This window comes from Arthrobacter sp. efr-133-TYG-120, from assembly GCF_030209785.1.
Lineage (GTDB): Bacteria > Actinomycetota > Actinomycetes > Actinomycetales > Micrococcaceae > Arthrobacter.
The window spans coordinates 1-57,326 of record NZ_JARVRI010000002.1 but is presented as its reverse complement, the minus strand read 5'-3'; the positions used below and the strand labels follow the sequence as shown (position 1 = coordinate 57,326).

55 protein-coding genes, 2 tRNA genes and 1 riboswitch (1 of these 58 running past the window's edge) are annotated in these 57,326 nt (G+C 64.3%); of the genes, 42 read left to right on the top strand and 15 right to left on the bottom strand.

Translation table 11 applies throughout. From position 1 onward, the window contains the following. A protein-coding gene (gene gltX / locus QRN51_RS01520; RefSeq protein WP_284988356.1) for a glutamate--tRNA ligase crosses the window boundary here: on the top strand, positions 1-1,217 show its 3' portion. The gene continues 298 nt to the left of window position 1, outside the view; 1,217 of the gene's 1,515 nt are visible here — the last part of the coding sequence; its start codon lies beyond the left edge, outside the window; its stop codon occupies positions 1,215-1,217. Positions 1,218-1,229: 12 nt separating this feature from the next. Continuing rightward, positions 1,230-1,943, top strand: a complete 714-nt coding sequence (locus tag QRN51_RS01515) for an HAD family hydrolase (protein ID WP_253257138.1) — start codon at positions 1,230-1,232, stop codon at positions 1,941-1,943. A 10-nt stretch (positions 1,944-1,953) separates the two neighbouring features. On the opposite strand, the gene QRN51_RS01510 is transcribed toward QRN51_RS01515, so the two are convergent. Further along, positions 1,954-3,417 (bottom strand): hypothetical protein, encoded by a 1,464-nt coding sequence (locus QRN51_RS01510; protein ID WP_284988355.1) that lies wholly within the window; start codon positions 3,415-3,417, stop codon positions 1,954-1,956. Positions 3,418-3,760: 343 nt separating this feature from the next. On the opposite strand from QRN51_RS01510, the gene QRN51_RS01505 reads away from it, so the two are divergent. Both QRN51_RS01505 and QRN51_RS01500 read left to right on the top strand, forming a co-directional pair. Continuing rightward, positions 3,761-3,832 (top strand) — tRNA-Gln (locus QRN51_RS01505). Between the two features lie 141 nt (positions 3,833-3,973). Then, a tRNA-Glu gene (locus QRN51_RS01500) sits at positions 3,974-4,046 on the top strand. Positions 4,047-4,150: 104 nt separating this feature from the next. Here the strand turns inward: QRN51_RS01500 and QRN51_RS01495 are convergent. Together QRN51_RS01495 and QRN51_RS01490 are read right to left on the bottom strand one after the other, a co-directional pair. Continuing rightward, a complete protein-coding gene (locus tag QRN51_RS01495) occupies positions 4,151-4,714 on the bottom strand; it encodes a DUF1697 domain-containing protein (RefSeq protein ID WP_284988354.1) in 564 nt (187 codons plus the stop codon). Between the two features lie 70 nt (positions 4,715-4,784). Then, positions 4,785-5,504, bottom strand: a complete 720-nt coding sequence (locus QRN51_RS01490; protein WP_028264661.1) for an IclR family transcriptional regulator — start codon at positions 5,502-5,504, stop codon at positions 4,785-4,787. A 112-nt stretch (positions 5,505-5,616) separates the two neighbouring features. Between QRN51_RS01490 and leuC the strand changes: the two genes are divergently transcribed. The 6 genes from leuC to QRN51_RS01460 all read left to right on the top strand — a co-directional run bounded on the left by leuC (position 5,617) and on the right by QRN51_RS01460 (position 12,555). Beyond that, complete coding sequence (leuC, locus tag QRN51_RS01485) at positions 5,617-7,071, top strand: 3-isopropylmalate dehydratase large subunit (protein ID WP_284988353.1); 1,455 nt, start codon at positions 5,617-5,619, stop codon at positions 7,069-7,071. 9 nt (positions 7,072-7,080) lie between these two features. After that, positions 7,081-7,683, top strand: a complete 603-nt coding sequence (leuD, locus tag QRN51_RS01480) for a 3-isopropylmalate dehydratase small subunit (RefSeq protein ID WP_059387656.1) — start codon at positions 7,081-7,083, stop codon at positions 7,681-7,683. Positions 7,684-8,190: 507 nt separating this feature from the next. Further along, positions 8,191-9,516, top strand: a complete 1,326-nt coding sequence (gene murA, locus QRN51_RS01475) for a UDP-N-acetylglucosamine 1-carboxyvinyltransferase (protein WP_059387657.1) — start codon at positions 8,191-8,193, stop codon at positions 9,514-9,516. Positions 9,517-9,527: 11 nt separating this feature from the next. Continuing rightward, a complete protein-coding gene (locus tag QRN51_RS01470; RefSeq protein WP_284988352.1) occupies positions 9,528-10,304 on the top strand; it encodes a lysophospholipid acyltransferase family protein in 777 nt (258 codons plus the stop codon). Further along, positions 10,301-11,353, top strand: coding sequence for an NAD(P)H-dependent glycerol-3-phosphate dehydrogenase (locus tag QRN51_RS01465; protein ID WP_284988351.1), 1,053 nt, complete (start codon positions 10,301-10,303; stop codon positions 11,351-11,353). Before QRN51_RS01470 ends, QRN51_RS01465 begins: the two co-directional genes overlap by 4 nt. A gap of 2 nt (positions 11,354-11,355) precedes the next feature. Beyond that, a complete protein-coding gene (locus tag QRN51_RS01460) occupies positions 11,356-12,555 on the top strand; it encodes a D-alanine--D-alanine ligase family protein (RefSeq protein ID WP_284988350.1) in 1,200 nt (399 codons plus the stop codon). 39 nt (positions 12,556-12,594) lie between these two features. On the opposite strand, the gene QRN51_RS01455 is transcribed toward QRN51_RS01460, so the two are convergent. Next, entirely contained in the window at positions 12,595-13,110 is a 516-nt protein-coding gene (locus QRN51_RS01455) for a DUF3515 family protein (protein WP_284988349.1), read from the bottom strand. 96 nt (positions 13,111-13,206) lie between these two features. On the opposite strand from QRN51_RS01455, the gene thiL reads away from it, so the two are divergent. From thiL to rsmD, 4 genes are read left to right on the top strand one after another with little or no spacing between them, the layout of a single operon-like run. After that, on the top strand, positions 13,207-14,220 hold the full coding sequence (gene thiL / locus QRN51_RS01450) for a thiamine-phosphate kinase (protein ID WP_284988348.1): 1,014 nt from the start codon (positions 13,207-13,209) through the stop codon (positions 14,218-14,220). 22 nt (positions 14,221-14,242) lie between these two features. Further along, positions 14,243-15,280 carry a DAK2 domain-containing protein gene (locus tag QRN51_RS01445; RefSeq protein WP_284988481.1) on the top strand — a complete coding sequence of 346 codons (1,038 nt, stop codon included), beginning with the start codon at positions 14,243-14,245 and terminating at the stop codon, positions 15,278-15,280. Further along, positions 15,270-17,549, top strand: a complete 2,280-nt coding sequence (locus QRN51_RS01440) for an ATP-dependent DNA helicase RecG (RefSeq protein WP_284988347.1) — start codon at positions 15,270-15,272, stop codon at positions 17,547-17,549. The genes QRN51_RS01445 and QRN51_RS01440 overlap by 11 nt, the downstream gene beginning before the upstream one ends. 51 nt (positions 17,550-17,600) lie before the next feature. Continuing rightward, on the top strand, positions 17,601-18,167 hold the full coding sequence (rsmD, locus tag QRN51_RS01435) for a 16S rRNA (guanine(966)-N(2))-methyltransferase RsmD (RefSeq protein WP_284988346.1): 567 nt from the start codon (positions 17,601-17,603) through the stop codon (positions 18,165-18,167). A 20-nt stretch (positions 18,168-18,187) separates the two neighbouring features. Here the strand turns inward: rsmD and QRN51_RS01430 are convergent, their stop codons facing one another. Both QRN51_RS01430 and QRN51_RS01425 read right to left on the bottom strand, forming a co-directional pair. Beyond that, positions 18,188-18,976 (bottom strand): spermidine synthase, encoded by a 789-nt coding sequence (locus QRN51_RS01430; RefSeq protein WP_284988345.1) that lies wholly within the window; start codon positions 18,974-18,976, stop codon positions 18,188-18,190. A gap of 2 nt (positions 18,977-18,978) precedes the next feature. Beyond that, positions 18,979-20,208 carry an aminotransferase class I/II-fold pyridoxal phosphate-dependent enzyme gene (locus QRN51_RS01425; protein ID WP_059387663.1) on the bottom strand — a complete coding sequence of 410 codons (1,230 nt, stop codon included), beginning with the start codon at positions 20,206-20,208 and terminating at the stop codon, positions 18,979-18,981. A 105-nt stretch (positions 20,209-20,313) separates the two neighbouring features. Between QRN51_RS01425 and coaD the strand changes: the two genes are divergently transcribed. The 7 genes from coaD to ftsY all read left to right on the top strand — a co-directional run bounded on the left by coaD (position 20,314) and on the right by ftsY (position 28,401). Further along, entirely contained in the window at positions 20,314-20,799 is a 486-nt protein-coding gene (coaD, locus tag QRN51_RS01420; protein WP_059387664.1) for a pantetheine-phosphate adenylyltransferase, read from the top strand. A gap of 146 nt (positions 20,800-20,945) precedes the next feature. Beyond that, positions 20,946-21,473, top strand: a complete 528-nt coding sequence (locus tag QRN51_RS01415; RefSeq protein ID WP_059387665.1) for a YceD family protein — start codon at positions 20,946-20,948, stop codon at positions 21,471-21,473. Between the two features lie 32 nt (positions 21,474-21,505). Beyond that, positions 21,506-21,709, top strand: a complete 204-nt coding sequence (gene rpmF, locus QRN51_RS01410) for a 50S ribosomal protein L32 (RefSeq protein ID WP_028264646.1) — start codon at positions 21,506-21,508, stop codon at positions 21,707-21,709. A 22-nt stretch (positions 21,710-21,731) separates the two neighbouring features. Continuing rightward, positions 21,732-22,463, top strand: a complete 732-nt coding sequence (gene rnc / locus QRN51_RS01405; RefSeq protein WP_284988344.1) for a ribonuclease III — start codon at positions 21,732-21,734, stop codon at positions 22,461-22,463. 8 nt (positions 22,464-22,471) lie between these two features. After that, positions 22,472-23,458, top strand: a complete 987-nt coding sequence (gene mutM / locus QRN51_RS01400) for a bifunctional DNA-formamidopyrimidine glycosylase/DNA-(apurinic or apyrimidinic site) lyase (protein ID WP_284988343.1) — start codon at positions 22,472-22,474, stop codon at positions 23,456-23,458. A 105-nt stretch (positions 23,459-23,563) separates the two neighbouring features. Next, positions 23,564-27,157 carry a chromosome segregation protein SMC gene (gene smc / locus QRN51_RS01395; RefSeq protein WP_284988342.1) on the top strand — a complete coding sequence of 1,198 codons (3,594 nt, stop codon included), beginning with the start codon at positions 23,564-23,566 and terminating at the stop codon, positions 27,155-27,157. 20 nt (positions 27,158-27,177) lie between these two features. Further along, a complete protein-coding gene (ftsY, locus tag QRN51_RS01390) occupies positions 27,178-28,401 on the top strand; it encodes a signal recognition particle-docking protein FtsY (RefSeq protein ID WP_284988341.1) in 1,224 nt (407 codons plus the stop codon). Positions 28,402-28,468: 67 nt separating this feature from the next. On the opposite strand, the gene QRN51_RS01385 is transcribed toward ftsY, so the two are convergent. After that, complete coding sequence (locus tag QRN51_RS01385) at positions 28,469-29,713, bottom strand: MFS transporter (protein ID WP_284988340.1); 1,245 nt, start codon at positions 29,711-29,713, stop codon at positions 28,469-28,471. 225 nt (positions 29,714-29,938) lie between these two features. On the opposite strand from QRN51_RS01385, the gene QRN51_RS01380 reads away from it, so the two are divergent. Then, positions 29,939-31,273, top strand: a complete 1,335-nt coding sequence (locus QRN51_RS01380) for an ammonium transporter (protein WP_059387668.1) — start codon at positions 29,939-29,941, stop codon at positions 31,271-31,273. Beyond that, positions 31,270-31,608: a P-II family nitrogen regulator gene (locus QRN51_RS01375; RefSeq protein WP_028264639.1), complete on the top strand. Its 339-nt coding sequence runs from the start codon at positions 31,270-31,272 to the stop codon at positions 31,606-31,608. Before QRN51_RS01380 ends, QRN51_RS01375 begins: the two co-directional genes overlap by 4 nt. 94 nt (positions 31,609-31,702) lie before the next feature. On the opposite strand, the gene QRN51_RS01370 is transcribed toward QRN51_RS01375, so the two are convergent. Continuing rightward, complete coding sequence (locus tag QRN51_RS01370) at positions 31,703-33,103, bottom strand: glucose-6-phosphate dehydrogenase (RefSeq protein WP_284988339.1); 1,401 nt, start codon at positions 33,101-33,103, stop codon at positions 31,703-31,705. A gap of 151 nt (positions 33,104-33,254) precedes the next feature. Here QRN51_RS01370 and ffh point away from each other — a divergent pair, with 151 nt between their 5' ends. Together ffh and QRN51_RS01360 are read left to right on the top strand one after the other, a co-directional pair. Next, positions 33,255-34,820, top strand: a complete 1,566-nt coding sequence (gene ffh, locus QRN51_RS01365; protein ID WP_284988338.1) for a signal recognition particle protein — start codon at positions 33,255-33,257, stop codon at positions 34,818-34,820. 103 nt (positions 34,821-34,923) lie between these two features. After that, the gene (locus tag QRN51_RS01360) at positions 34,924-35,673 is read left to right on the top strand and encodes an alpha/beta fold hydrolase (protein ID WP_284988337.1); all 750 of its coding nucleotides are present in this window, start codon (positions 34,924-34,926) and stop codon (positions 35,671-35,673) included. On the opposite strand, the gene thiC is transcribed toward QRN51_RS01360, so the two are convergent. Beyond that, positions 35,674-37,503 carry a phosphomethylpyrimidine synthase ThiC gene (gene thiC, locus QRN51_RS01355; RefSeq protein WP_284988336.1) on the bottom strand — a complete coding sequence of 610 codons (1,830 nt, stop codon included), beginning with the start codon at positions 37,501-37,503 and terminating at the stop codon, positions 35,674-35,676. It abuts the gene before it with no gap. Next, a riboswitch (TPP riboswitch) is annotated at positions 37,499-37,606 on the bottom strand. It overlaps the preceding gene by 5 nt. 77 nt (positions 37,607-37,683) lie before the next feature. On the opposite strand from thiC, the gene QRN51_RS01350 reads away from it, so the two are divergent. The 17 genes from QRN51_RS01350 to QRN51_RS01270 all read left to right on the top strand — a co-directional run bounded on the left by QRN51_RS01350 (position 37,684) and on the right by QRN51_RS01270 (position 51,215). Next, the gene (locus QRN51_RS01350; RefSeq protein WP_284988335.1) at positions 37,684-38,778 is read left to right on the top strand and encodes an amidohydrolase family protein; all 1,095 of its coding nucleotides are present in this window, start codon (positions 37,684-37,686) and stop codon (positions 38,776-38,778) included. A gap of 78 nt (positions 38,779-38,856) precedes the next feature. After that, positions 38,857-39,735 (top strand): VOC family protein, encoded by an 879-nt coding sequence (locus QRN51_RS01345; protein ID WP_284988334.1) that lies wholly within the window; start codon positions 38,857-38,859, stop codon positions 39,733-39,735. 70 nt (positions 39,736-39,805) lie between these two features. After that, on the top strand, positions 39,806-40,249 hold the full coding sequence (locus QRN51_RS01340; RefSeq protein WP_284988333.1) for a hypothetical protein: 444 nt from the start codon (positions 39,806-39,808) through the stop codon (positions 40,247-40,249). Between the two features lie 195 nt (positions 40,250-40,444). Next, positions 40,445-40,867 carry a 30S ribosomal protein S16 gene (gene rpsP / locus QRN51_RS01335; RefSeq protein ID WP_059387673.1) on the top strand — a complete coding sequence of 141 codons (423 nt, stop codon included), beginning with the start codon at positions 40,445-40,447 and terminating at the stop codon, positions 40,865-40,867. Position 40,868: 1 nt separating this feature from the next. Beyond that, positions 40,869-41,111 (top strand): RNA-binding protein, encoded by a 243-nt coding sequence (locus QRN51_RS01330; RefSeq protein ID WP_028267532.1) that lies wholly within the window; start codon positions 40,869-40,871, stop codon positions 41,109-41,111. 129 nt (positions 41,112-41,240) lie between these two features. Beyond that, positions 41,241-41,804 (top strand): ribosome maturation factor RimM, encoded by a 564-nt coding sequence (rimM, locus tag QRN51_RS01325; RefSeq protein ID WP_284988332.1) that lies wholly within the window; start codon positions 41,241-41,243, stop codon positions 41,802-41,804. Further along, positions 41,805-42,650 carry a tRNA (guanosine(37)-N1)-methyltransferase TrmD gene (gene trmD, locus QRN51_RS01320; protein WP_284988331.1) on the top strand — a complete coding sequence of 282 codons (846 nt, stop codon included), beginning with the start codon at positions 41,805-41,807 and terminating at the stop codon, positions 42,648-42,650. 288 nt (positions 42,651-42,938) lie between these two features. After that, entirely contained in the window at positions 42,939-43,298 is a 360-nt protein-coding gene (gene rplS / locus QRN51_RS01315; protein ID WP_059387674.1) for a 50S ribosomal protein L19, read from the top strand. A gap of 78 nt (positions 43,299-43,376) precedes the next feature. Next, complete coding sequence (gene lepB / locus QRN51_RS01310; RefSeq protein ID WP_284988330.1) at positions 43,377-44,054, top strand: signal peptidase I; 678 nt, start codon at positions 43,377-43,379, stop codon at positions 44,052-44,054. Continuing rightward, entirely contained in the window at positions 44,055-45,002 is a 948-nt protein-coding gene (gene lepB / locus QRN51_RS01305; protein ID WP_284988329.1) for a signal peptidase I, read from the top strand. Beyond that, positions 45,002-45,739, top strand: coding sequence for a ribonuclease HII (gene rnhB, locus QRN51_RS01300; protein WP_284988328.1), 738 nt, complete (start codon positions 45,002-45,004; stop codon positions 45,737-45,739). Before lepB (QRN51_RS01305) ends, rnhB begins: the two co-directional genes overlap by 1 nt. A gap of 78 nt (positions 45,740-45,817) precedes the next feature. Further along, positions 45,818-46,162, top strand: a complete 345-nt coding sequence (locus QRN51_RS01295) for a DUF2469 domain-containing protein (RefSeq protein ID WP_059387678.1) — start codon at positions 45,818-45,820, stop codon at positions 46,160-46,162. Positions 46,163-46,276: 114 nt separating this feature from the next. Continuing rightward, the gene (locus QRN51_RS01290) at positions 46,277-46,633 is read left to right on the top strand and encodes a YraN family protein (RefSeq protein WP_284988327.1); all 357 of its coding nucleotides are present in this window, start codon (positions 46,277-46,279) and stop codon (positions 46,631-46,633) included. Then, positions 46,634-48,175 carry a YifB family Mg chelatase-like AAA ATPase gene (locus QRN51_RS01285; protein WP_284988326.1) on the top strand — a complete coding sequence of 514 codons (1,542 nt, stop codon included), beginning with the start codon at positions 46,634-46,636 and terminating at the stop codon, positions 48,173-48,175. It begins immediately after the preceding gene. A gap of 11 nt (positions 48,176-48,186) precedes the next feature. Next, on the top strand, positions 48,187-49,413 hold the full coding sequence (gene dprA, locus QRN51_RS01280; protein ID WP_284988325.1) for a DNA-processing protein DprA: 1,227 nt from the start codon (positions 48,187-48,189) through the stop codon (positions 49,411-49,413). 72 nt (positions 49,414-49,485) lie between these two features. Next, a complete protein-coding gene (locus QRN51_RS01275; protein WP_502870837.1) occupies positions 49,486-50,451 on the top strand; it encodes a tyrosine recombinase XerC in 966 nt (321 codons plus the stop codon). A 260-nt stretch (positions 50,452-50,711) separates the two neighbouring features. After that, positions 50,712-51,215: a DUF3145 domain-containing protein gene (locus tag QRN51_RS01270; protein ID WP_284988323.1), complete on the top strand. Its 504-nt coding sequence runs from the start codon at positions 50,712-50,714 to the stop codon at positions 51,213-51,215. Positions 51,216-51,359: 144 nt separating this feature from the next. Here QRN51_RS01270 and fabF read toward each other — a convergent pair whose 3' ends face one another. The 6 genes from fabF to QRN51_RS01240 all read right to left on the bottom strand — a co-directional run. Beyond that, positions 51,360-52,595 carry a beta-ketoacyl-ACP synthase II gene (gene fabF / locus QRN51_RS01265; protein ID WP_241710849.1) on the bottom strand — a complete coding sequence of 412 codons (1,236 nt, stop codon included), beginning with the start codon at positions 52,593-52,595 and terminating at the stop codon, positions 51,360-51,362. Between the two features lie 140 nt (positions 52,596-52,735). Continuing rightward, on the bottom strand, positions 52,736-52,981 hold the full coding sequence (locus QRN51_RS01260; RefSeq protein WP_028267518.1) for an acyl carrier protein: 246 nt from the start codon (positions 52,979-52,981) through the stop codon (positions 52,736-52,738). A gap of 109 nt (positions 52,982-53,090) precedes the next feature. Continuing rightward, entirely contained in the window at positions 53,091-54,152 is a 1,062-nt protein-coding gene (locus QRN51_RS01255) for a beta-ketoacyl-ACP synthase III (RefSeq protein ID WP_284988322.1), read from the bottom strand. After that, entirely contained in the window at positions 54,149-55,078 is a 930-nt protein-coding gene (locus tag QRN51_RS01250; protein ID WP_059387753.1) for an ACP S-malonyltransferase, read from the bottom strand. Before QRN51_RS01250 ends, QRN51_RS01255 begins: the two co-directional genes overlap by 4 nt. Before the next feature lie 88 nt (positions 55,079-55,166). After that, positions 55,167-56,411, bottom strand: coding sequence for a PucR family transcriptional regulator (locus tag QRN51_RS01245; protein ID WP_059387754.1), 1,245 nt, complete (start codon positions 56,409-56,411; stop codon positions 55,167-55,169). A gap of 203 nt (positions 56,412-56,614) precedes the next feature. Continuing rightward, positions 56,615-57,326: transketolase-like TK C-terminal-containing protein (locus QRN51_RS01240; RefSeq protein ID WP_502870836.1), on the bottom strand; the 712-nt coding region annotated here is incomplete at its 5' end.

Below are 57,326 nucleotides of genomic sequence, written 5' to 3'. Positions count from 1 at the left end.
GCCAGTCGCAGCGCAGCGACATGTACCAGGACGTCATCGCCAAGCTCAAGGCCGGCGGTCACATCTATGAGTCGTACTCCACTCCCGAGGAGATCGAAGCACGGCACCGCGCCGCAGGGCGGGATCCGAAGCTCGGCTACGACGGCTTTGACCGGCACGTCACCGAGGAACAGCTCGCCCAGTACAAGGCCGAGGGCCGCAATGCCGTGCTGCGCCTGCGCATGCCGGACGAAGACCTGACCTTCAACGACCTTGTGCGCGGGGAGATCACGTTCAAGGCGGGATCCGTGCCTGACTTCGCTGTGGTGCGTGCCAACGGAGCTCCGCTGTACACGCTCGTGAACCCCGTGGACGATGCACTCATGGGCATCACGCACGTCCTCCGCGGCGAGGACCTGCTCAGCTCCACTCCCCGGCAGATCGCCCTCTACCGCGCGCTTTACGCCATCGGCGTGGCTGAGTACATGCCCGAGTTCGGCCACCTTCCCTATGTCATGGGCCAGGGCAACAAGAAGCTTTCCAAGCGCGATCCGGAATCCAGCCTGTTCCTGCACCGTGAACGTGGGTTCATCCGTGAAGGATTGCTCAATTACCTGTCACTCCTGGGCTGGTCGCTGAGCGCCGATGAGGATATCTTCACCGTGGAGCAGCTCGTGGCCAACTTCGACATCCACGATGTCCTGGGCAACCCTGCGCGCTTCGATATCAAGAAGGCCGAGGCCATCAACGGTACGCACGTGCGCATGCTCACGCCCGAGGACTTCCGTCAGAGGCTCGTGCCGTACCTGCGTGCCGCAGGTTTCGTGGGGGAGATCCTGACTCCGCGCCAGGAAGAGATCCTTGCCGAGTCCGCGCCGCTGGTCCAGGAACGGATCACCCTGCTGGGCGAAGCTCCCGAGATGCTCGCCTTCCTGTTCAAGAAGGACGACGCGATCGACATCGCCGAGGACGCCCGCAAGGGACTTCCCGAGAACCTGGTCGAGGTGCTGGACGCCGCGTTGGTTGCGCTGGAACCCCTCGCCGACTGGACAGCGGAAAGCATCCAGGCAGCGCTCAAGCAAGCGTTGGTGGAAGGTCTTGGGATCAAGCCGCGCCTCGCGTTCGGCCCGGTGCGCACGGCAATCTCCGGCCGCCGCATCTCGCCGCCGCTGTTCGAATCGATGGTTATCCTGGGCAAGGATTCCTCGCTCACCCGCCTGCGCGCGTTCCGCGGCTAGTTCAGGCACTCCGTGATCAACGCACTTCATGAGTCATTCGGCACGGTCCGCGGTGTCCTGTTCGACATCGACGACACCCTGGTGGACCTTGAGTACGCCATGACCACGGCCTTGCGTGACGTGAGCGAACACCTCCTGCCCGGCCTGGACCAGGCCGGGTGGGAGAAGTTCGGACGGATCTTCACGCACGAAACCACGCATTTCTATGACCGGTACCTAGCCGGTGAATTGACGTTCAACGAGCAGCGGCTCCTCCGTGGCCGCGCGGCCCTTGGGCATTTCGGTGTGGAGCTCGGGGGAGAGGACTCCCACACGTGGCTCAATGACTACTCGCGCCTGCAGCCCAGTTATGTCAGGGCGTTCAGCGACGTCCTGCCCGTCCTCGACGCTCTCGACGCCGCGGGCATCCCCTACGGCGCCGTGAGCAACAACGTTCACGACTACCAGCGGGTCAAGCTCGACAGTGCGGGGCTTGCCCGGGTCTCGGTCCTTGTCGGAACGGACACCGTAGGCGTGCCCAAGCCGGACCCCGCCATTTACCTGGAAGGGGTCCGTCGCTTGGGCACCACCCCGGCCGAGACCCTTTTTGTGGGAGACAACCGCCTTCTCGACGCCGACGGCGCCACTGCTGCCGGATTGCTGGGCATCTGGTTGAATCGCACTGGTGAGCTCGCCTCCGACTTTTCCGGCCGGGAAATAGACTCCTTGACCCGGCTGCTCGCCTGAAGCTCTGCAGCTAAGCCCCCAGCCGGAACTTCCGCAGGAACACGAACGTTCCGATGGAACCCGCTCCCAGGACGCCCACAAGTCCGAGCGCCGTGCCGGTATCCGACTTTTCGGCCATGCTCGACGGCGACACCGCCGCAGCTCCTTGATGCAGTTCCGCGGTGCCCGCCGCGATCCGCGCATTTCCGTCCGCGAGTTTGTCGGCACCGGTGGACAACTGGGCTGAGCCTGCTGCCAGTTTGTCGTTTCCATCGGACAACTTGGAGGCGCCCGCTGCCAACGCAGTGGAACCGTCAAGGAGACCGGGTGAGGAAGGATCAGCAGGGCTGCCCTTGATCCCTGTCATCAGCGAGTCCGTGCCTGCAGCCAAGCGGGACGTGCCGTCCGTCATGCTGGCGGTGGCTTTGAGGAGGCCCGGATGCTCAGGGTCGCCAGGTACGCCGTCCATGCCCACGCGGATCTTTGCGGTTCCATCGGCGAGCATTTGGGTTCCCAGAACCACGCCCGGGGACGCCGGATCCTGGCTGTTGAGCTTCTGGGCGAGGATGGCGAAACCGTCCGTCAGTTTGCCGGTCCCTGCTGCCAGCTTCCCGGTGCCGTCGGCGAGCCGTCCGGTGCCGGCGTGCAGTTGCGCCGCTCCGGCCGAAAGCTGGCCAGCTCCGGCCTGCAATTGCGAGGCTCCGGCGTCAAGGCGGTGCGCGCCCTCGTTGAGCGCATTGATCTGGGCCTTCAGCGTTGCCAGGGGCACCACGCCCTGGATACCGTTGGCGGCGTCGGCGAGCTGCTGGAGCCCCTGGGCCAACGCAGCGGAGCCGGTTCCCTTGGTGGGATCGTCTCCGGCACCCGGGTAGCCTTTCAGCTGGTCGGTGCCCGCCGCGAGCCTGGAAGCACCTGCATCGAGTTGGGCGGCACCGGAGTTGAGCTGGGCGGCTCCGCTGTTGAGCTGGTTCGCACCGTTGTTTAGTTGGGTGGCGCCGTCTCCGAGATTGTTTTCAGCATTGCCGCCCGGCGTCGGAGTCAGTGCCGCGGAAAGCTGCAGGGCACCCGCCGCGAGCTTCTGTGCGCCGTCGTCCACTTTGTAGACTCCCGGCGCAAGCTTGGCGTTGACGTCATTCTGGATTTTCACGGCCCCAGTTGCGAGTTTGTCGGCTCCGTCCTTCAACTGCTGGGCTCCCGGGGCTAGTTTGCCTTGGATTCCGTTTTGGACTTTTGACGCGCCATCAGCCAGCTTGGCCGCACCTGTCCCGGCTTCCGCGGCTCCACCCGCAAGCCTTGCCGCGCCGTCCTTGAGCTGGCCTGCGCCGGCGGATGCCTGGCCTGCGCCGTCATTCAGCTGCGCCGACCCCGCCGCGATCTTCCCAATGACCAGGGTGTAGAAGCCGAGGAGCGCGATCAACAGGAGTGCGAGCACGGCAATGGCGATTATCTGGGCACGGCTCCGCGTTCTGGTGGCAGTTGCAGGGTTCGGTGTCATGGGCAATTCCTCTCGATGACTTTCCCGACAGCGGCGCTGCTGCCAGGGATCCCCCCATGTGACGCAGCTAACAGGCGACCCGGCCTGTAGCTGTGCCACGAAACAAGTGCGTGGCGTTGGTTACCGATTGGTAACTTACCGAGAGTAAAGCTAAGACCCTGCCGATTGCAAGGGTTTTTTCGATGTCGTCATCCTTGCCGGGGGATTGTCGAGGTGCGCATCGGGCGGGCGCGGGCGTGCGCGGTCGATTTGTGTGCATCGAAAGTCTCGGGTAAAGTAATTACTCGTGCTGAGGGGCACGGAGCGAAGGTTTACGCCATCGAATCCGGCCTAAAAGCGCCAATGGGATATGGTGTAATTGGCAACACTACGGTTTCTGGTACCGTCATTCTAGGTTCGAGTCCTGGTATCCCAGCTCTGAATAATACGCGAATTTGCGCGGGAATTTGGAGTTTCAAAACGGTTCGCCGATTTGAAACAATGCTGGATGTATGAAATACTCATTCAGCTTGAATGCCGGAAGCGGTATTCAATATGGCAGTAAAACAAAGTGCAAGGCCCCATCGTATAGCGGCCTAGTACGCCGCCCTCTCACGGCGGTAACGCGGGTTCGAATCCCGCTGGGGTCACAAAATGAATCCCCCGGAACCATCAGGTTCCGGGGGATTTTTCTTTGCCCAAAGTTCGTGTGGATTTCTCCCCTCAATAAAGGGGGAGCAGTACGGCTGGCAGCTCAGGTGGTCTTCTGAAGGGCCTCTGCAGCATCCCTGACCTTGATGAGCGTGCGGAGGTTCCGCGTGGTGGTGCTCGCCTTGTAGCGGGTCTTTGCGGAGAGCTTGCTGAAGGGGCTGTCCAAGGTTCCTCCCGCCGGGGCTAGCCACGCCATCGCCTCGGGACCCAGTCGGACTTGCTCGACGCCGCCCTGCCCTGGTGCGCCGAGGGCCGCGCCGGCGTTGAATAGTTCGTCCAGCATGGCCGCGTCCGAGGCGAGCGTGATGTAGCTGTGCGTGGTTTTATCGTCTGCCGGATAGGGGCAGGCTTCCACTAGTTCGGCAACCCTTTCGGAGCTCAGGACCACCACCCAGGCGTCGTAGCCAAATGCCGACCTCAAGCACTTTTCGAATTCGTCCTTGACTCCCGCTGCGTCGAGCTCGCTCCGGAGCACCACGTTGCCGCTGGCCAGCAAGGTCTTGACGTCGGTGAAGGGGTACGCCTTCAGGGCTGCTTTGAGGTCGGCCATCTTGATGTTGATCCCGCCCACGTTGATCCCGCGCAGGAACACGGCAAAGCTGTTCATGCGCCTACCCTACCTGCGCCCGTCTGCAGGAGGGGCGCAGACGGGGAGGCTGGCGGGAAACGGGAAGCGCTTAGTCGTTGTTCTTGCGCAGGGCTTCGGTCAGTACCCGGGCGGCGTTGCAGACGACTTCGGCATGCAGGCGTCCGGGCTGGCGGGTCAGGCGCTCGATGGGGCCGGAGATGGACACCGCAGCAATGACCCGGCCGGAAGGGCCGCGCACGGGTGCGGAGACCGAGGCGACTCCAGGCTCGCGTTCGCCGAGGCTCTGGGCCCAGCCCCGGCGTCGTACTCCTGCCAGCACTGTCGGCGTGAACCGGGCGTTCTGAAGCCCGTCCAAGAGGCGGTCGTGGTCTTCCCATGCCAGCAGGATCTGGGCGGCGGAGCCGGCCTTCATGGAGAGCTGTGTGCCTACGGGAATGGTGTCGCGCAGGCCGATCGGACGTTCGGCCGAGGCAACGCAGACGCGCCAGTCGCCCTGGCGTCGGAAGATCTGGGCGCTCTCTCCGGTGGCGTCGCGCAACTGGATCAAGACGGGGCCTGCGGAAGCGATGAGCCGGTCTTCGCCGGCGGCCGAAGCAAGCTCGACAAGGCGGCTGCCGAGGACAAAACGCCCTTGGATGTCGCGGCTCACGAGGCGGTGGTGGACGAGCGCCAGCGCAAGGCGGTGCACCGTGGGGCGGGCCAGCCCTGTTGCCGCCACAAGTTGAGCCAAGGTGGTTGGCCCCGCCTCAAGTGCGTCGAGCACCTGGGCCGCTTTATCGATGACGCCGACTCCACTAGAATTGTCCATGTAATGATATTGCCGTCTCAATATCTGAGATGCAAGTTGTTTCACTGGCGCAGTTCGGATCACTGATGTTCAGTGGAAGTAGTCAAGCCAACCGCAGTGAAGGGAGCAGGCCGTGGGAAAGACACTGGCCGAGAAAGTTTGGGATGCGCACGTGGTGCGCAAGGGCGAAGGCGAAGGAGCCAACGCCCAGCCCGATCTTCTGTTCATCGACCTGCACCTCGTGCATGAGGTGACCTCCCCGCAGGCCTTTGAGGGCTTGCGCCTTGCTGGACGACCCCTGCGCCGCCCGGACCTCACGATCGCCACGGAGGACCACAACACTCCGACCCTGGACATCGACAAGCCGATTGCCGATCTGACCAGCCGCACCCAGATCCAGACCTTGCGGAACAACTGCAAGGAGTTCGGAGTCCGCCTGCACTCGCTCGGCGACGCCGAGCAGGGCATTGTGCACGTTGTCGGACCCCAGCTGGGCCTCACCCAGCCCGGCATGACGGTTGTCTGCGGCGATTCACACACCTCGACCCACGGCGCCTTCGGAGCACTCGCCATGGGTATCGGCACTTCCGAGGTGGAACACGTCATGGCCACCCAGACGTTGTCCCTCAAGCCGTTCAAGACCATGGCCATCAACGTAGAAGGCACTCTGCGTCCGGGCGTTTCGGCGAAGGACATCATCCTTGCAGTCATTGCCAAGATCGGCACCGGCGGCGGGCAGGGCTACGTCCTGGAGTACCGCGGCTCGGCCATCCGGGCGCTCTCCATGGATGCCCGCATGACCATCTGCAACATGTCCATCGAGGCCGGCGCCCGCGCTGGCCTGGTGGCCCCGGACCAGACGACGTACGACTACATGTACGGCCGCCCGCACGCCCCCCAAGGCGACGAGTGGGATGCCGCCGTCGAATACTGGAACACGCTGCACACCGACGACGACGCAACTTTCGACGTCGAGGTGGACCTCGACGCCGATACCTTGGAGCCGTTCGTGACCTGGGGGACCAACCCGGGCCAGGGCATTTCGCTCAACGAGGCAGTGCCGTTCCCCGCGGACTTCGGTGACGAGAACGCCAAGCTGGCTGCCGAGCGCGCGCTGCAGTACATGGGCCTCGAAGCCGGGACGCCCATGAAGGACATCCGGGTGGACACGGTCTTCCTCGGATCCTGCACGAACTCCCGCATCGAGGACCTCCGGGCCGCCGCCGATGTCATACGCGGGCGCGAAAAGGACCCCAAGGTCCGCATGCTCGTGGTCCCCGGCTCGGCACGCGTCCGCCTTGAAGCCGAAGCCGAGGGCCTGGACAAGGTGTTCAAGGAATTCGGCGCTGAATGGCGCTTCGCCGGTTGCTCCATGTGCCTGGGCATGAATCCGGACCAGCTGGAACCGGGGGAGCGCTGTGCCTCCACCTCGAACCGCAACTTCGAAGGACGCCAGGGCAAGGGCGGACGTACCCACCTGGTTTCGCCGGTAGTCGCCGCAGCCACGGCAGTCCGCGGAACGCTGAGCTCGCCTTCGGACCTGGAGCCCGCCTCTGTTTCCGCATCCACCACCACCGACGCCGCCTAGGAGGGCCCCATGGAAAAGTTCACCACCCACACCGGCATCGGTGTCCCGCTGCGCCAGAGCAATGTGGACACGGACCAGATCATTCCCGCGGTCTACTTGAAGCGGATTACGCGTACCGGTTTCGAGGACGCCCTGTTCTCGGCGTGGCGGAAGGACCCGTCCTTCATCCTCAACCAGGAACCCTTCAACGCCGGCTCCGTACTGGTGGCGGGACCCGATTTCGGTACCGGTTCATCCCGCGAGCACGCAGTCTGGGCGCTGAAGGACTACGGCTTCAAAGCCGTGCTCTCGTCCCGGTTCGCGGATATTTTCCGCGGCAACTCGGGAAAGCAAGGCCTCCTGGCGGCCGAGCTTGCCCAGGACGACATCGAGCTCATCTGGAAAGTCCTTGAAAACGCGCCCGGCACCGAAGTCAAGGTGGACCTCGTGTCCAAGACCGTTGAGTGCGGAAACGTCGTCGCACCTTTCGAGATCGATGACTACACCCGCTGGCGCCTCCTCGAGGGCCTGGATGACATCGGACTGACGCTCCAGCACGAGGAAGACATCACGGCCTACGAGGCCACAAGGCCTTCCTTCAAACCGAAAACCCTGCCGGCGCGCACCCAGTAGCGCGAACCGAGCAGCTTCCGTACCTTGAAAGGACCGGTGCACCCGAAAGAACGGGTGCGCCGGTCCTTTTCGTCTGCGTGACGCGTTTCGCGGGATGTGGCCATGGCCTGATCCCGGCGTTGTGCAGCGTCACCAAGAGTTCGGCACCGTCTTGCGCTTCCGGCCACATCCAGCGGACAACGGTCAATCCTCAAGCTCCATCCAGCGGCTGACCGGAAGGTACAAACCCCGGCAAATCCGGACCAGCTCATTGTGCCGGGCCATTCTTGCAACTGTGCCTCCATGGTTGTCGTTGGGGTTGGAATGAGGGGTTATCCATGGATCGGGCACGAACGCGGGGTCACTTACGGCCCATGCCGGGCGGCAACATGGGCCGTAAGTGACCCCGCGTCGCTGAAAGCCGGCCTTCGCCGCGCCCCGGCATTTCGAATCGGTAACGTCAGCTTTTATGCTTAGCTGGAGCCTTCGTAAGTGTGGGGGCATCAACTCGTGAGGAAACCGGTATAGATGAGTAGTGTTCTGACAATCCGCGGCGGCGTCCCTTTGACTGGCCGCGTCACCGTCAGAGGTGCCAAGAACCTTGTTCCCAAGGCCATGGTGGCTTCCCTCCTCGGCAACGAACCGTCGGTGCTGCGGAACGTCCCGGAAATCAAGGACGTCGAGGTGGTCACCAGCCTCTTGCAGCTCCACGGCGTGACTGTGCAGAAGGATCCCGTCACCGGCGATCTCACTCTGGATCCGAAGAATGCGAAGACGGCGTCCAGCACCGCGATCGACGCGCACGCCGGGGACTCCCGTATCCCGATCCTGCTCTGCGGTCCCTTGATTCATGCGATCGGAGAAGCCTTCATTCCCGATCTCGGTGGCTGCAAGATCGGCGACCGGCCCATCGACTACCACCTGAACGTGCTCCGCCAGTTTGGCGCCGTCGTCGAAAAGCGCCCGGGCGGCATCCACATCTCCGCTCCCAAGGGACTTCACGGCGCCAAGATCTCACTCCCGTACCCGTCGGTGGGAGCCACGGAACAGGTCCTGCTGAGTGCCACCCGCGCCGAGGGCATCACCGAACTCAGCGGTGCCGCCACCGAACCCGAAATCATCGACCTCATCGCTGTGCTGCAGAAGATGGGTGCCATCATCAGCGTCCAGACCGATCGCACCATCCGGATCGAGGGCGTTCGGGACCTGGGTGGCTACGACCACCGCGCACTGGCAGACCGCAACGAATCGGCGTCGTGGGCTTCGGCTGCCTTGGTGACCCGGGGAGACATCTTCGTGGAGGGCGCTTCCCAGCGGGACATGATGACGTTCCTCAACACCTACCGCAAGGTGGGCGGCGGAATGGACATCCGCGAGGACGGCATCCGTTTCTACCACCCTGGCGGAAAGCTGAGCCCGCTCGTCCTTGAGACGGATGTGCACCCGGGCTTCATGACCGACTGGCAACAGCCCCTGGTGGTCGCCCTGACCCAGGCTGAAGGCGTGTCGATCGTCCACGAAACCGTGTACGAAAACCGCTTCGGCTTCACCGACGCCCTGACCCGCATGGGCGCAACCATCCAGGTCCACCGTGAATGCCTCGGAAGCGTGCCCTGCCGCTTCGGCCAGCGCAACTTCCTGCACTCCGCCGTCGTCTCAGGACCCACTCCGCTCAGGGGAACCGACATCGACATCCCCGACCTCCGTGGCGGATTCAGCCACCTCATTGCTGCGCTCGCCGCGACCGGCACGTCCAGGGTGACCGGGATCGACATCATCAACCGCGGCTACGAGCGCTTCACCGAAAAGCTCGCCGGCCTGGGCGCCGATTTCGACCTCACCGAATCCAAGTAACGGGGGACACCTTGAAGGAATCGGCCCAGAGCCGTGCCATGTTCGCTGTTCTTGCGGGACTTGCACGACCGCTCATGAACGTCCTCATGGCAAAGAAGTGGGAGGGGACCGACAAGCTTCCCGCGGGTGGCTTCATCGCCGCCCCGAACCACTGCACCGAGATCGACCCCATCGTCGTGGGGCACATGCTCTACAACATGAAGCGTCCGCCGCATTTCCTCGCGAAGGCGGGCCTCTTCAAGGCGCCGGTCCTCGGCAGCCTGTTGCGCGCCACGAACCAGATTCCCGTGGAGCGCTCGACGACGGGGGCGAACCGCTCGTTGCAAGCCGCCCAGGAAGTGGTGGATGCCGGCGGCGCCATCATCATCTATCCGGAGGGCACCCTGACGCGCGATCCGGATTTGTGGCCGATGAAGGGCCACACGGGAGCTGCCCGCCTGGCAATCCAGACGGGTGCCCCTGTGGTTCCCATTGCCCATTGGGGTGCCCATGAGGTGTTTCCCCGTTACGCCAAACGCCTGCACGTGTTCCCGCGGAAGACATCCCGCATCCTGGTAGGCGATCCCGTGGACCTCAGCGCTTTCCAGGGCCGGCCGCTGGACCGGGCCACCCTTGTTGAGGCTACGGACATCATCATGGTTGCCATCACGGAGCTTCTTGCTACCTTGCGCGGGGAAGAACCGCCCAAGGAACGCTGGGACCCTGCTGCCCACAATCAGTCGAAGCACGGCCGCTTCCAAGCGACTGAGGGAACCGCGGGCACCGATGGCACGGACGGACTGAAGTGACTTCCGGGGAAGAACTCATCGCCGACAAAGGCGTTGTGGCTGTGCTTGGCGCGGGATCCTGGGGTACGACGTTCGCGAAGGTCCTGGCTGATGCTGCACTTGCGAGCGGTGCGGAGCGCAGTATCCGCATTTGGGGCCGGCGGGACGAAGTGGTCGACCAGATCAACGCGGAGCACCGCAACACGCAGTACCTGAAGGACATTGCACTGCCGGACTCCATCACGGCTTCAACGGATGTGGCCGAGGTCCTTGCGGGCGCCGGAATCGTGATCCTCGCCGTGCCGGCGCAGTCGCTTCGGCTTCAACTGCGCAAATGGAAACCGCTCGTGGCACCCGGCGCCGTGGTCGTTTCCCTCATGAAGGGCCTTGAACTCGGTACGGATTCCCGCATGAGCGAAGTCATTTCCGAGGAACTCGACATTCCGCAGGAACGCGTGGCCGTTGTTTCGGGACCCAACCTGGCAATGGAGATCGCCCGCCAGGAACCGACAGCCTCTGTGGTGGCCTGCAGCGACGAAGCCACGGCTGCATCGTTCGCGCTCTACTGCACCGCGCCGTACTTCCGCCCCTACACGAGCAACGACGTGGTCGGCGTCGAAATCGGGGGAATCGTGAAAAACGTCATTGCCCTTGCCGTCGGTATCTGCGAAGGCAAGCAAATGGGCGACAATACCAAGGCGTCCGTGATCACTCGCGGCCTCGCGGAGACATCGAGGCTGGCTCTTGCCCTGGGCGGCGAAGCGCGCACGATGGCCGGACTTGCCGGACTGGGAGACCTCGTGGCTACCTGTTCTTCGCCCTTGTCCCGAAACCACACGGCCGGGCGGTTGCTCGGCGAAGGTTTGACCCTTGAACAGGTCACCGAGCACATGACTCAGACGGCGGAAGGCATCAAATCCGGGTACGCTGTCTACGAACTAGCCGGGAAACTCGGTGTCGACATGCCGATCACCGCGGCCGTTGTGGCCGTCCTCGAAGGCAAACTGTCCGTTGATGAACTTGGGCCCAGACTCCTGGCCCGCTCCTTGAAGTCCGAAGGCGATTACTGACCGTGACCGAAGAATCCCTGTCTGCCGGAACCGCTGAGTCCGCCGGAACAACCGCTTCTGCCGGAACTGCCGGGTCCGCGAAGCCGGCCAAACATCGGCGGCCCCGCGTCGCCGTGCTCTTTGGTGGCCGATCCAGCGAGCACGCGGTCAGCTGCGTGACGGCGGCCGGCGTCATGGGCGCCATCGACAAGAGCAAGTACGACGTCGTCCCCATCGGGATAGCCAAGTCAGGGCAGTGGGTGATTCCCTCGGCTGACATCAGCCAGTGGTCGCTGAGCGCCTCGGCCTTGCCTGAAGTGCTGCCTTCCGGCGAGACCGTAACCCTCGCCGAGGTGGGCGGAGCCCACCAATTGATCGTCACGGCGCCAAATGCGGTGCCCGAGGAACTGGGCTCCGTGGACGTCGTCTTTCCGCTCCTGCACGGCCCGTGGGGCGAAGACGGCACCATCCAGGGCCTCTTGGAGCTCTCGGACACCCGCTACGTTGGAGCGGGAGTCCTCGCATCCGCCGTCGGCATGGACAAGCACTACATGAAGGTCGTTTTCGAGGCCGCCGGGCTTACCGTGGGACCGTATGTCGCCGTCACTGACCGCGAATGGATCAACGACGCCGAAGCCGTGCGCAAGCGCGTGGACCGTCTCGGCTTTCCCGTCTTCGTGAAGCCCGCCCGCGCCGGTTCCTCGATGGGAATTTCCAAGGTTGATTCGATGGATGATTTGGATGCCGCCATCGAAGAAGCACGGCGGCACGACCTCAAGCTGGTGATCGAGGCCGGGATTGTCGGCCGCGAAATCGAGTGCGCAGTCCTTGAAGGACGTGGCACTGCGGCCCCGCGAACCTCCATGCCGGGGGAAATCGCCGTCGCTCCAGGAGAACACGAGTTCTACGACTTCAACGCCAAATATGTGGAGGACGGCGCAGCAGCCCTTAGCTGCCCGGCCGACATTCCCGACGAGGCCATTGCGCGCGTCCGCGAGCTCGCGGCGGCCGCGTTCGATGCGGTCGGTGCCGAAGGCCTCAGCCGCGTGGACTTTTTCTACACTCCGGACGGCGAACTTATCATCAACGAGATCAACACGATGCCCGGATTCACCCCGAAGAGCATGTATCCGCAAATGTGGGCGGCTTCCGGGTTGGGCTATGCCGAGTTGATCGACGAACTCATCTACCTGGCGCTCAACCGCAAAACCGGCCTGCGCTGATAGCCGGCCGGCGCCGACGACCGGCCTGGGCTGAGCCTGCTACTTGCCGGGGGTGCTCGTGGGCAGGTTCTGCAGCAGCTCAGGCTGGCCGACGCATTTGCGCACGGCCTTGATTTTCGCCGCCGCAGGCGCCAGATCGGCAAGGACCGTGGCGGAGCTGATCTTGTTCGGGTCCATGAGGATTTCCGTGGCGGGCTCGCGCCCGTACGTGGTCAGGGTCCATACCGGGTCGCCTTCCTTGATGACCCAGTCGACGTCGTTGACGGTGACGCAGCGGTCGGTGGTGGGGCCGGGGACGTTGACGCCGCAACGCAGAATCAACACCGACGGGTCGCCCCATGCCGCCGTGGCCTGGCTATTGGTCTTCCGCAGGGCGGCGTCGCCGATGGTGTCCGGGAGCGAAACCATCATGGGCGCGCAGGCAGCATTCGCGGCATCGGCCGCGGGCTTCACGTCGACCACGGGGGAGCAGGCTGCAAGGGCAAGAACCGAAGCCGCCGCGGCTGTCAAGGAACAGAGGGCGCGGACGTACACAGCGGCTTTCGTTTGATGCATTGATCAAGCCTATCGCGGCTGCGGCGAGCCGAGGATCGGGGAAGCGGGCGCCACGGACAGCTCTTTGTTGTCGGCGGTTCGCGATAGCGTAGAGCTGTGTCCAAAGAACAACAGACTGTCGGTGAGCTCTCCGAAGGCGAGCTCCTCGCGCGCATCTTTCCGCGCCTGAACCACAGCAACAGCGTGCTGCTCGGGCCGGGGGATGACGCCGCAGTCGTCGCCGCCCCGGATGGCCGGACCCTCATTTCCATCGACACCCAGACCCAGGACCAGGACTTCCGCCTGGAATGGAACAACGGATACCGGACTACAGGCTATGACGTCGGCTGGAAATCGGCAGCCCAGAATCTCAGCGACATCAACGCAATGGGTGGTACCGCCGTCTCCCTCGTCGTCAGCTTGACCATGCCGCCCGGCACCCCGGTGCAGTGGGTCGTGGACTTCGCGGATGGCCTCACGGCCGGCATCGTCGGCTTGGGGGCTGCCGATTGTTCGGTTGCCGGGGGAGACCTGGGCCGCGGCCGCGAAATCGCGGTGACCGTCGCCGTCGTCGGGACAATGCACGGACTCCCTGCTGTCTTGCGGTCCGGGGCCCGGCCGGGAGACATTCTCGCCCTTGCCGGAACTGTTGGACGTGCCGCAGCCGGCCTGGCCCTGCTCGAAAGCACCATACCCGTAGGCAAGCTGGACGCCGCCCAGCGCGCACTCATGGACAGCCAGTGCCGGCCGCAGCCGCCCCTCGCCGCAGGCCCGCAGGCTGCCAAGGCAGGAGCGACGGCCATGATGGACGTCTCCGACGGGCTCTTGCGCGACGGCTCCCGCCTCGCCGAAGCCAGCGGCGTCGCGCTCGACCTCGATCCCATCGCGCTCAAGGCACTCGCCGCACCCTTGGAAGCTGCCTCGGCTCCCCTTGGCCGCGATCCCATGGACTGGATCCTGGGCGGGGGAGAGGACCACGGCCTGCTGGTGACATTTCCAGCAGATGTTCAGCTACCTTCCGGCTTCACTGCGATAGGCTCGATCCAGGCCGTTGCCGAAGGACAGCACAGCGGCGTCCGGATAGCGGGAATGCCCGCTGACACCGTGGGATGGGATCACTTTGCAGACTAAGATTGCCGCCAATACGCACGCCATGAAGCGGTGGCTGGGCAAAGCGGAGACGACGCTCGGGAACCACAGCGACCGCCTCAACGCCATCAATATCTTCCCGGTGGCCGACGGCGACACCGGCACGAACCTCTACCTCACTGTCCGCTCCGCCGCGGCATCATTCGCAGATCGTTCCATCGCCGACGAACCGGTGAACGACGTCGGCGCCGTTCTGGCCGCGGCCGGACGGGTGGCGATGGAGCAGGCCCGGGGGAACTCCGGAACACTCTTTGCTGTATTTTTGTGCGCAATGGCCGAGCCGCTGGTCGGGCACACCCGCCTCAGTGCGCCCCTGCTTGCCGCAGCCCTGAACCGGGCCCAGATCAGGGCATGGTCGGCCTTGAGCGAGCCGGTTCCGGGCACCATGCTCTCCGTTCTCGAAGCTGCCGCCAGGGCGGCAGGCGAATGCGATAGTGCCCACAACGGCGACGACAGCAACCAGGCGCTGGGCCTTGCCCTGGACGCCGCCGTCAATGCCGCGCTGGATGCTGTGGTGCAAACCGAGGACCAACTCGCGCCGCTACACGCCGCGCACGTAGTGGATGCGGGTGGGGTGGGCATGCTCTTGATCCTGGACTGCCTGCGTTCGGCTGTGCTTGGGGAAGAACTCCAGGATGAGCTCCTGGACGGGCTGCACGGCTATGACCTGCAGGATCCGCACATCCATGCGGGAATGCCCGACGACGACGGCGTCGAGGTCATGTGCACCATCAGCCTTTCACCGTTGGACGCTGCCACGCTCCGTCAGCGGCTGGACGAACTTGGCGACTCCGTCATCATGAGCCAAGTGGGCAGCGCGAGCGGCCCATCGGGACCGAATGATGGCGGGGACGACGACGATGACGACGAGGACGCCGCAGAAGCCAGCTACCGGTGGCGCGTCCACGTCCACGTTCCGGAAGCTGAATCCGCCGTGGCAGTCATCCGCTCGCTCGGCGAGCCCACCGATATCTCCGTCAGCCAGCTCTCCATGCCGCGCGACCCAGGCCTTCCGGCAGGCCTGCACGGGCATGAATACTGAGCTTCACCTTCCCCTCGAGCGGAGGATCGGCAAACGCTCCGCGTCCGTCATCGAGAAGCACCTTGGCCTGGACACTGTAGGGGAGCTCCTGAACTACTTTCCCCGTCGTTACCTGAGCCGCGGGGAGCTGACGCCCATCAGTAATCTGCCGTTGGATGAAGAGGCCACCCTCATTGCCAGGGTGCTGTCCAATTCAACCCGCCAAATGCGGGCAAGGCGCGGATCGTTGACGGACGTCGTGGTGACGGACGAGGCCAGCGGTGAGCAGATTCCCGGAACCTTGAAGATCAGTTTCTTCAACGGCTTCCGCGCCCGCAATGAGCTTCAACCGGGCCGCAGGGTGATGTTCTCCGGCAAGGTCAGCCGCTACGGCGGATCGCTGGGCATGACCAATCCGGACTTCATGCTGCTCGACGAGGATCCGGAGCTGGCCGGTTCCGTCGATCCGGAAAAGCTTGCAGCCATGCCCATTCCCGTGTATCCGGCCACGGCGAAGCTCACCAGTTGGTCCATCCACAAGGTCATCACCACGCTGCTGGACACCATCGATGTGGACAGCATCGAGGATCCGCTGCCTGCCGAAATCGTGTTCCGGGAGAAATTCCTGGGGGTGGGGGACGCGTACCGGCTGATCCATTCTCCGGAAACGGCGGCTGACTGGCAGCGCGCCCGTGACCGGTTCCGCTACCAGGAGGCACTGGTTCTGCAGACTGCGCTGGCACGGCGGCGGGCCCAGTTGGCCGCAGAGGAGGCCACCGCTCGTCGGCCGGTGCCCGAAGGGCTCCTCGCTGCCTTCGACAGGCAGCTTCCGTTCACGTTGACTGCCGGCCAGGCCGCCGTCGGAAAGACGCTTTCCCACGAGCTGGCACAGGACTCGCCCATGAACCGCTTGTTGCAGGGCGAAGTTGGTTCCGGAAAGACGATCGTCGCCTTGCGGGCCATGCTGCAAGTGGTGGATGCCGGCGGGCAGGCGGCGCTGCTTGCCCCGACGGAGGTCCTCGCGGCACAGCACTTTGATTCCATCCGGAAGACCCTGGGCACGCTGTCCCGCGACGGTTTGTTCGGAGGTGCCGGGATGCTGGGCGGGGCCGGATTGTTGGACAGCGAGCCCGGGAGTGGACCCGGTACGGTCCAGGTCGCCTTGCTGACGGGCTCGATGCCGACAGCTGCCCGCAAGCAAGCCATGCTGGACGCGGCCTCGGGCAACGCCGGCATTGTGATCGGCACCCATGCGCTCCTGAGTGACAAGACCTCGTTCCAGGATCTCGGCCTGATCGTGGTGGACGAGCAGCACCGCTTTGGCGTGGAGCAGCGCGACGCCCTGCGGGCCAAGGCCAACCGGCCACCCCACCTGTTGGTGATGACGGCTACCCCGATTCCGCGCACTGTTGCCATGACCGTCTTCGGCGACCTCGAAACCTCCGTGCTGGACGAACTTCCTGCGGGCCGGGCGCCCATCTCCACCCATGTCGTCGGGCTCGCCGAAAACCCGGGCTGGGCGGCCAGGATCTGGAAACGCTCGCGGGAAGAGATCGACGCCGGCCACCAGGTGTACGTCGCGTGTCCCAAGATCGGAGACGACGACGACGGCGACTTCAGCCCGGGTGAAGCGGAACCCAGCGACGCCGAACTTTCGGAGGAAGGCCCCGCGCGCGAGCTCGCCTCGGTGACCGCCGTCGTTGAAACGCTCAGCCAGGAGCCCGCCCTGCGCGGCGTCCGGGTGGAGCCCCTCCACGGACGGCAGGATCCGGCACTCAAGTCCGAAACCATGGCCTCGTTCACCGCCAACCAGACCCAGCTACTGGTGTCCACCACGGTCATTGAGGTGGGCGTGGACGTCCATAACGCCACCCTGATGGTGATCCTCGACGCCGACCGCTTCGGCATTTCGCAACTCCACCAGTTGCGTGGGAGGGTAGGCCGCGGTGGTCTTCCGGGGACTTGCCTGCTGGTCACGACGCTCGAACCCGGCCACCCAAGCCGCAGGCGCCTGGATGCCGTTGCTTCCACTACCGACGGCTTCGAGCTTTCCCAGGAAGACCTCAAGCTGCGCCGGGAAGGCGATATCCTGGGCGCTTCGCAATCCGGCGGGCGCTCCACCCTGAAGTTGTTGCGGGTCCTGGAGCATGAGGACGTGATCGCCCGCGCCCGCACCGATGCCCAGTGGCTCGTTGCCAACGATCCCGGACTGGAGGGCCAACAGGCCTTGGCCGCCGCAATTGACGAGTATCTGAACCCCGAAAAGGAGGCGTTCCTTGAACGCGGCTAAGGAATCTACGCCTGAAGGCACATCTGGGTGCGCCGGACCGGGAGGTGGCCGGTGAGCCGGATCATTGCCGGCGTGGTCGGCGGAAACCCGCTGGTCAGCGTCCCCGGAAACGCCACCCGGCCCACGACGGACCGCGTCAAGGAAGCGTTGTTCTCCCGGCTCGAGGCGCTCGACGCCATCGACGACGCCCGGGTTCTGGATCTTTACGCGGGTTCGGGGTCTCTCGGCATCGAAAGTGCAAGCCGGGGCGCGCGCTCTGCCGAACTCGTGGAATTTGATGCACGCGCCTCCGAGGTCTGCCAGCGAAATGCAGACATGGCCAACCAAGTGCTGGGGCGAAGGACTGTCTCGGTCCTACGTTCCAAAGTGGAGTCCTTCCTGGAGCGCGCGGCGGATGACGTCCTCTGGGACCTGGTGTTCCTGGATCCGCCGTACCCTTTGGATGAGCCTTCCCTCAAGGCTGTCCTCACCAAGCTTGCCTTCCACCTCGATGAAGGCGCGGTGGTGGTCGTCGAGCGTTCCTCACGGTCCCCGGAACCGGACTGGCCGGACACCCTGGAACGGTTTGCCGACAAAAAGTACGGCGAAACCAAGCTCTGGTTCGCCGAGCCCGTCTAGCGCTAGCCCGAAAGCCGGCGCTAGCCCGACAACCGGTCCAGTTCCACTCCGCTCAGTACGGCCGCCGGGTGCGGCCCCCGGGCCAGGAGTTCCGCTGTCCAGCCAGCCGGCCACGGCCGGCGCGTTCCCACCAGGATGATGTTGCCGGGATAGCGGCCGGCGAACATGCCAGCCTCAGCGAACGCGGCAACGTCCGGCACCGCCCGGCGCATCGCGGCGACCTGGCTGCGTACCAGGGTCAGGGCTGCTTCGTCGCCGACGTTGACGATGAGCACTCCATCGGGCCGGAGCCGCGCCGCGGCCTCTTCATAGAATTCCTGGCAGGCGATATGCGCCGGAGCCTCGGGACCGGAGAAGATGTCCAGGATCACGACGTCGAACTCGAGTTCCGCGGGCAGTTCGGCGAGTGTTTCGCGCGCGTCGCCGATATGGGTCTCCAAAAGGGTGCCGTCAGGCATGGGCAACTTCTGCAGCACGAAGTCGAGCAATTCACGTTCGAGTTCGACGGCGTGTTGTTCCGAACCTGGCCTCGTCGCCTGGATATAGCGGGCCAGGGTCAAGGCCCCAGCGCCGAGATGAAGTGCAGTGATTGCTTGTCCGGCCGGCGCGGCCAGATCCACCACATGGCCGATCCTGCGCAGGTATTCGTAGAAGATTTCCGCGGGTTCCGCGAGGTTGACATGGGATTGCTCGGCGTCGCCGATGCGCAGGATGTAGGCGCCGTCGATCAGCGTGTCGGCTTCGATTGCGGCATGCTGGCCGGTGGCCCGCAGGAATCGACGCCCCTCGTGATTTTGCTCCGTTGACACGGTCAGAGCTTGTTCCGCAGGGTGGCCAGCCGGGCGGCCGCTTCTTCCAATACTTCGGTCTTCTTGCAGAACGCGAACCGGAGCAGGCTGCGCGTCCTCTCCGCGCCTTCCGGGTGGCAAAACACGGGTACAGGGATGGCGGCCACTCCTACGAGCTCGGGAAGCTTTCGTGCCAAGTCCACGGAGTCCCTGATGCCGAGGGGCGCGGTGTCCACATTGATGAAGTATGTTCCCTGCGGCGTGTAGACGCCGAAGCCGGCGGCCCGCAGTCCCTCGGCCAGGATGTCCCGCTTGTGCTGGAGGGTGGACGCGATACCGCTATAGAACTCATCGGGAAGGGCAAGGCCCACTGCGATCGCACTTTGGAAGGGGGTGCCGGAACTGTAGCTGAGGAATTGTTTGACGGTGCGGATCGCCGCCACAAGGTGGGCGGGTCCGCTGAGCCAGCCGATCTTCCAGCCGGTGAACGAGAACGTCTTGCCGGCCGAGGAAATCGTGACGCTTCGTTCGGCCGCTCCGGGGATACCGGCGACCGGAAGGTGCTGCACACCGAAGGTGAGGTGCTCGTAGACTTCATCGCTGAGGATCACGGCATCGTATTTCCGGGCGAGTTCGACGACGCGTACCAGCACCTCGCGCGGGAAGACCGCCCCCGTGGGATTGTGCGGGTTGTTGAGCAGCACAACCTTGGTGCGCTCGCTGAATGCCGATTCCATGGCATCCACGTCCGGAAGGAAGTCCGGTGCCAGCAAGGGAGCTGTCACATGCTTGGCCCCGGCAAGTCCGATGATGGCGCCATAAGAGTCATAGAAGGGCTCGAAAGTCAGGACCTCGTCGCCGGGCTCGATGAATGCGAGCAATGCGGCGGCGATGGCCTCGGTGGCTCCGGTGGTCACAACGACCTCCGTCTGCGGGTCCGGGGTCAGTCCGTAGAAGCGTTCCTGGTGTGCGGCGATGGCCTCGCGAAGTTCAGGGATGCCCTTGCCGGGAGCGTACTGGTTGGCTCCCGCCGTAATGGCCGCCTGGGCTGCTGCCTTGATTTCCGCCGGCCCGTCCTCGTCCGGGAATCCCTGGCCCAGGTTGATGGCGCCGGTGGACATCGCCAGGGTGGTCATTTCTTCGAAGATGGTCACTCCTAGGCTGCCGTCGGCCGAAAGCAGGTTGGCTCCGCTGGCGGCTCGCTGCCATGGCGCGGCGGACGTGTTCTGGCTGAGAGAGGCCGGGCTCGTCACTGTGGGGTTGCCTTCCTGGGTGCTGGCTTCCGGCTCGTCCGGCCCGCCGTTTCAGCCATGGTATCGCCATAGTGCCTGCGGCCCCGGATGGGGTAGGTTCGAACCATGAGACGCGCTGTGTGCCCTGGCTCCTTCGACCCTATCCACAACGGACATCTGGAAGTCATCGCAAGGGCCGCCGGCTTGTTCGATGAAGTCGTCGTCGCGGTGTCCACCAACTACGCGAAGAAGTACCGCTTCAGCTTGGAAGAGCGCATGGACATGGCCCGGGAGACCCTGGCTTCCTTGCGGGGGATCATCGTGGAGCCCATGGGTGAGGGACTGCTCGCCGAATACTGCAGGCACCGGGGAATTTCGGCGATCGTGAAGGGCTTGCGTTCGTCCTCGGATTTTGACTACGAACTTCCCATGGCCACCATGAACCGCCAGTTGTCCGGCGTCGAGACCGTCTTTCTTCCGGCTGAGGCCCATTACCTGCATTTGTCGTCCACGCTCATCAAGGAAATCTCCCTCCTGGGCGGGGATGTCTCCGATTTCGTGCCTAAATCGGTGCTCAGGAGGCTCCTTGCTGGCGGGTCGGCAGCGGAGTAGCCCCGCAACGGGTAAGCTGGATCGGTACCTCGGGCAGAACGCGTTGTAATTGACCCGGTTTGAGTCCGCTCGCGCGTTCAGGCTAAGATGGTACGTCGGTCATATGTTCTACAGGAGTTCTCATTAAGCGAGATGCAAGTTCGCCCTTGACGCTGGACGTCAAGGACCTCGGACGTAGTCCAGGAAGCATGCGGACGCTCACGGAACATGTACCCGCGCCAAGTGACCTTGGCGTGGCACTCATTGGCGTACAGGAAGGCTCGGATATCGAGCTCGACTTGAGGCTTGAGGCCGTACACGAAGGAATTCTGGTATCTGGAACTGTGTTCGCTGAAGTCAAGGGCGAATGCGGACGATGCCTGGATCCCCTTGCGTATGACCTTGAGGTCAATGTGCAAGAACTTTTCTTCTATGAAGGCGTCGAGCTTTCGGACGAAGAAGACGATGAAGAGCAACGTCGAGTCGAGCACGATCTAATCGATCTTGAACCGGTGTTGCGGGACGCGGTTGTAACCATGCTGCCGTTCCAGCCGGTGTGCCGGGAAGACTGCCAGGGCCTTTGCTCAATCTGCGGAGTGCGTCTGGAAGACGAGCCGGGGCACCACCACGAGGACCTGGATCCTCGCTGGGCTGCCCTAGCTGAACTGGCTAAGACCGACCGGCAAACTGATTAGTAAGTGTTGACTAAAAGAGAAATGAGATAGCCGTGGCTGTTCCCAAGCGGAAAATGTCTCGCGCAAATACACGCGCCCGCCGTGCCCAGTGGAAGGCAACTGCCCCCAACTTGGTCAAGACCATCGAAAACGGCCAGGTTGTTTACAGCCTGCCGCACCAGGCAAAGGTCGTCACCGACTCTGCCGGGACCGCGCTGTTCCTTGAATACAAGGGCCGCAAGGTCGCAGACGTCTAAATCCGCCACAAGGCTGACAAGGATGTCTTCAACTGAAGAGCTTCTGAAGCGTCTCGGTGTCTCCATTGACGCCGAGACGCTTCGTCTTGCTCTGACACATCGTTCATACGCGTATGAAAATGGTGGGATTCCCACCAATGAGCGCCTCGAATTCCTGGGCGACTCCATCCTGGGCTTTTCCGTGACCGATTCGCTCTACCGCGACAACCCGGCGCTTCCGGAGGGCGAACTCGCGAAGCGACGCTCCGCCGTCGTCAGCACCCGCGCACTGGCGGGTATCGGCAGGGACCTCGGAATCGGCGAATTCATCTACCTCGGGCAGGGCGAAAGGCTCACCGACGGTAAGAACAAGTCTTCAATTCTTGCGGACACCATGGAAGCGCTCATCGGCGCCACGTATCTTTCCAACGACATTGAGACCGCCCGGCAGCTCGTGATGCGGCTCGTTGGACCCTTGCTCAAGGATGCCGCAGCCCTCGGCGCCGGCACCGACTGGAAGACCAGCATGCAGGAGCTTGCCGCAAGCCGTCAGCTCGGGTCCATCTACTATGCAGTCGAAGGCTCCGGCCCGGACCACGCGCGCAGCTTTGAGGCAGTGCTCCAGATCGGCGGCACCGCCTACGGCAAAGGCACGGGCCACTCCAAAAAGGAAGCCGAGCAGGAAGCCGCAGCAGATGCGTGGCGCACCCTTAACAGCAAGGTCGCGCTGAATGGCAAAGCCGACTCTCCGGCTGATCCCGCGCACAGCGCCTGATTCTTCACATGCCGGAACTGCCCGAAGTCGAAGTGGTCCGCCGCGGCCTGGCACGCTGGGTGCGCGGCCGGACCATCACTGACGTGGAGGTGCTCGATCCCCGTTCCATCCGCCGTCACGCGTTGGGCACGGAAGACTTCATCGGGAACCTTGAGAACTCCACGGTTTTGGATGTCGTCCGGCGCGGCAAGTTCCTGTGGATGCCCCTGCGGACCGAGGAACCCGGCGGCACCGGCGGGGCTGTGTCCGGCAAAATGATCCCCGGCGAAGCGGTCCCCGGCGTCGCGCTGATGGCGCACCTCGGCATGAGCGGGCAGCTCCTCATGCAGGATCCGGGGGTTCCGGACGAGAAGCACCTCAAAGTCCGCTTCCGCCTCAGCACGTCGGATGGCATGCCGGAGCAGTTGCGGTTCGTGGACCAACGGATCTTCGGCGGACTGTTTGTCACCTCGCTTGTACCGACCTCCGACGGCGGTCCCGGCGGCCAGGGCGAGACACCCCTCCCGGAAATTGCTGAAGAAGCCTCGCACATCGCCCGCGATCCGCTGGACCCGCATTTTTCCTTTGACGACTTCTACCGCAAGGTCAAAGCCCGCAAGACCGGGCTCAAGCGTGCCCTGTTGGATCAGGGAGTCATCTCCGGGATAGGCAACATCTACGCCGACGAATCGCTCTGGCGGGCCAAGCTGCACTATGCCAAACCGACAGACACCCTCAAGCGGGCCGATGCCGTGAGGCTCGTCGATGCCGCGAAGGAAGTCATGAGCGACGCCCTCGCAGCCGGCGGGACGAGCTTCGATTCGCTTTACGTCAATGTCAACGGAGTTTCGGGATACTTCGCCCGGTCCTTGGATGCCTATGGACGGGCGGGCGAGCCGTGCAGGCGGTGTTCCGCCGTTGGACTTCCGGGTGTGATCAAACGCGAGCAATTCATGAACCGCTCCTCGTACACGTGCCCGATCTGCCAGCCGAAGCCGCGCAACGGCCGCTGGTAGCGCGGATTCGCCGGTTTGCCCCGCAAATCCGGGGATTTCCGCCGTCGGGCAGTAGATTTAGCCGTAAAGTAGCCACCGGCGACATTGAAAGAGATCCGAAACACCTTGCATCTGAAAAGTTTGACTGTCCGGGGATTCAAGTCGTTCGCGTCGGCCACGACGTTCGACTTCGAGCCGGGCGTCACCGCCGTTGTTGGCCCCAACGGTTCGGGCAAGTCCAATGTGGTTGACGCGCTGGCCTGGGTCATGGGCGAACAGGGCGCCAAGACCCTGCGCGGCGGCAAAATGGAAGACGTCATCTTCGCCGGCACATCGGGGCGGCCTCCGCTGGGCCGCGCGCACGTTGCCCTGACGATCGACAACGCAGACGGCGCCCTGCCGATCGAGTACAGCGAAGTCACCATTTCCCGCACGCTCTTCCGGACCGGCGGATCCGAGTACGCCATCAACGGATCGCCCTGCCGCCTCCTGGACATCCAGGAATTGCTCTCGGATTCAGGCCTTGGCCGGGAGATGCATGTGATCGTGGGGCAGGGGCAGTTGGACCGCGTCCTGCACGCCACCCCCGAGGACCGCAGGGGATTCATTGAAGAAGCCGCAGGTATCCTCAAGCATCGGCGTCGCAAGGAAAAGACCGTCCGCAAGCTGGAAGCCATGCAGGCGAACCTGCAACGCCTTGGTGACCTCACGGCGGAAATCCGTCGTCAACTCACGCCGCTGGGCAAGCAGGCCGAAGTCGCCCGCCGCGCCCAGACCGTGCAGTTCGACGTCCGCGACGCCAAGTCCCGGCTGCTGGCCGATGATCTCGTCCGGCACACCCGGGCGTTGGAGAAGGATGTCGCCGACGAGGCCGCGTTGAAAGAGCGCCGCGAGGTAGTGGAAGCGGAGCTCGCCGCAGGCCGCCAACGCCAGATCCGCCTCGAGCAGCTCGCGGCCGAGGCGACACCCCGGCTCAATGCGGCCAGGGACGATTGGTACCAGCTGTCCGCAACCAGGGACCGGCTCCGCGCCTTGGGATCGCTCGCGACCGAGCGTCGCCGCCTCCTCGGCGCCTCCGACGCTGCCCCGGATTCAGGCCGCGATCCGGACCATCTGGACCGGCAGGCCGCCCGGGTCCGGCAGGAACAATTGGAGCTTGAGCACGACATCCTGGCGAAGCAAGCGGGCCTGCTTGAGGCAACCGCAGCCAAACAGGACGCCGAGAACCTGGCCGCCGCCGAAGACAAACGCCTGACGGCCGTGTTGCGGGCAGCCGCCGATCGCCGTGAAGGCCTCGCGAAGCTCGTCGGTCAATTGGCCGCCGCACGCTCCCGGGCCGAGGCGGCCGAGGCTGAGCGGGGCAGGCTCAGGGAATCGCTGGCAGCCGGTGAGGAACGTCGTCGCCACGCGCAAAGCGAATTTACGGCCCTCGAGTCGCAAGTGGCCGGCGTCGAAGACGGCGAAGAAAGCCTCGACGCCGAATACGAAGACGCCAGCGCCCTTCTTGACGAGATCAACGCCGAGATTGAGGCGTTGAAGGCTGCCGAACGCGATGAAGTCCGCGAACGCGATGCGCTCACCGCCCGCCGTGATGCCTTGCAGCTTGGACTCAACCGCAAGGATGGCTCCTCGCGGCTTCTGTCCTCGGACCACCCCGGTGTGTTGGGCCCGCTCGCTTCCCTCCTGAGGGTGGAGCCCGGGTATGAGACTGCCGTGGCCGCAGCACTTGGCAGTGCTTCCGACGCCGTCGTGGTGGCGGACGGCGCGGGGGCCGTCGCCGCGATGCGGCTCTTGAAGGACGCCGACGCCGGACGCGCCTCGCTTTTGGTGGCAGGCGCTGTGCCCTCTGCGGGTCCCGAGGCTGGCCTGCCGGAGTCGCCGATGCTGCCCGACGGCGCTCGCTGGGCCGCCGAGTTGGTGGCGGCTGACGCTCCCGAAGCGAGAGGCGTCATGACCCTCCTGGCGTCCACCGCCGTCGTCGACGACTTGGAAACGGCGGCCAGCCTCATTGCCGGCAACCCGGGGCTTACCGCAGTGACCCGGGAAGGAGATGTCTTCAGGGCACTGACGGTGGACGGTGGATCGGCCACGGCGCCGTCGCTCCTTGAAGTCCAGGCCGCAGTGGACGACGCCGATGCCCGGCTCCTGGAGCTCGCCACCCGTCTTGAGCGGGGAAAGTTCGCCCTGGCTGGAGCCGAAGCACGCCGGGCCGATGCCCAGGAACGGGCGAACGCGGCGCTCGACAAACTCCACGATTCGGATGCCCGCCTGGCTGCCGTCGCCGAACGGCTTGGCCACTTGAATTCCCAGTTGCGCAGCGCCGTCGCGGAGCGCGATCGAATGGCGGAGTCCCTCGCCAAGGCCGAACTGAACATCGCCGTGGCAGAGGAGTCCCTTGAGCTTGCGGCGGAACGGTTGGCCGCAGCAGAAGAGGCCCCCCAGGAGGAAGAGCCGTCCACGGAGCAACGCGATGCCTTGGCCAGGGCTGCCAGCGAAGCACGGTCCCGTGAGATGGAGGTCAGGCTGGGCTTGCGGAGCGCTGAAGAACAGCTCGCTGCGACCAGCAACCGGGCCGCCTCCTTGGAGCGGGCCGCCGCGAGCGAACGGCGGGCACGGGAGGAAGCTGCGCGCCGGGCCTTGCGTCGCAAAGCGCAAGCCGAGCGGGCTTCCGCCGTTGCTTCCGCCGTCGAACAGACCGTGCGTTTCGTTGACGTGTCAGTGGACCTGGCCGCCCGCGCCCGGGACGTCGCCGAGGCCGTCCGGGAGCAGCGCGAAAAGGAACTCGCTGATGTCCGGAGCAGCAATGAGAAGTTGGCCCAGGAGCTGGCGGGACTGACGGACTCCGTCCACCGCGACGAACTCGCGCGAGCCCAGCAACGGCTCAGGATCGAAACGCTGGAAACCCGCGCCATCGAGGAGCTTGGCCTGTCGGCGGAACAACTCGTGGCCGACTTCGGTCCGGAGCAGCCCGTTCCCGTGCCCGCGGCTGCCGTGGACAAGTGGGCCGAACTCCGCGCGCCGGTGGACGAGGACGGGAACGCCATCGTCGAGGGTGTTCCCTTCGTCCGCGCCGAGCAGGAGAAACGGCTCCGCAAGGCCGAAAGGGACCTCGCAGCCCTTGGCAAAGTGAACCCCCTGGCGCTTGAGGAATTCGCCGCACTCGAGGAGCGCCACCAATTCCTGAGCACGCAGCTGGAAGACCTCAAGTCCAGTCGCAAGGACCTTTTGGACATCATCAAGGAGGTGGACAACCGCGTCCAGCAGGTCTTTGCCGAGGCCTTCGCCGATACCTCCAAACAGTTCGACCACGTCTTTGCGCGGCTCTTCCCCGGCGGTGAAGGCAAGTTGGTGCTGACGGACCCCAACGACATGCTGACCACCGGCATCGAGGTGGAGGCACGGCCTGCCGGGAAGAAGATCAAGCGGTTGTCCTTGCTTTCCGGTGGCGAACGGTCGTTGACGGCTGTCGCGCTGCTCGTGGCGATTTTCAAGGCGCGGCCTTCGCCGTTCTACGTCATGGACGAAGTGGAAGCCGCGTTGGACGATACGAACCTGGGCAGGCTGATCACGATTTTCGAAGAGCTGCGCGAGTCCAGCCAGCTGATTGTCATTACGCACCAGAAGCGGACCATGGAAGTCGCGGACGCCCTCTACGGAGTGACTATGCGGGGCGACGGCGTGTCCACCGTCATCAGCCAAAGGCTCGGTGCCGAGGTCTAGCTTTGTGAGAAGCTAGGGGAGTGAACGATCTCCTCCCCATTATTTTGTCCATTGTCGCTGCCATCGTGGTGGTCGGAGGGCTGATTCCTGTCCTGCTCAAGGTGCGGAAGTCCTCCTCGACTTACGCTGGAAAGCGCGACGCCAACGACCCCGCCGACAAGGCGCCGGCAGGCGGCGGAACGATCGTCGACGACGCCCCCGGGATCGCGCCGGATCGCACGGCGCCCGGGCCAGTCGTCGAACCCGCCGACCTCGCCGTACCGGAGACCGACGTTCCGGACGACGCCGCGGGACTGGAACTTATCCAGGTGGAGACCCCTGCGCCTGTCGAGGGCCGCCTCAACCGGCTTCGCGCGCGGTTGGTCAAATCGAACAGCATTCTCGGGAAGGGTCTCCTGGCCCTGCTTTCGAGCGACAAGATCGACGAAAACGTCTGGGACGAAGTCGAAGAGACACTGCTGCTCGCCGACCTCGGCACCGAGCCCACCATGCAGCTGGTCGATGCCTTGCGTGCGCGGGTCAAGGTCCAAGGCACCCGTAGCCCCGAGGATGTCAAGGCCCTCCTGCGCGAGGAACTCATCAAGCTCGTGGATCCCACGATGGACCGCAGCCTGAACGTGGAACGCAAGGGCGCCCACCCGGCCATCATGATCGTCGTCGGCGTCAACGGGGTGGGCAAGACCACCACCGTCGGCAAGCTGGCGCGCGTTCTCGTCGCCGAAGACAAGGACGTCCTGCTGGGCGCCGCCGACACCTTCCGTGCGGCGGCTGCCGAGCAGCTCGCTACGTGGGGTCAGCGTGTCGGCGTCGCAACCGTCAGGTCGCACGTCGTCGGCGCAGACCCAGCCTCTGTCGCCTATGAAGCCGTCAAGTCCGGCATTGAGCAGGAAGTGGATGTCGTCATGATCGACACCGCCGGCCGCTTGCAAAACAAGGTTGGCCTCATGGACGAGCTCAGCAAGGTCAAGCGCGTCATCGAGAAGCTGGCCGAAGTGGACGAAGTCCTGCTCGTACTGGATGCGACCACCGGACAGAACGGCCTGAATCAGGCCAAGGTCTTCTCCGAGGTAGTCAACATCACGGGAATCGTGCTTACGAAGCTGGACGGTACCGCGAAGGGCGGGATCGTCGTCGCGATCCAAAAGGCCCTCGGCGTGCCGGTGAAGCTTGTTGGACTGGGCGAAGGCCCGGACGACCTCGCGCCGTTCGAGGCCGAAGCCTTCGTCGACGCCCTGCTCAACTAGGCGCATCCAGCCCAACTAACTAGCAGTTGTTGTCGTTTTCAAGGCTCTTAACGACATCTACTGCTAGCTAGTTGGGTGAGTCGACGCTTTCCTGGCCGCGCTGCATCGGCTCGCGTGCCGCGGACCAGCCGACGGCGGCGAGCAGGAGGATGCCGCCGGTTGCGCCGAAGGCCCAGCCGTAGCCAAGTCCATCAGCCACGAGGCCGACGAGGACAGGGCCAACAATAGCTCCGGCGTCGGAGGCCATCTGGAAAGCCGCCAGCACCTTGCCGCCGGAACGGCCACGGCCGATGATGTCCCCGACGGCGGCCTGCTGGGCCGGGTTCAGCAAGCCGGAGCCGAAGCCGGCAGCAGCCGACGCAGCGAAAAACGCGGGAAGATTGCCGGTCAACCCGATGGTCGCGGTGGCCAGGCCGGTGACTATCAAGCCCAGCAGCATCATGGGCTTCCGGCCGAAACTATCAGCCATGCGGCCGGAGAAGGTCAGCGCCAGCGCGTTTCCTCCCGCGAACACGGCCAGCGCCCAACCCGCCGAGGCGGAGCCTCCGGCCAGCACAACCACTGCGAACAAGGGGACAGTGGCCATTCGCACGCCGAAGGTCGCCCAGCCATTGCTGAAACTGGAGAGCAGGGCGGCCCGGTAGGCAGAATCGCCCAAAGCCTCCTTCATGCGCATTGCCGGCCCCGCCGCGCCGCCTTGCGTCGCTCCCCGTGAACGTCCCGTCAGCTGCGTGCGAACAACCAAGGCCGCCAGGACCAAGGCTGCCGCGTAGGCGAGGAAGGGGACGCGCAGGCCGAAGCCGGCCAGCAGCCCGCCAACCACGGGCCCCAGGACGCTGCCGATCAGGAATGCGGAGGCGTACGCGCCGGAGACCCGTCCGCGGCTTTCCGGAGGGGCGAGCCTGATCAAGAGGCCCATCGCCGCAACCGTGAACATCACGGAACCGGCTCCGCCAAGGCCCCGGAAGACCAGCAGCTGCCAATAGTTCTGGGCGAAGGCGCAGGCTGCCGTCGACGCAGCCACAATCAGCAACCCTGCGATGTACACGGGACGCTCGCCGAACCGACCCATCAGGGCACCCCCGGCCGGAGCGAACACCAAGCGCATGAACGCGAAAATGCTCACGATCACCGCGGCTGCCGTTGCTCCGACGTCGAACGTCGTGGCGAACTGGGGGAGTACGGGCGCCACGAGGCCGAAACCCAAGGCAATCAGGAACGCTGCCGCCAACATCACCTTGATGTCCCGTGGCATTGCAGCCTTCGCGGCCCTCGCTCCTTGATTGGCGGGGGATTCGGGGCTTGCAGTCATGGTGTCGGGGTCCTCTGGGTAGTACGAACGCGGGGAAAGTGGAACTGACGAAACATATCCGTAACAAGGGTGATATGCACCATTTACGTTCGAGAAGTTCTTGTAACAGCCCCGCAATCTAAAACCTTCGCAGGTGAAACACTGCCCCGCAAAACTCTTATGTAGAACGCAAATGCGTTGGGACAGGCGGCTCAGCCCGCAACTAAAAGCAGAGAGGACGTAGACATGGACTTCACCGCCGGTCTCGTTTGGCTCCTGGTCGCATCAGCCTTCGTGCTGTTCATGACCCCGGGCCTGGCATTCTTCTATGGCGGCATGACCCGTGCCAAGGCCGCCCTGAACATGATGATGATGAGCTTCATCGCCATCGGCACAGTGACCCTCGTATGGGTCCTGTGGGGCGCCTCGATGTCCACAAGCAACACGGACAACTTCTTCCAGATCTTCGCGAATCCGTTCAGCCACTTCGGCCTGCACAACTTCACCGATCCGGCAGACCTCCTCCACGTTGGATACGCCGCAACCTTCGCGATCATCACCGTCGCCCTCATCTCCGGTGCCATCGCGGACCGCGCCAAGTTCTCGGCCTGGACGCTGTTTACCCCGATCTGGGCCACCCTCGTCTACGCACCCCTGGCCTACATGGTCTGGGGCGGCGGCCTCTTCTCGGCAACCGGCTGGTTCGGCCAGACTTTCGCTCCCGTCATCGACTTCGCCGGTGGCACCGTGGTGCACATCAACGCCGGTGTGGCCGGCCTCATCCTCGTCCTGATCATCGGCAACCGCAAGGGCTTCGGCAAGGACCCGAACCACCGCCCGCACAACGTGCCCCTGGTCATGCTCGGTGCAGCCATCCTCTGGTTCGGCTGGTTCGGCTTCAACGCCGGTGCCGCCGCAAACGTGCAGCAGGCTGGCCTGATCTGGATCAACACGCTCGTCGCACCGGCAGCGGCCATGCTCGGCTGGCTTGTCGTGGAGCGCATCCGTGATGGCCACCCCACGTCGCTTGGTGCGGCATCGGGCGTCGTCGCCGGCCTGGTTGCCATCACCCCGGCTTGCGCCAACGTTTCCCCGCTCGGCGCGATCGCCCTCGGTATCGCAGCCGGCGTCGCCTCGGCCCTTGCTGTCGGCCTGAAGTTCAAGCTCGGCTACGACGACTCCCTGGATGTCGTCGGCGTCCACCTGGTGTCCGGCATCATCGGCACCGTGGCCATCGGCTTCCTCGCCACCCCGACCCAGGGTCCCGCAGGCCTGTTCTACGGCGGGGGGACCACCCAGCTGGTTGCGCAGTCGCTCGCGGCACTTTGCTCGATCGTCTTCACCGGCGTGATGACGTTCATCATCGCCTACCCGATCCACAAGCTCATGGGCTTCCGCATCTCCGAACGCCAGGAGATCGCCGGAGCAGACCTCAGCCTGCACGCCGAGACGGCGTACGAGTTCGGTGTCGGCGGCCACGGCGGAAGCTTCCAGCCCCTTCACGACCTCATCACCGGCAAGGTATCGTCCGAAGCAGCTGACGAAGCATCCGTATCAGGCAAGGAGAGTGTCCAGGCATGAAACTCATTACGGCGATCGTCCGCCCGGAGAAGCTCGACGCCATCCGCGAGGGGCTCGAAGCATACGGGGTACAGGGACTGACGGTCAGCGCGGCCAGCGGCTACGGCCGGCAGCGTGGTTACACCGAGGTGTACCGCGGGGCCGAGTACAACGTGGATCTGCTTCCCAAGATCCGCGTGGAGGTCCTGGCCACGGATGAGCAGGCAGACGACATCCTCGATGTCCTGATTGCTTCCTCCAATACCGGCCGTGCCGGTGACGGCAAGGTCTGGACTGTGGACGTCTACGAAGCAGTCCGTGTCCGCACGGGCGAGCGAGGCGCAGCAGCCATCTAAGGCCCAACGCAAAGGAGGGGCCGGGTACCTGGAAAGGTACCCGGCCCCTCTTGCGTGTGCCCTTGCGCAGGAGCGCAGGAGCGTGGCCGCCTGGTTAGTCCCCGACGGCGGTGGGCCAGTCCGCGGGACCCGGCCCGCCGGCGTCGTACTTTTCGAGCGGCACGGAATCCTTGGCCCAGGCCTTGAGCACGGGCTCGATGATCCGCCAGCAGTCGACGGCGGTGTCGCCGCGGACCGAGAGCAGCGGATCGCCGGTAATGACGCCTTCCAACACTTCTCCGTAGGGCAGCAGATCGGAGGCATTCAGTTCTGCGTTGAGCGTCACTCGATCGAGAGTAAAGATATTTCCGGGACCGTTGACGTCGACGTCGATCTGCAGGGTGTCAGGACCGAAGCCGATGCGCAGCTGGTTGGGGGAGTCCACGCCCTCGAATCCGGACGGCAGGTGCGGGACGGGCCGGAAGGTGATGATGGCCTCTTTCCGCGCGGCACCCAAAGCCTTTCCCGAGCGCAGGATGAAGGGGACGCCTTTCCAGCGCCAGTTATCGATTCCCACTTCGACTTCTGCGAGCGTCTCCGTTTCCCGTGCAGGGTCCACGCCCGCTTCGGCGACATAGTCCGGCACGTCCCGGTCGCCGATCCGGCCGGCGGTGTAGCGCGCCCGTCGGGTGGACTTCTTGTAGGGCGCGGTGATGCTGCTCGCACGCAGCACCGTTGAAATGGCGTCGCGGAGATCGCGCTCGCCGATGGTGGAAGGGGCATCGATGGCAAGCAATGCCATGATGTGGAGCAAATGGCTCTGGATCATGTCCTTGAGGGCGCCGGCTCCGTCGTAGTAGCGGGCACGCCCTTCGAGTGCGAGGTCTTCGTCGAAGATGATCTCCACTTTTTCGATGTGGTCCCGGTTCCACACCGGCTCCAGGAACCTGTTGGCGAAGCGCAGGCCCAGGATGTTGAAGACGGTGGCCTTGCCAAGGAAGTGGTCCACGCGGTGGATGTGGTCTTCCGGGACCAAAGCGGCGAGGGTCTTGTTGAGTTCACGGGCGGATTCGGAGCTGGATCCGAAGGGTTTCTCCATCACCAGGCTAGTTTCGGGAGGGAGCTGCTGGGCGGTGAGGATCTCGCAGGCCTTCTGGCTGATGTGTGGAGGCAAAGCGAAATAGACGGCGATTGGTGCTTCAAGCCCGGCCAGGAGCGTCGCGAGCTGGCCGTCCGCCGTGACATCCACTTGATGGTATTCGGTACTTTTCTCCAGTGCCGCGATTGCTTTCTTGCCTGCGGCACTTGCACCCTTGGCTGCCTCCTCGAAGGCGTCGCCCACGCGTTTGGTCCATTGTTCGGGCGTCCATGGGTCGGAGCCCGCTCCGACAAGCTTCAGGCCGTCCGCGAGGCCGCTTGCCACGAGCCTGGCGAGGCCCGGCAACAGCAATCGGCCCGTCAGATCTCCGGAGGCGCCTAGGATGAGCAACGTATTTACTGTTGTTTTGCTGGTCACTGTGCCAGCATGCCATCTTGCAGGCGCGTCTTGGTACCCTAGATAGTCGAGTCCCTCAGTTGAGTCAGATTTGTTTGGGGCAGGAATCGTCAAGACATTGGTGCGTCGGAACGGCCGCCATTCGTAGACCATTGAAAGAAGTGCACGGCGCGTGTTCAATTCACTCTCTGACCGGTTGACAGCAACCTTCAAGAATCTCCGTGGCAAGGGCCGCCTCACTGAGGCCGACGTCGACGCCACCGTCCGCGAGATCAGGCGTGCCCTTTTGGACGCCGACGTTGCCGTGCCCGTGGTCCGCGAGTTCACCGGCCGCATCCGTGAACGCGCCTTGGGCGCCGAGGTTTCCGCAGCACTGAACCCGAGCCAGCAGATCGTCAAGATCGTCAATGAGGAACTCCAGGAGATCCTCGGCGGCGAGACCCGCCGTATCCGCTTGGCGAAGACCGGGCCCACCATCATCATGCTCGCCGGCTTGCAGGGTGCGGGTAAGACCACCCTCGCGGGCAAGCTTGCCAAATGGCTCAAGGCGCAAGGCCACAGCCCTGTGCTCGTTGCCGCCGACCTCCAGCGTCCAAACGCCGTTACGCAGCTCCAGATTGTCGGCGAACGCGCCGGCGTACCTGTGTTTGCTCCGCACCCCGGCACCACCTCGGATCTGGATGTTCCCACCGGCGACCCCGTCGCCGTCGCACGCGCCGGCGTCGACGAAGCCCGGCAGAAGCTGCACGACGTCGTGATCGTGGACACCGCGGGACGCCTCGGCGTCGACGCCGAAATGATGGACCAGGCGCGCCGTATCCGCCAGGCGATCATCCCGAACGAAGTGCTGTTCGTCATCGACTCCATGATCGGCCAGGACGCCGTCAACACGGCGGTTGCCTTCGACGAAGGCGTCAACTTCACCGGCGTCGTGCTGTCGAAGCTCGACGGCGACGCCCGCGGTGGTGCCGCGCTCTCGGTCGCGTCCGTCACCGGCAAGCCGGTCATGTTCGCATCCACCGGCGAAGGCCTGGACGACTTCGAACTGTTCCACCCGGACCGCATGGCTTCCCGCATCCTCGACATGGGTGACGTTCTCACCCTGATCGAACAGGCCGAGAAGAACTGGGACAAGGATGAAGCGGCCCGGATGGCGAAGAAGTTCGCCGACCAGGAAGACTTCACCCTGGACGACTTCCTCGCCCAGATGCAGCAGATCCGCAACATGGGCTCCATGAAGAAAATGCTCATGATGATGCCGGGTGCGCAGAACATCCGCCAGCAGCTGGAGCAGTTCGACGAGCGGGAAATCGATCGCGTGGAGGCGATTGTCCGCTCCATGACCCCGCACGAGCGTCTGGCTCCGAAGATCATCAACGGCTCCCGTCGGGCCCGCATCGCCCGTGGTTCCGGTGTGCACGTCTCCGAGGTCAACGGCCTCCTGGAGCGTTTCGCGCAGGCCCAGAAGATGATGAAGAAGCTGGCCCAGGGCGGCGGCATGCCCGGGATGCCTGGCATGCCCGGCCTCGGTGGCGGGTCCCGCAAGGCAAGCAAGAATGCGCCCAAGAAGAAGGCCCGTTCCGGAAACCCCGCCAAGGCTGCCCAGGAACTGCGCGACGCCGAGAACAAGCGGGCGAACGCCGTCCGCACCGGCGCGGCATTCGGCCAGCCTTCCGGCGACTTCGACCCCTCACAGCTGAACCTGCCCAAGGGCTTCGACAAGTTCCTCGGCAAGTAGCCGTCCCACCCAACTGGCTAGCAGTAGGTGTCGTTTTGACCCCTCAGAACGACAACAACTGCTAGTGAGTTGGGTTGTCAGCCCCGTGCCATAGGCTGGGGGGATGCAAAAGCAGCGCGTCGTGTTCGTCCATGGAGCAGGCACATTCGGCGCTGCGGCGTGGCCGAAACAGCATGGCATGGCGCTGGCGTACGATGCACTGTTCCTGAAACGCCACGGCTTTGATGCGCAGGCCGAGCCTTTGGAATCCGATGTTGCAGCCGATGTGGAGATTATCCTCGAGTGCCTCGGAGCTCGGGAGGCCGCATCGGCCCCCGGCCCCGCGCGTGGGGGCCATGTGGTCGCGCACTCGCAAGGCGCGATTTCCGCCATGTTGGCCGCGGTGGAGCGGCCGGACCTGGTCCGCTCCCTCGTGCTGGTGGAACCGGCTTGTCTTTCCTTGACAGCTGAATTACCCGCCACCGCGGCGTACCGGGCACTCATGGAGCCGTTGTTCCGGATCCGGCACGAACTCAGCGATGACGATTACCAACGCGAATTCGTCCGCAGGGCGTTTTCTTCCGAGGCGGCTGTCCTCAGCACCCCGGAGGCCCGGCGAACCGCGCGACGCCTGCGGCTCCAGGCTCCGCCGTGGGAAGCGCCCCTGCACATTGTGCCGGGAGTTCCCACGCTTGTGCTGACCGGTGGTTGGGAACCCCTCTACGAAGAGATCGCCGGCTACTTGCAGGAAACCGGCGCCCTCCACCGCGTTGCGGCTGGAGGACACCGGCCTCATGACTCAGTTGAAGGGGACCGGATCATCCGCTCCTTCATCGCGGATGCCAGCCGCGCAGGATCAGTCCAGGCTTCCTGATCAGTTCAGGTTTCCTGACGCCGCCTCACGTTTTCCTGCGGGAACCTCAAGCTCGGGCAAGTAGACCTTGCCCCCTGATGCCAGGAACTCCTCGCTCTTTTCGCGCATGCCGCTATACATTTCCGCGATGGCCGCTTGGGAATCGGCTGAGCCGTATTCGTCGCGGATGTCCTGGCTAATGCGCATGGAGCAGAATTTTGGTCCGCACATGGAGCAGAAGTGCGCCGTCTTGGCCGGTTCTGCCGGGAGTGTCTCGTCGTGGAAGGATTCGGCCGTGACCGGATCCAACGACAGCGCGAACTGGTCACGCCAGCGGAACTCGAAGCGGGCCTTGGACAGCGCATCGTCGCGTTCGTGGGCGCCGGGGTGTCCCTTGGCCAGGTCAGCGGCGTGGGCGGCGATTTTGTACGTGATCACGCCGGTCTTGACGTCGTCCTTGTTGGGCAGGCCCAGATGTTCCTTCGGAGTGACGTAGCAGAGCATCGCGGTTCCGTAGCGTGCGATCTCCGTGGCGCCGATGGCGGAGGTGATGTGGTCGTAGCCCGGGGCGACGTCGGTGACAAGGGGGCCCAGCGTGTAGAACGGCGCGCCGTCACACAGCTCCTGCTGGCGCTCCACGTTCTCCCGCACCAAGTGGAACGGGATGTGTCCGGGGCCTTCGACCATGACCTGCACGTCGTACTGCCACGCGCGCTTCGTCAGCTCGGCCAAGGTGTCCAGCTCGGCGAACTGCGCGGCGTCGTTCGCGTCCGCCGTCGCGCCCGGGCGCAGTCCATCACCCAGCGAGAACGCGACGTCGTACTTGGCGAAGATTTCGCAGAGCTCGTCGAAGTGGGTGTAGAGGAAGTTTTCCTCGTGGTGGGCCAGGCACCAGCCCGCCATGATGGAGCCGCCACGGGAAACGATGCCCGTCACGCGGTTCGCGGTGAGCGGCACGTAGCGCAGCAACACGCCGGCGTGGATGGTCATGTAGTCCACGCCCTGCTCGCACTGCTCAATGACGGTGTCGCGGAAGATTTCCCACGTGAGCTTGTTGGCTTCGCCGTTGACCTTCTCGAGGGCCTGGTAGATGGGTACCGTGCCGATCGGTACGGGGGAGTTACGAATGATCCATTCGCGGGTGGTGTGGATGTCATCGCCCGTGGACAGGTCCATGACGGTGTCGGCGCCCCATTGCGTTGCCCACTGCAACTTGTCCACTTCTTCGGCGATGGAGCTGGTGACGGCCGAGTTGCCGATATTGGCGTTGATCTTCACCAGGAACGCCTTGCCGATGATCATCGGTTCGGATTCGGGGTGGTTGATGTTGTTGGGGATGATGGCCCGGCCGGCAGCGACCTCGCTGCGGACGAGTTCCACATCGCAGTTTTCGCGAAGTGCCACGAACTGCATTTCGGGCGTGACGATGCCCTGTTTCGCGTAATGCATCTGTGTCACGGTCTTGCCGTCGACGGCGCGGCGGGGCACCGGCTGTGCCCCCTTCCACTCCGCGGAGGCGGCGCCGCGGCGCACGGCCGACTTGCCGTCGTCGAGCAGGTTCCGTTCGCGGCCGCTGTAGGCCTCAGTGTCGCCGCGGACTTCGATCCACTCGCTGCGGAATGGTTCGAGGCCCACTACGGGATCACTCCCGGGTCCGGCGGTCCGGTACACCTGGAACGGGGCGTTGGCCTCGCCGTTGGGGGACGGTTCGAGGGCGATTTCCGTCACTGGAACCCGGATTCCCGTGTCGGCATCCTCCAGGAACGCGAGGGAATGCGACTTGAGGGATTGGGTCACATCGTGGTCCGATCCCTTTTGGGTAGGGCTCAGCTGTGTTTCTTTGGTGCTCAAAGGATTACTCACTTCCTTCGCCGGCATTACCCGGACAGGTTCAACGGTCGCAGGCTGCATCAGCCCGATCTCAGCCCTTGCAAGGGCCCCCGTGTGGTCGTAGACGAAGCTACCACAGCTGCCAGCGCTTGTGACAGATGTGACCGCGCCGGCGAAGCTCCCGGGAACTAGGGTGGAATCATGGCGGAAATCATCGAATTCAGCGGCGCCGTCCTCACCGGGCCGGAGGAGGAACGGCGCGGCCTCTGGTCGGTCGACGGACGGCTGACCTTCGTCCGGCCCCTTGCGAAGCCCGACGTCGTCCTGGACGGTTGGGTGCTTCCCGGCCTGGTCGACGCGCATTGCCACGTTGGCTTGGGCAAGGGCGGAGCTGTCGACGAGGAGACTGCCCGCCTGCAGGCGACTGCGGACCGGAATGCCGGGACCCTCTTGATCCGCGATGCCGGATCCCCAAGCGACACGCGCTGGCTGCAACGCCGGGCGGACATGCCGAGGATCATCCGCGCGGGCAGGCACATCGCGAGGCAACGGCGGTACATCCCCGGGCTGGCCGAAGAGGTGGAGCCGGAGGATCTGATGGAGGCAGTCCGCAAGCAGGCGCGGTCCGGAGACGGCTGGGTCAAGATCGTGGGGGACTGGATCGACCGCTCCGCCGGGGATCTCGGCCCGTCCTTTCCGGCCGCCGTCGTCAAGGACGCCGTCGCGGCCGCACACGACGAGGGGGCGCGGGTGACCGCCCATTGCTTCGCCGAAGGGACAATCGATGACATGCTCGACGCCGGGATCGACTGCATCGAGCACGCCACCGGATTGTTGCCCCACCACATTCCCCGGCTGCTGGACCAGGATGTGCCGATTGTCCCCACGCTCATCAACATTGCGACGTTTCCGGACATCGCGAAGCAGGCTGAAACCAAATTTCCGCGCTACGCCGCCCACATGATCGCATTGTGGAAGCGCCGGCATGAGCGGGTCCTTGAGGCGTTCGATGCCGGAGTGCGGGTGTACGCCGGAACCGACGCCGGAAGCGTCATCAAACACGGCCGGATCGGCGAGGAGATCCTGGAACTCCAGCGGGCGGGTCTTCCGGCGGCCGCAGCCCTGGATGCTGCCTGCTGGTCCGCCCGTGAGTGGTTGGGTGCCGACGGCATCAGCGAAGGCGCCAGCGCAGACGTCGTGCTCTACGCAAAGGATCCCCGAGCGTCCCTTGAGATCGTGCTGCAGCCACGATGCACCGTTCTGAGGGGACACATTTCAGGAAGCGCCGGGCATTAGGAATAAATTGAAGCTTCAAGTAATTTAGATACATAGAGGTTGCCGAAGGGCGGCGCCACAAAAAGCCGGGAGTTTCACATGACCATCACATCCAGCCAGGATCTCCTTCCTGCCGAACTCACCATGGGCACTGTCATGCTCAAAGTGGGGGACATGAAGCTCATGGGCGACTACTACCAGCGGGCGCTGGGGCTGGACGTTGTCGCCGAACAGGACGGCGGGCTCTACTTCGGCCGGCTAGGCAAGCCGTTGGTGCACCTCGCGCCGGCCGCTGGTCTCCAGATCCCGGGCCGCGGAGAGGCCGGACTCTTCCACACGGCGCTGCTTTTCGAGGATCAGCCCTCGCTCGCCGCAACTGTTGCCTCCGCCGCGCAGTACGAACCCCACGCCTTCGTCGGCAGTGCCGACCACTTGGTCAGCGAAGCCTTCTACTTCACCGACCCGGAGGGCAACGGCATCGAACTCTACTACGACAAGCCCCGTGAAGGCTGGGAGTGGAACGGCAGCTCGGTCGTGATGGACAGCTTGCCGCTCCCGCCGCAGCGCTACCTCCAGCAGTACCTGAGTGAAGCGGCCGTGACGGGCCAGCATGGGGCGGGCGCCGGCGTCGGGCACGTCCACCTCCAGGTGGGCGACGTGAAGACCGCCCATGATTTCTACGTCGACACCCTCGGCTTCGAGCAGACCGCCGGCTGGCACGGGCAGGCCCTGTTTGTCTCCGCGGGCGGCTACCACCACCACATGGCCATGAACGTGTGGAACAGCCGCGGTGCAGGCCCGCGCAAGGACACCCTCGGCCTCGGCGAGGTGGTCATCGAAGTGCCGTCAGGAGACGACGTCGGCGCGCTCGCCGATCGCCTCAAGGTAGCGGGCATCGCCTCGCACCACACAGGCCAGGAGCTCCGCTTCGAGGACCCGTGGCGCAACCGCCTGCGGGTCGCGGTCCGCTACGCTTGATCCGACGGCGTGGCGCATCTCGGCCGCTGCGCCGCAGCTCCGTTGGCACGACTGAATGAGAGTACTTTCCATGGGCTTTGCTGAAATCTTTGTTGCCACCCACGATGAAGCACTCAAGAGGGCCGCTGCCCTGGAGAAGGGCAGCGACGTATCCGGCGCCGCGGTACGGATCCCGGGAATCAGCGATTTCGAAGTAGAACAACTCGGCGACCTCGCGGGCACGGCCGTGCACGCAGGCGGGGCCGACTATGAGCTTGCTTTGGTGGACGTCACCAGCGACGCCTTGCTGGGCGTCCCGGAAGCGATGGTGCGTGCCCTGTCTGAGCTCCTCAGCTACGAGACCGAAGGCGAAGGGAACGTCCTCGACGACGTCGCCGAACGCTGGGCGGCCCAAGAGGACATGCCCTTTGATGCCCAACAGGCCCGCCTGTACGTCCAGCAGTTGGCGGCCCTCGCGAGCGACGTCGAAAAGGCCGAACGGGGCGGTCTCTACGTCTGGTCCGCTGAGCAGTAATCCCGCAGAAAAGCCGCCGCACGGACCGCGTGTTCGAAATACTGTCCGCCATCTGGCACAATGGACAGGTACTCGATCCGCGCGGCCCCTCTCTCCGTGTGTGCATCTTGTCCTTGGAACCCTCAAGTATGGCCCGCCCCACGGGTGCAGAACGACGGGCTCAACCCCGTTTCAGAAACAGGAGTGACCACAAAAGTGGCCGTAAAGATTCGCCTTAAGCGCTTCGGTAAGATGCGCGCACCGTACTACCGCATCGTCGTCATGGACTCCCGCGCCAAGCGCGATGGCCGTGCGATTGAAGAAATCGGCAAGTACCACCCCACCGAAGAGCCCTCGTACATCGAGGTTGTCTCCGAGCGTGCACAGTACTGGCTGTCCGTCGGCGCCCAGCCGACCGAGCAGGTTGCCGCGATCCTCAAGATCACCGGTGACTGGCAGAAGTTCAAGGGCCTCCCGGGCCAGGAAGGCACGCTGAAGACCAAGGTCGCCAAGCCTGCTTTCGTTGCACCGGAGAAGGGTTCCGTCATCATTCCGGAAGCCATCACCAAGAAGGCCAAGCAGTCGGAAGCAACTGAAGCTCCCGCTGACGCTGAAGCAGAGACCACCGAGGCTGAGTAAGTTGCTGGCAGAAGCGCTCGAGCACTTGGTCCGCGGGATCGTTGACAGCCCTGAGGACGTCAAGGTCAGTGCCAAGAACAACCGCCGCGGGGAATCCCTCGAGGTGCGCGTTCACCAGGACGACCTCGGACGGGTGATCGGTCGCCAGGGTCGCACCGCACGCGCTTTGCGCACTGTGATTGCGGCATTGGCGGGCGGCGAGCAGGTGCGGGTCGACGTCGTCGACACCGACCGTCGCCGGTAACGCGCTCAGCAATACTTGTCTTAAATCCGGCCCCTTCACCAGATTATGGTGGAGGGGCCGGATTGTTTTACGAGCAAACCCAGCCGTGGGTCCCTCATCCGGGCCCAGCGAAGAAATCAGAGGAACCCCATGCAGCTCCAGGTTGCCCGAATCGGCAAGCCCCACGGAATCCGCGGCGAAGTCACCGTCCAGGTGCTCACCGATGCCCCTGGCGATCGTTTCGTCCCGGGCACCGAATTTGTGGTGGAGCCCGCGAAGGCTGGCCCCTTGACCATCAGCAGCGCCCGGTGGAACAAGGACATCCTATTGCTCGGTTTCGAAGAGATCTCCACGCGCAACCAGGCGGAGGAAATCCGCGGCGCGAAGCTGTTCATCGAGACCGAAGAGCTGGAAGAGGACGACGACGAAGGCTGGTACGAGCATGAGCTCGTCGGCCTTGAGGTCCGCGTCGGCTCGCAGACCGTAGGTAAGGTGACCGCGCTCAACACCATGCCGGTCCAGGACCTGCTGGTCATTGAAGACATTGACGGCAAGGAAATCCTGGTGCCCTTCGTCGAAGAGATCGTGCCCGAGGTCAACGTCGAAGACGGCTACGTGTTGCTCACGCCTCCGCCGGGGCTCTTCGAACTGAACACTGATGCTTCCGGCACCGATACGGAAGAGGACGACGCTGAAACCAAGGATGACGCCTAAATGCGCATTGATGTCGTCAGCATCTTTCCCGAGTACCTGGCGCCGCTTGAGCTTTCCCTCATAGGCAAGGCCCGCCAGGATGGGCTCTTGGAGGTCAATGTCCATGACTTGAGGGCCTTCACCACCGACAAACACCGCACCGTGGACGACACTCCGTATGGTGGCGGTGCGGGCATGGTCATGAAGGCCGAGCCCTGGGCCCAGGCCTTGGAATCCATTGCCTTTGCACAAAATGCCGAAGTTGGAACTGCCGCGCCTGAGCGCTCGTCGGACGCGCCGGCGAAAAAGCCGGTCCTGATTGTGCCGTCGCCCGCGGGGGAGCGCTTCAACCAGGCACTCGCCTATGAGCTCGCCGAGGAAGAGCAGCTCGTTTTCGCCTGCGGCCGCTATGAAGGCATTGACGAACGCGTCATGGAGTGGGCGGCAGGGCACTTCACCGTGCGTCCGGTCAGCTTGGGCGACTATGTCCTCAACGGCGGCGAAGTCGCAGTCCTGGCCATGGTCGAGGCCATCGGACGCCTGCTTCCGGGCGTCGTCGGCAATCCCGAATCCTTGGTGGAGGAATCCCATTCGGACGGCTTGCTGGAATATCCGGTCTACACGAAGCCCTCGTCATGGCGCGATCGTGACGTGCCCGCGGTCCTCTTGAGCGGCAACCACGGGAAGATCGCCCAGTGGCGCCGCCACGAACAGTTCCGCCGCACGGCGGAACGCCGCCCTGACCTCCTCACAGAGTTCGACGCCGGCCACCTGGCACGTGCGGACCGCACGGCTTTCGGTGAACTCGGGTACGACGTCGTTGATGGCCGGTTGCGGCGCCGCCCGGACAGCGACCTCCCGGACTGAGCCTGCCGCCGTCGGGCAACTTCATGCTCCGCCCGACCGCAGGAACCGGGCCGCATTCGCGGGATTCGCCGGAACCCGCGGGGTGTGGCAGAATTAACCCTTGTGTCTACTGGGTTCGCGCCTGCCACAGGGGGAGCGTCACCAACAGCCTGACAACCCGGAACCGCCAATCAGTGGCGGTACCGGACTTGAAAATCTTCGGCGGTAATTTCCGGCCGGCCTTGCGCCCCGGGCTTGCCCGCCGTGACCCAAAGTGGATGACCTGTGGCGTTCACCAGGAGTGGATTAATGCATATCCTCGATAGCGTAGATGCAGCTTCGCTGCGTAACGATGTTCCCGAGTTCCGCGCGGGTGACACCATCAAGGTTCACGTGAACATCATTGAAGGCAAGAACTCCCGCGTCCAGGTCTTCCAGGGCTTCGTCCTGGGTCGCCAGGGTGACGGCGTTCGCGAAACCTTCACGGTCCGCAAGGTCTCCTTCGGTGTCGGCGTAGAGCGTACCTTCCCGGTTCACTCCCCGATCATCGAGAAGATCGAGGTCGTCACCAAGGGTGACGTCCGCCGCGCCAAGCTCTACTACATGCGCGCACTGCGCGGTAAGGCTGCGAAGATCAAGGAAAAGCGCGACTTCGCCACCGGCAAGTAGGTCTTTCGACCAACAGCGGGTCCTGGATTCGTGTCCGGCCTGCGCCGGAGAAATCCGCAACGCAACAGGAAACGAATCATGGACCACGCAAAACGCCAGCCCCGGAAACAGGGCTGGCGTTTTGTTTTGCTCGCACTTTTCCTGGCCGTGGCCATCAGCGGGCTTGTCCGGTCCATGTGGCTCGATGTCTACTTCATCCCGTCCGAGTCCATGGAGCCGATCCTGGGCACCGGAGACCGCATCCTGGTGTCCCGGACCGATTTCGCCGGGGACCCTATTCGCCGTGGAGACATCGTGGTCTTCGACGGAAGGGGAACGTTCGCTCCGCTGAACAGCGGCAAAGGACCGTTTGCCGATGCCGTCGCCGCCGCCGGCCATTGGCTGGGCCTGACGGGAAGCGACACGACATACGTCAAACGTGTCATCGGCCTTCCCGGAGACCACGTGGCTTGTTGTGGCAGCAACGGAAAACTCACAGTCAACGGTCAGCAGCTTGAGGAACCCTATCTTTATCCCGGCGACACGCCGAGCGAACAGAGGTTCGACGTCATCGTTCCGAGTGACAGATTGTGGCTCATGGGGGACCACCGTTCGCGGTCGGCCGATTCGCGCGGCCTTCTGGGCGCACCCGGCGGAGGGATGGTGCCGCTGGAGCGTGTCATCGGGCGTCCAGTCCGGATTATCTGGCCGCTTGATAGATTTGCAGAACTGCCTCGCCCTGCGCGGGCCGGTACAACCTCGAAGAACGGACAATAGATGCCCGAGACAACTCCCGGGAAGCCGGAACGGCACGACGGCGACGCCCGGCCCATGGACGGACCGTCCGCTCCCGCCATGGATCTTGCAGCGGGCGACGGCGATCCGTCCCCCGTGGGCGCGACCGGCTCGACGGCGGTCCGGCCTGAGGAGCACGAGTCGCCGCGCCGCGCCGCACGGCGGAGCTCACGGCCGGAATCGGGCGAAAGCGATCGCTCCGAAACTCCCGCTAAAACCCACGGCAGTCCGTTCCTCGGCTGGCTCAGGGAAATCGGCACGGTGGTGGTCATCGCCATCGTGTTGTCCTTCCTCATCAAGACTTTCCTGTTCCGTGCCTTCTTCATTCCTTCGGAGTCAATGGTCAACACCCTTGACGTTGACGACCGGATCTTCGTTAATCTGCTGGTCCCGCAACCTTTCGCGCTGGAGCGGGGCGACATCGTGGTCTTCAAGGACGCACAAGGTTGGCTGCCGCCCACGCAGAAGACGACTCCCGGACCCTTCAAATGGTTCCAGGACGGTCTCGTCTTCGTCGGACTGCTTCCGGACGAGACCAATCAGCACCTCGTCAAGCGCGTGATCGGCCTGCCGGGGGACAGGGTCTCCTGCTGCGACAGTTCAGCGCGGGTCAGCGTCAATGGCACGGTCCTCAACGAGAGCTACATCAATCCTGCCCAGGTTCCCATGGCCAAGTCTTTCGATGTAGTGGTCCCTGCGGGCAAAATTTGGGTTATGGGCGACAACCGCAACAACTCGGCCGACTCCCGCGAACACCAATCGGTCAATGGTGGTTTCATCGACATCGCCGACGTCGAAGGCAAAGCAACGGTTATTGCGTGGCCCATCAACCGGTGGCAGATCCTTGACAACCACTCCGAGGTCTTCCGCAACGTTCCTTCGCCGTCGCCCCAGAACACGGCTTCACCCACGGCTCCAGCGAGCAAGTGATGGTTCCGGCGGGAGCGCGAGCGGCAACGCCGGTTCGAACGCAGCGAAAACCCGCCGCGCGGACCAAACACGCTCCTGATTTTCCCACCCTGGACGTCGAACGGGGATTCCTGGCTCCAGGGGTCACGCTTCTGGCCGGAGTCGACGAAGTAGGTCGCGGAGCCCTCGCCGGACCGGTGTCGGTGGGGATCGCCGTCGTCGACCTCAGGGACCACGGCCTGCTCGCCGATGTCCGCGACAGCAAGCTTCTCAAGCCCGAGGACCGCGAGCGGTTGGAACCGCTGGTACGCGAATGGGCGGTTGGCGCCGCAGTGGGCCACGCAAGTTCAGTGGAGATCGATGCGCTGGGCATTGTGGGCGCCCTGCGCCTTGCCGGAACACGCGCCTGGTTCGAGATTCTCGCCTCGGGCGTGCATCCGGACCTCGTCCTGCTGGATGGGAGCCACAACTGGCTCTCGCCCCAGACCCAAGGTTCCTTGTTCGACGCCGAGGTGGCCGGTCCTGCTTGTGAGGCCCCGGTGCACACCCGTGTGAAGGCGGACTTGAGCTGCCTCAGCGTGGCGGCGGCCAGTGTGCTGGCCAAAGTGGCCAGGGACCGCATCATGGTCGGGCTGCACGAGGAATATCCGGCCTTCGGCTGGAATGAGAACAAGGGCTACGCCACGTCCTTCCACCGCGACGCCATCAGATCGTTGGGTCCCACGCCGTACCACCGGACCAGCTGGAACCTGGTCTAGCCTTCGCTTTTCCTTGCCCTGGACGCCGCCGGCCCGGCCGTGGCGCCGCCTGCCCGCTCTATGGTGCAAGATGGATCTATGAGTGCCGAGGATCTTGAGAACTACGAAACCGACATGGAGCTGCAGCTCTACCGCGAATACCGCGACGTCGTTGGTTTGTTCAGCTACGTTGTCGAGACCGAACGGCGGTTCTATCTGGCGAACCACGTCGACCTGCAGGCCCGCAGCGCCGATGGCGAGGTCTATTTCGACCTGACGCTCCAGGACGCCTGGGTGTGGGACGTCTACCGTTCGGCCCGATTCGTGAAGAATGTCCGGGTCATTACGTTCAAGGACGTCAACGTCGAAGAACTTCCGCGCAGCGAGGAACTCTCCCTGCCGAAGGACGGCGATCTGGGGGATCTCGGCAACCTGGGCAATTAGCCAAGCCCGGCAACTGCTCCTCCACACCGTCTGACTGACGGAGTTTTCCCACATAGCCGAACTGCCCCCTGTCATTGAATTCTCCGCGCCTCCAGGCTGGAAGCGGAGGTGGTCATGAAAGCCAAAGACGTGTTGGGACAGCGCGGTGAAACGCTGGCCGTAGCTTTCCTTGAAACCCAGGGAATGCGGATTGTGGACCGCAATTGGAGATGCTCCGACGGCGAGATCGACATCGTGGCGCTCGACGGCGACACCTTGGTGATCGCAGAGGTCAAAACCCGGAAGAACCTGGCCTATGGGCATCCTTTCGAAGCGGTCGGCGCCGCCAAACTCGCCCGGCTCCACCGCCTGGCCGGGTCATGGTGCCGTGACCACGAGGTGCGCGCCCTGCTCCGCCGGGTGGACGTCGTGGGAATCATCGACGACGGGGTGGGCGAGCCCCAGCTCGAACACCTCAGGGGCGTGGGCTAGATGGGAGTCGGCCGAAGCTACTCCGTGGCGCTGTTGGGCCTGAACGGCTACATCGTGGAGGTCGAGGCAGATATCGGCCAAACCCTCCCCAATTTCGTGATCCTGGGGCTGCCGGATGCCTCCCTGAACGAAGCCAAGGAACGCATCCGCTCCGCGGCACAGAACTCAGGCATCCCGCTGAGTCGTCGAAAGATCACCGCAAACCTGATTCCGGCCTCCCTGCCGAAGCGTGGCTCGGGTTTCGACCTCGCGATCACCATGGCAGTATTGCGCGCCGCGGGCGATATCCGTTCCACAGAAGACACAGTCTTCATCTCCGAGTTGGGACTGGATGGCAGGTTGAGGCCCGTTCGCGGCATCTTGCCGGCGGTCATGGCGGCTGTTCAAGCAGGCCACCCCAAGATTGTTGTGGCCCACGCCAACGTCGCCGAGGCCGAGTTGGTACCCGGGGCGGTGGTCCGTGGCTACAAGACCCTGGCTCGTCTTGCGTTTGATTTCGGGGCCAACCCGCAGGACCTGGCCCTCGATTACGACCCGGCCGACGGCGAGGTCGCAGGGGATCAGGACGCCGCTGCCGCTGTTGTTCCGGATCTTTGTGATGTCTCGGGGCAGGGCGATGCCCGCCGCGCCTTGGAGGTTGCGGCAGCCGGGGCACATCATGTGCTGCTTTGCGGTCCGCCCGGTGCCGGCAAGACGATGCTTGCCGAGCGGCTCCCGGGACTCTTGCCTGATTTGGGGGACTGGGAAGCCATGGAGGTCACGGCGATCCATTCGCTTTCGGCTGTCCATGTTGATTCGGTACGGCTGTTGCGCCGGCCGCCCTTTGAGAATCCCCATCACAGCGCCACCGCGGCAGCGATCATCGGCGGCGGTTCCGGCCTGCCGCGGCCGGGGGCGGCATCACGGGCGCACCGTGGCGTCTTGTTCCTGGACGAGGCGCCCGAGTATGAACGCCGGGTCCTGGACGCCTTGCGGCAACCTCTGGAAAGCGGAGAGCTCGTCATCCATCGCTCGGCCGGAACCGCCGCATATCCGGCACGCTTCCAACTGGTCCTCGCGGCGAATCCCTGCCCTTGCGGGAAAGCGACCGGCAAGGGAGTCGACTGCACCTGCACTCCGGTGATGCGGCGCCGCTACTTCGGGCGCATGTCCGGGCCGCTGCTGGACAGGGTGGACATCCAGCTCCAGGTGGAACGTGTATCCCTGGCGGACTTCGGGCAATCCGGCGTGGAGGAAGACACCGCCACCGTCGCATCGAGGGTCCAAGCCGCACGTTCACGGCAGCGTCAACGCCTGGGGAGTCTCGGGATGGAAACCAATTCGCAGGTTCCCGGGCGTGTACTGCGCGGCGAACTGCGCCTCCCTTCCGCGACCACGAAGATTCTGGATACCTCCTTGGAGCGCGGAATCCTCACGGCGAGAGGCTACGACCGCGTTCTGCGTCTCGCCTGGACCCTCGCGGACCTAGGCCACAGGGACCAACCCCACAGCGACGACATCGGGCAGGCCCTTGGCTTGCGGCAGGCGGTCGCGGCCGCATGAAAGGACACTCCATGACTGAACACGGCCAGCAGCTCACCACGGACGCTCCGGAGCGAAAAGGGGAACGCCTGGCCCGGGCAGCACTGTCGCGGCTGATGGAACCGCAAGATGCGGCCGGGCTCGCCCTGGTCAAGGCTGCAGGGGCCGTTGACGGTCTTAAAATCGCGACCGGCGAGCTCGCTCCCGGGCCCGGGCTTGAGCAGGAAGTGGCTTCCTTGTTGGTTGACAGCGGGGTTTCCAACCCGGGGGCCGGATTGGCTGCTGCACTACGGCGGTGGGCGCCAAGGATCCCGGACCTTGCCCCGGAACGTGATCTTGCCACCATGCAACGCCTCGGCGGCCGTATGGTCATCCCTGGCGACCCGCTATGGCCCGTGCAGTTGGCAGATCTGGGCCTTCATGAACCGCTGTGCTTGTGGTGGCGGGGACACGAAGTGGAGTTCCCACCCGTAAAGCGGGTCGTGGCCCTTGTCGGCTCACGGGATAGCACCAGCTACGGGGCCTCCGTAACGGGCGACTTCGCCTACGGGCTGGGTCAGCGCGGCTGCACCGTCGTCTCCGGAGGCGCGTACGGGATCGACGCCCACGCACACCGCGGGGCCTTGGCCGGGGGCACCGGCGACATGCCGACTATCGCTGTGATGGCAGGGGGAGTGGACCGATACTATCCGTCCGGAAACGAGGATCTGCTGCGTGCCGTGGCAAACCAAGGGGCGGTCATCGCGGAGGTTCCTCCGGGCTCGGCGCCCACCCGTTACCGCTTCCTTCAGCGAAACAGGATTATCGCCGCCTTGGCGGCCGTGACAGTGGTGGTGGAAGCGCGATGGCGTTCGGGCGCCCTGAATACGGCCCATCATGCTGAATCAATTGGCAGGGCGGTCGCCGCGGTCCCGGGGTCCATCCACAGCGCCAACTCCGCAGGCTGCCATCGGCTCCTCAGGGATGGCGGGGCTGTCTGCGTCACGGATGTCGGCGAAATCGCGGAACTGGCGGGATCGAGCGGTGAGTCTCTTGTCGAGGACAAGGAAACCGCTGCCTCGGACCACGATGGACTCACGCTTGAGGACCTGATCTTGCTCGATGCCCTGCCGGTCCGTTCGACGAGCTCCGTGGAGAAGCTCGCGGTTGTGGCAGGACTCAGCCCCGAGTCCGTCAGGGCGGGTCTTGGACGCCTAGGCCTGTTGGGGTTGGCGGTATCAGTGAGCGGCGCGTGGAAGAGGTCCGGGAAGAGATATTGAGGGGGAGTGCGGTGCGGGCCTGGTGGGATCACACGAGCCCGGACCTTGGCCGGCTCCGCACGGAACGTGGCGATGCCGGCCGTCCGGCCCCTCGGCTGGCACAGTGGAAGGGTGCAAGAGAATCCGCTCCCCGTAGCGCTCGCCGGGTCTGTCGAGGACTTCCGGCGTTACCTCGACAGCGAGCGGGCCCGGTCCGCCCACACGGTGAGGGCCTACATCGCTGACGTGGAGAGCCTGCTGCGCTTCGCTGCCGCGGAGGGCGTGGGGGAGCTCGCAGACCTGGAGCTCGGCACCCTGCGGCGTTGGCTGGGGGCACAAAGCGAATCCGGCAGGTCCAGGGCAACACTCGCCCGGCATGCCGCGACGGTCCGCGCATTCACCTCCTGGGCCCTGCGCGAAGAACTCATCGCCTCAGACCCTGCTCTTCGCCTCCAGGCCCCCAAACGGGACCACACGCTCCCTGGGGTCCTTCACCAGCAGCAGGTCTCGAGGATCTTCGAGAACCTGTCAGAGGCAGCCGCGGATGGCTCTCCGATGCCGTTGAGAAACCGCGCCGTCGTCGAATTGCTCTATGCCACCGGAATCCGCGTCGGCGAGCTTGCCGGCCTGGACATCGATGATCTCGATCCGGACCGCCGGACTCTTCGCGTGCTCGGCAAGGGCAACAAGGAGCGGACGGTGCCCTACGGGGTACCGGCTGCGCTCGCCGTCGACGATTGGCTCCGCCGCGGCCGGCCACGGCTCGCAAATGAGCGTAGCGGACCGGCACTTTTTCTCAGTTCACGGGGCAACCGCATCGATCAGCGCCAGGCCCGCAGCGTCGTCAACGACCTGCTGGCCGCCTTGGGGGATACCGCCGCGACCGGACCCCACGCGCTGCGCCACACTGCCGCCACCCATCTGCTCGACGGCGGGGCGGACCTGCGCGCCGTCCAGGAAATTCTGGGACACAGCAGCCTCGCAACAACCCAGATTTACACCCATGTGTCGGTGGACAGGCTTCGCAAGAGCTATCAGCAAGCCCATCCCCGTGCTTAGAGACCCGGAAACCGTGCAACACTTCGATGAGTCCCGAGGAAGGAAATCCGCTCGTCCGTGAATCGCACTGGCGTAATTCCGGTCCGTACGGCAAAATGAAAGCACTGTGGGGAAACTTTCAACCTAAACTTGAACGTTCTTCCGCTGCGGAAAAAATCATAGATAGGTAGGGAAACCGGAACGGCGCGGCACCCGCGCAGCAAAATTTCATCCAGGCAGAGGTCGTTGGGGAAGACGTACCTACAGCTATGGAGGATGGAATGTCTGTTGCAATAACCCGCGGTGTCCTGTTTGTGCATTCGGCCCCTACTGCGTTGTGCCCTCACGTCGAGTGGGCCATCGGATCGGTCGTTGACAAGCGGACCGATCTTGAGTGGACCCCTCAACCTGCCGCGCCCGGAATGTTCCGCGCCGAGCTCTCTTGGGTAGGAGTCCCCGGAACGGGCGCCCAACTGGCTTCGGCACTGCGAGGGTGGGCGCACCTTCGTTACGAAGTGACCGAGGAGCCCAGTCAAGGCGTGGACGGCGCGCGCTGGTCGCACACACCGGAGCTGGGTATCTTCCATGCCGTCACCGATGTCCACGGGAACATCATGGTGACAGAGGACCGCATCCGCTACGCCTACGAGTCGGCGGCTGGAGATCCCGCCGCCGTCTACCACGAGCTTTCCTTGGCGCTCGGTGAGGCCTGGGACGAAGAGCTCGAGCCGTTCCGGCATGCCGCCGAAGGCGCTCCCGTGCGTTGGCTCCACCAGGTCGGTTAGGGAACACCATGCCGGTCGGGGAACACTAGCCCGGCCAGGGAACAAAGTTCCCGAAGACAGTTTTTCCATAGCACAAGAGGAGGGCCCCACCGTGGTGGGGCCCTCCTCTTGTGCGTAGCTTGTGCCTCGAACCGGCAGCGACTGTCAGACGTTGCGGATGGCGATGACGGCGTTGTGGCCGCCGAAACCGAAGGAGTTGCTCAAGGCGACGATGTCACCGGCGGGCAGAGTGCGTGCCGAAGTGACGACGTCGAGCGGGATCTCCGGATCCTGGTTCTCAAGGTTGATGGTCAACGGAGCCTGGCGTTCGTAGACGGCGAGGACCGTCAGCACTGCTTCCACGGCCCCTGAAGCGCCCAACAAGTGGCCCATCTGCGACTTGGTGGCAGAGACTGCCACATTGTCGACGTGAGCGCCCAGCGCGGCACGGAGGGCCGTGTACTCGGGCTTGTCACCGACAGGCGTCGAGGTGGCGTGGGCATTGACGTGCACGACGTCCTCGGCCTGGATGCGGCCATCGAACATGGCGGCCTTCAAAGCCCGGGTTGCGCCCAGGCCTTCCGGGTCCGGTGCCGTGATGTGGTAGGCGTCGGCTGTGACCGATGTACCGGCGAGCTCGGCGTAGATGCGCGCTCCGCGGGCGATCGCGTGCTCTTCGGCCTCGAGGACCAGGGCGCCGGCGCCTTCACCCATGACGAAGCCGTCGCGGTCGCGGTCATATGGCCGCGATGCGTGCTCCGGATCGTCATTGCGGCGGGAAAGGGCCTGCATCGAGGAAAACGCGGCGAGCGGCATCGGGTGGATGGCAGCTTCGGCGCCACCGCACACGACGACGTCGGCCTTGCCCGAGCGGATGAGGTCCAGGCCGAGGTGCATCGCCTCGGTGCCGGAAGCGCAAGCAGAAACGGGGGTGTGCGCACCGGCGCGGGCACCAAGGTCAAGGCTGACAGCGGCGGCGACGCCGTTCGGCATGAGCATCGGGACCGTCATGGGAAGGACCCGGCGGGGGCCTTTTTCCCTCAGCGTGTCCCAAGCGTCCAGGAGCGTCCAGACACCGCCGATGCCCGTGGCGAAAGCGACTGCAAGGCGGTCGTGGTCGATTTCGGTGATACCGGAATCTGCCCAGGCCTCGCGGGCGGCGATGACACCGAACTGCGTGGACGGGTCCATGCGCTTGGCTTCAACGCGGCTCAGAACTTCGAGGGCCGGCGTCGAGCACCGGGCGGCAAAGTGGACCGGAAGGTCATACTTGGCAACCCACTCGTCCTCGAGTGTGTGGGCACCGGAGACCCCTTTGAGCGCGTTCTTCCACATCGTGGGGACGTCGCCGCCGATGGGCGTTGTGGCGCCCAGACCGGTTATGACTACTTTGCGTGCCATGAGATCACTCTCTGTCGGATCAGCCAACCCACGTGCTGTTCTCACTGGGGAGGCAGGAAAAAACTCTGGGAGATATAGCAGCTGTGCCGGGCTTCGGATGCAACAGGGCGCACCCGAAGTCCGGCACAGTTGAGGCCAGGCTAGGCCTGTGCGTTCGAGATGAAGTTGACGGCGTCGCCGACGGTCTTGAGGTTCTTGACCTCTTCGTCCGGGATGCGCACGCCGAACTTCTCTTCAGCGTTGACGACGATGGTCATCATGGAGATGGAGTCGATGTCCAGGTCCTCGGTGAAGGACTTGTCCAGCTCCACGGCTTCGGTGGCGAGGCCGGTCTCTTCGTTCACGATTTCAGCCAGGCCGGCCAGGATTTCTTCGTTGCTAGCCATTGTTGGCTCCTTTTCTTGTTGTGCCGGCTATTGCCGGAAATGGGGGCAAACCGCGGTTACGGCTTGGGTTTCAAAGCACTATTCAATTGAAGGTAGGCGCGGTCCGAAATTACGGAAGAACGATTACCTGGGCGCCAAACACAAGACCGGCACCGAAGCCGATCTGCAAGGCAAGGCCACCGCTGAGTTCCGGGTTCTCCTTGAGGAGTCGGTGCGTGGCCAGCGGAATGGAGGCGGCAGAAGTGTTTCCCGCCTCAGCGATGTCCCGGGCGACCACCACGGTTTCGGGAAGTTTGAGCTTCTTGACCATCTCGTCGATGATCCGCATGTTGGCTTGGTGGGGGACAAACGCCGCCAGGTCCGAGGCTTCGATCCCTGCGGCATCGAGGGCTTGCTGGGCAACTTTCGCCATTTCCCAGACGGCCCAACGGAAGACCGTCTGGCCGTCCTGGCGGAGCGTCGGCCAGACATCCTGCGCTGCGGAAATAATGGCCTGATCGTCGGATTCGTCCGAATGGCGGGCTGTCTCGCCAAGGTGGCGCACTTCGTCGAGGGAATGCGTCATGCCGATCGCGTTCCACTTGCTGCCATCGGATCCCCAGACAGACGGGGCAATACCGGGCGTATCGGACGGGCCGATGACAACCGCACCGGCGCCATCGCCCAGAAGGAAAGAGATGGTCCGCTCATGGTTGTCGATGACGTCGGAGAGCTTCTCGGCGCCGACCACCAGGACGTATTCAGCCGCGCCGGATCGGACCAAGGCATCGCCCTGGGCAATTCCGTAGCAGTAGCCTGCGCATGCCGCGGAGATGTCGAAAGCCGGTGCCGGGGTGGCGCCCAAACGGTCGGTGAGGGCGGCAGCCGCGGAAGGCGTGGCATACGGGTGCGTGACCGTGGAGACGATGACGGCACCGAGCTGGGAAGCCTCAATGCCGGCCTGCTTGAGCGCCTCGCGGGCAGCTCCCTCGGCCATGTCGATGACGCTGACATCGGCCGCGGCGCGGTGGCGGGTCACGATGCCCGTGCGCTGGCGGATCCATTCGTCCGAGGAATCGATCCACTGGCAGACGTCGTCGTTCGTGACGATGATGTCCGGGCGGTATGCCCCGATGCCGACAACGCGTGAGTATTCGTTCCTTGGCGCCTGCTTGAGTACGGGGGCGCTCATGCGTCTCCCTCCAATTCCGCGAAGAGTGCAAGTGCGGCGGACAAATCATCCGGCGTCTTGACGGCAACGGTTTTCACGCCCGGCATGCCGCGCTTGGCGAGGCCTGCAAGCGTGCCGGCCGGTGCCAGTTCGATGAGTCCGGTGACTCCGCGCTGGACCAGGTTCTCCATGCACAGGTCCCAACGCACCGGGCGCGAGACCTGGGCGATCAGGCTTTCGACGGCGGCGCCGCCGTCGGTGACTTCCTGGCCGTCGAAGTTCGAGAGCAGCGGAACCGTGGGAGCCTGCGGCTTAAGGGACGGCCGCAGTGCTTCAAGTGCGCTCACGGCCGGAGCCATGTGGGAAGTATGGAATGCTCCGGCGACCTTCAGCGGGATGACCCTGGCTTTGGCCGGCGGGTTGTCAGCCAGTGCCTGGAGCTGTTCGAACGTGCCTGCCGCAACGGTCTGGCCTGCGCCGTTGACATTTGCCGGCGTTGCGCCGGCGGCCTCAATAGCGGAAAGCACTTCTGCCGGATCGCCGCCGACGACGGCACTCATCCCGGTGGGGGTGACGGCGGCGGCAGCGGCCATGTTGTTGGCACGCTCGCGGACGAACGTCATGGCTTCTTCCTCGCTCAGGACACCCGCAAGCGCCGAGGCCGTGATCTCTCCGACCGAGTGGCCGGCGAGGACGATCGGAAGGGTACTGAGTTCGACGTCGAACAGCGATTTCGCTGCCACGAGCCCTGCGGCGACGATCAAGGGCTGCGCGACGGCGGTGTCCTTGATGGTTTCTTCATCGGAGGTGGTGCCGTGGGCCTTGAGGTCGATGCCTGCGATTTCGCTCAGGGAGGCCAAATGGCCTTCTACGGAAGGGAGCTCCAGCCAAGGGGCCAAAAATCCAGGGGTCTGGGAGCCCTGTCCAGGGCAGACGATTGCAAGCACGTAACCAGCTTTCCAAATTGCCGCGTGAACTACTGGTGTTTGCGTACACCAAGCTCACTGGGTCAGTTTGTAGGAAGTCTACAACGGTTCAACCCGCGGATCGGGTACCGTGACGCTCCGACGTCGCCTTTGGCTGGGCCGAAAGCCTGCCCACAACCAGTGCGGTTTGGAGCACGAAAGCCTCCCGCGGGAGGAGCGGGTCCCACCCTGTGACGTCGCAGACGCGCTTGAGACGATACCGCACGGTGTTCGCGTGGACGAACAGCTCGCGGGCAGTCGCTTCGAGGGAATGGCCGAGTTCCAGATAGGTGCCGAGGGTCTCTACAAGGCCGTTTGAAGCGGCCAGCAACGGCCGGTAAATGTTCTTGATGAGGGAACGGCGGGCGGCGTCGTCGCCTGAGACTACCCGTTCCGGGAGGAGATCGTCCGCCGCCACAGGTCGCGGAGCCGAAGGCCAAGCCTTGGCCGCAGTGAGCCCTGCAAAGGCCGCCTGGGCGGAGCTGCTTGCCTCCAACAGGGAGCCGGCCTCGGGTCCATAGACCACCGCGCCCGGGGCGAAAAGTTCGCTGAGTTTCAGATACGCGGTGTCGCGGTCTTGCACGCCACCGAGAATCAGGATGAGGCGGTCGCCTTGGATGCCTACCAGTGCGTCCTCAGCGTAGCGTCCGGCGGTCCGGCGCAACTCGCTCACGTAGCTTGCGCTTGGTTCCGACGGCGAGTTTCCCACCATCACCGTGAATCGCTCCTGGGCCTTCCAGCCGAGGGCGGCGATACGGGAACGAAGGGCATCGGTATTCTCGCCCCGGAGGATGGCGTCCACAATCAGGGCTTCGAGCCTGGTGTCCCAGGAACCGCGGGACTCGGCGGCGCGCGCATAGACATCCGCGGCGGCGAATGCCACTTCCCGCGAATAGCGCAGGACTGCTTCGCGCAAAGACGGCTGGTCGGCTTCCGGCGCAATCACCGGGACCTGGTCCTCCACCACCTCGACGACGATCCGGATCAACTGGAGGGCCTTTTGCAGGCTGATGGAGCGGGTCAGCTCGGTGGGAGCATTCCCGAAGACGTCCGTCAGGATCCACGACGGCGAGCTCGGTCGCTCGTACCACGTCACGAAGGCCGCGATTCCGTTTTGGGCGACCAGGCCCAAGGCTGAACGTTCGTCGGAGCTCAGCCGGCTGTACCAGGGCAGCGATTTCTCAAGCTTGCGCATGGTGGTGGTGGACAGCTGCCCCACATTGGCGCGGAGCCGCTTGAGTGTCTCCGCCTTTTCCGGTGTTACCGTGCGCGCGGCCGCTTTGCGTTTCGCGGGGGTTTGAATCGGCTCTGCCATTCCTTGAGCATACGGCGCATCATCCACAAGCTCCATTTGTGCGAAGGCTACAACTGCGATTGGCGCGCGTCACGCGATGGCAGCGCCGTTTGCTGCTTGTGGCGATTGTTGAAGCCGGGTGTTAAAGCCCGACGGCGGCCCGCACCTTTCGGTGTGGACCGCCGTCGAGATGTTGCTTTGGTTCGTTGTGCTTCGCTGGAAGCTTAGCTTTCGCCGCCTGCCCCGCCGGTGGTGCCGGCGTTGACATCGAGGAGACTGTACTTCTCGATCGCCTGGGCCGCCGCCTGTGCGTCAACTTCGCCTCGGCGGGCGAGCAGTTGCAGGGTTTTGACGACGATGGAGTGGGTGTCGTTCTTGAAGAAGCGGCGTGCGGCTTGGCGGGTGTCGGAGAATCCGAATCCGTCGGCGCCGAGGGAGGCGAATTCGTTGGGGATGAATTGGCGGATCTGGTCCGGGACGGCTTTCATGTAGTCGGTGACGGCGATGACCGGTCCGGTGGCGCCGGCGAGTTGCTGGGCGACGAAGGGGGTGCGGGGTTCTTCGCCGGGGTTCAGGAAGGCGTGTTCTTCGGCGGCGAGTCCGTCGCGTCGGAGTTCGTTCCAGGAGGTCACGGACCAGACGTCGGCGGAGACTCCCCAGTCCTGGGCGAGGACTTTCTGGGCTTCCAGGGCCCAGGGGACCGAGACGCCGGAGGCCAGCAGCTGTGCCCGGGGCCGCTTTTTGTCCCGATCCTCGGGCTCCGCCGGGGCGAGCAGGTAGATGCCCTTCAGGAGGCCCTCGGTGTCGAGGTTTTCCGGTTCGGCGGGCTGGCTGATCGGTTCGTTGTACACGGTGAGGTAGTACATCAAGTTCCGGTCGGTGGAGTCCGGGCCGTACATGCGTTCGAGGCCGTCGCGGATGATGTGTCCGATTTCG

Bases quoted from the DNA above. Each gene is read 5' to 3' on its own strand.
- QRN51_RS01510 (WP_284988355.1), bottom strand. From the start codon at position 3,417: ATGACACCGAACCCTGCAACTGCCACCAGAACGCGGAGCCGTGCCCAG.
- QRN51_RS01495 (WP_284988354.1), bottom strand. From the start codon at position 4,714: ATGAACAGCTTTGCCGTGTTCCTGCGCGGGATCAACGTGGGCGGGATC.
- QRN51_RS01490 (WP_028264661.1), bottom strand. From the start codon at position 5,504: ATGGACAATTCTAGTGGAGTCGGCGTCATCGATAAAGCGGCCCAGGTG.
- leuD (WP_059387656.1), top strand. From the start codon at position 7,081: ATGGAAAAGTTCACCACCCACACCGGCATCGGTGTCCCGCTGCGCCAG.
- murA (WP_059387657.1), top strand. From the start codon at position 8,191: ATGAGTAGTGTTCTGACAATCCGCGGCGGCGTCCCTTTGACTGGCCGC.
- QRN51_RS01455 (WP_284988349.1), bottom strand. From the start codon at position 13,110: ATGCATCAAACGAAAGCCGCTGTGTACGTCCGCGCCCTCTGTTCCTTG.
- QRN51_RS01445 (WP_284988481.1), top strand. From the start codon at position 14,243: ATGAAGCGGTGGCTGGGCAAAGCGGAGACGACGCTCGGGAACCACAGC.
- QRN51_RS01440 (WP_284988347.1), top strand. From the start codon at position 15,270: ATGAATACTGAGCTTCACCTTCCCCTCGAGCGGAGGATCGGCAAACGC.
- coaD (WP_059387664.1), top strand. From the start codon at position 20,314: ATGAGACGCGCTGTGTGCCCTGGCTCCTTCGACCCTATCCACAACGGA.
- rnc (WP_284988344.1), top strand. From the start codon at position 21,732: ATGTCTTCAACTGAAGAGCTTCTGAAGCGTCTCGGTGTCTCCATTGAC.
- mutM (WP_284988343.1), top strand. From the start codon at position 22,472: ATGCCGGAACTGCCCGAAGTCGAAGTGGTCCGCCGCGGCCTGGCACGC.
- QRN51_RS01385 (WP_284988340.1), bottom strand. From the start codon at position 29,713: ATGACTGCAAGCCCCGAATCCCCCGCCAATCAAGGAGCGAGGGCCGCG.
- QRN51_RS01380 (WP_059387668.1), top strand. From the start codon at position 29,939: ATGGACTTCACCGCCGGTCTCGTTTGGCTCCTGGTCGCATCAGCCTTC.
- QRN51_RS01375 (WP_028264639.1), top strand. From the start codon at position 31,270: ATGAAACTCATTACGGCGATCGTCCGCCCGGAGAAGCTCGACGCCATC.
- QRN51_RS01360 (WP_284988337.1), top strand. From the start codon at position 34,924: ATGCAAAAGCAGCGCGTCGTGTTCGTCCATGGAGCAGGCACATTCGGC.
- QRN51_RS01350 (WP_284988335.1), top strand. From the start codon at position 37,684: ATGGCGGAAATCATCGAATTCAGCGGCGCCGTCCTCACCGGGCCGGAG.
- QRN51_RS01345 (WP_284988334.1), top strand. From the start codon at position 38,857: ATGACCATCACATCCAGCCAGGATCTCCTTCCTGCCGAACTCACCATG.
- QRN51_RS01340 (WP_284988333.1), top strand. From the start codon at position 39,806: ATGGGCTTTGCTGAAATCTTTGTTGCCACCCACGATGAAGCACTCAAG.
- rimM (WP_284988332.1), top strand. From the start codon at position 41,241: ATGCAGCTCCAGGTTGCCCGAATCGGCAAGCCCCACGGAATCCGCGGC.
- trmD (WP_284988331.1), top strand. From the start codon at position 41,805: ATGCGCATTGATGTCGTCAGCATCTTTCCCGAGTACCTGGCGCCGCTT.
- rplS (WP_059387674.1), top strand. From the start codon at position 42,939: ATGCATATCCTCGATAGCGTAGATGCAGCTTCGCTGCGTAACGATGTT.
- lepB (WP_284988330.1), top strand. From the start codon at position 43,377: ATGGACCACGCAAAACGCCAGCCCCGGAAACAGGGCTGGCGTTTTGTT.
- lepB (WP_284988329.1), top strand. From the start codon at position 44,055: ATGCCCGAGACAACTCCCGGGAAGCCGGAACGGCACGACGGCGACGCC.
- rnhB (WP_284988328.1), top strand. From the start codon at position 45,002: ATGGTTCCGGCGGGAGCGCGAGCGGCAACGCCGGTTCGAACGCAGCGA.
- QRN51_RS01295 (WP_059387678.1), top strand. From the start codon at position 45,818: ATGAGTGCCGAGGATCTTGAGAACTACGAAACCGACATGGAGCTGCAG.
- QRN51_RS01290 (WP_284988327.1), top strand. From the start codon at position 46,277: ATGAAAGCCAAAGACGTGTTGGGACAGCGCGGTGAAACGCTGGCCGTA.
- QRN51_RS01285 (WP_284988326.1), top strand. From the start codon at position 46,634: ATGGGAGTCGGCCGAAGCTACTCCGTGGCGCTGTTGGGCCTGAACGGC.
- dprA (WP_284988325.1), top strand. From the start codon at position 48,187: ATGACTGAACACGGCCAGCAGCTCACCACGGACGCTCCGGAGCGAAAA.
- QRN51_RS01275 (WP_502870837.1), top strand. From the start codon at position 49,486: ATGCCGGCCGTCCGGCCCCTCGGCTGGCACAGTGGAAGGGTGCAAGAG.
- QRN51_RS01270 (WP_284988323.1), top strand. From the start codon at position 50,712: ATGTCTGTTGCAATAACCCGCGGTGTCCTGTTTGTGCATTCGGCCCCT.
- fabF (WP_241710849.1), bottom strand. From the start codon at position 52,595: ATGGCACGCAAAGTAGTCATAACCGGTCTGGGCGCCACAACGCCCATC.
- QRN51_RS01260 (WP_028267518.1), bottom strand. From the start codon at position 52,981: ATGGCTAGCAACGAAGAAATCCTGGCCGGCCTGGCTGAAATCGTGAAC.
- QRN51_RS01255 (WP_284988322.1), bottom strand. From the start codon at position 54,152: ATGAGCGCCCCCGTACTCAAGCAGGCGCCAAGGAACGAATACTCACGC.
- QRN51_RS01245 (WP_059387754.1), bottom strand. From the start codon at position 56,411: ATGGCAGAGCCGATTCAAACCCCCGCGAAACGCAAAGCGGCCGCGCGC.